Genomic DNA, 56142 nt, shown 5'->3' on the forward strand with positions numbered 1-56142 from the left:
CTGGCCTGTTCGGCCGGCAAATCGTCAAGCGAGTTTGATCATGAGCGCAGCAGAAGAAGTCGTTGCCGAAGGCCACCAGGCCGTCGAGGCCGTTCCGAAGCGAGCCATGACGCTGGGCACCGGCACCTCGCTGGTGGTGCTGGCGGCGCTGTTGATCGTGCCGATGTTCGTCAAGAACTTCATCATCTTTCAGATGACGATGCTCCTGATCTACGGGCTCGCCGTGCTGGCGCTCAACATCCTGACCGGCGGAAGCGGCCAGTTCTCGCTCGGCCAGAGCGCCTTCTACGCCGTCGGCGCCTATACGTCGGCGGTGCTGATGGAGCACGGCAACATCAATTACGCGCTGACCATTCCGATTTCCGCCACGGTCTGCTTCGGCTTCGGGTACCTGTTCGGCAAGCCGGCCTTGCGGCTTTCGGGCGTCTATCTCGCGCTCGCGACCTTCGCGCTTGCGACCGCGATGCCGCAGCTCCTGAAGCTGAACTTCCTGGAACACTGGACCGGCGGCGTGCAGGGCCTCGTCGTCACCAAGCCGGACGCGCCGTTCGGCCTGCCGATGTCACAGGACACCTGGCTGTACTACTTCACGCTCATCGTCACGGTCGCGATCTACCTCCTGTCGGTGAACCTGCTGCGCTCGCGGTCGGGCCGCGCCTTCATGGCGATCCGCGACAACGAGATCGCGGCGTCCTCGATGGGCGTCAACGTCGCGCTCTACAAGACGCTGGCGTTCGGCGTGTCGGCGGCGGTCACCGGCGTCGCCGGCTCGCTCGGCGCCATCGCAGTGCAGTTCGTGGCCCCCGACAGCTACACCATCACGCTCGCGATCTCGCTGTTCCTCGGTATGGTCGTCGGCGGCGTCGGCTGGCTGCCCGGATCGTTCGTCGGTGCGGCCTTCATCATCTTCGTGCCGAACATGGCGGAGAGCATTTCCAAGGGGCTCTCCGGCGCCGTGTTCGGCGTGCTGCTGTTCCTCGTCATCTACCTCGTGCCGCACGGCGCAAGGCAGATCGCGATCCTGGGCCAGCAATTCGCAGGCAAACTCAAGAAGAACTGAAGACCCGTTGGACTAAAAGAAGGAGATCGAATTGTATTTTGGAAGAACACTGCGAGCCGCCGCGCTGGTCACGGCAACGGCGACCGTTGCCCTCACCTCGACCGCTGCACTGGCCCAGAAGAAATACGACACCGGCGCGTCCGATACCGAGATCAAGATCGGCAACATCATGCCGTACAGCGGTCCGGCGTCGGCTTATGGCGTCATCGGCAAGACCGAAGAAGCCTATTTCAAGATGATCAACGACAAGGGCGGCATCAACGGCCGCAAGATCAACTTCGTCACCTATGACGACGGCTATTCGCCGCCGAAGGCCGTCGAGCAGGTCCGCAAGCTGGTCGAGAGCGACGAGGTTCTGGTCGTCTTCAACCCGCTCGGCACGCCCTCGAACAGCGCGATCCAGAAGTACCTCAACTCCAAGAAGATCCCGCAGCTGTTCGTCGCCACCGGCGCCACCAAGTGGAACGACCCGAAGAACTTCCCCTGGACCATGGGCTGGCAGCCCTCCTACCAGAGCGAAGCGCAGATCTACGCCAAATGGCTGATGAAGGAAAAGCCCAACGCCAAGGTTGCGGTCCTCTATCAGAACGACGATTTCGGCAAGGACTACCTCAAGGGCACCAAGGACGGCCTCGGCGCCAAGGCCTCGTCCATGATCATCATGGAAGAGAGCTACGAGGTGTCCGAGCCCTCGATCGACGGTCACATCGTCAAGATCAAGGCGGCCAACCCCGACGTGCTGCTGATCTACACCACGCCGAAGTTCGCGGCGCAGACCATCAAGAAGACCGCCGAGCTCAACTGGAAGCCGCTGCAGATCCTCACCAACGTGTCGATCTCGGTCGGCAGCGTGATGAAGCCGGCCGGCTTCGAGAACGCCGAGGGCGTGTTGTCGGCGGCCTACGCCAAGGACTCCACGGATCCGCAGTGGGCCAACGATCCCGGCATGAAGAAGTGGAACGAGTTCGTCGACAAGTACATGCCCGGCGCCGACAAGTCCGACACCAGCATGGTCTACGGCTACGGCGCCGCGTCGACCCTCGCCAAGGTGCTGGAAATGTGCGGTGACGATCTCACCCGCGCCAACATCATGAAGCAGGCCGCGAGCCTGAAGGATTTTGCACCGGACACCCTGCTGCCCGGCGTCAAGATCAACACCAGCGCGACCGACTTCGCCCCGATCGCCCAGCTGCAGATGCAGCGCTTCAAGGGCGAGAAGTGGGAACTGTTCGGCGAGATCATCAGCGGCGACGTCGCCTCCGAGTGACACGCTGACGTCATAGTCCGACCCTCGAAGCCCCCGCGAGCGATCGCGGGGGCTTTTTGTTGACGTCACGCGTCAATCTTGTTCAATGCGGCGCCGATCCAACTCGGGGTGGGAGAATGATGACTGCCGTTCGATTTCAGGTTGCGGCGCTTCTGGCCGTCGCCGCGTTGTGCACTGCGATGGACAGCGAGGTGCTGGCGCAGAAGAAATACGACAGCGGCGCTTCCGATACCGAGATCCGAATTGGCAACATCATGCCCTATAGCGGCCCGGCCTCGGCCTATGCCGCAATCGGCAAGGCCGAAGAAGCCTATTTCAACAAGGTCAATGCCGAGGGCGGCATCAACGGCCGCAAGATCAAGTTCATCTCCTACGACGACGGCTATTCGCCGCCGAAGACCGTCGAGCAGGCGCGCAAGCTGGTCGAGAGCGACGAGGTACTGCTGCTGTTCGGTTCGCTCGGCACCTCGACCAACAGCGCCATCCGCAAATACATGAACGAGAAGAAGGTACCGCAATTGTTCGTGGCAAGCGGCGCCTCGAAGTGGAACGACCCGAAGCAGTATCCCTGGACCATGGGCTGGCAGCCGAGCTACGCCAGCGAAGCGCGCATCTACGCCAAGTACATCATGAAGGAGAAGCCGGACGGGAAGATTGCCGTGCTCTACCAAAACGACGATTTCGGCAAGGATTACCTGAAGGGGCTGAAGGACGGCCTCGGCGCCAGGGCCTCGATGATCGTGCTGCAAGAGCCCTACGACACGACCGAGCCCGCCATCGACGAGCATGTCGTGAAGCTGAAGGCCTCGGGCGCCGACGTCTTCATCAGCATCACCACGCCGAAATTCGCCGCGCAGGCGATCAAGAAGGCGGCGGAGATCAACTGGCATCCGGTCTACATCGTCTCCAACGTCTCGGCCTCCGTCGGCGGGGTGATCGAGCCGGCCGGCCTCGAGATCTCACAAGGCATCCTGTCGGCGACCTACACCAAGGACGGCTCCGATCCGCAGTGGAATGCCGATGACGGCATGAAGAAGTTCTACAACTTCGTCGCGCAATACGATCCCAAGGCCAACAAGCTCGATGCCGGCGTCGTGTTCGGTTACGCCGCAGCTCAAACCATGGTGAAGGTGCTGCAGATGTGCGGCGACGACCTCACCCGCGAGAACGTCATGAAGCAGGCCGCGTCGTTGAAGGATTTCGAGCCCGACACGCTGCTGCCCGGCATCAAGATCAACACCGCGCCGGACAATTTCGCCCCGATCGAGCAGCTGCAGATGATGCGTTTCAAGGGCCGGAAATGGGAGCTGATCGGGGACGTCATCTCCAGCGAGATGGATCATTGACGCGACACAACTCAAAATCGCTCCCGGACCGGCCAAACAACTCAAGACAGCCGCCCCTTCTCGCAGTCGCACACGAGAGCCGTGCCGCCGCTGACTACTAAAGACGCAGCCCCTGCGACCCCGTCGCCGGGGCTTTCTGTTGAAGCCGCTGGCCAAATCGTATTGAATTGCCGCCGCGCCACCAAAACAATCAAGACAAGAAAAGGGACGCACACACACCAAGAAAATAGGGAGATAGGAATGCCCGCTGTCACCGGCAAACTTGCAGCCGCTTCACTGGCGCTTGCCCTCATTGCGGCCTCGGCCTCCACCGCATCGGCCCAGAAGAAATACGATACCGGCGCGACCGATACCGAGATCAAGATCGGCAACATCATGCCCTACAGCGGACCGGCCTCCGCCTACGGCATCATCGGGCGGACCGAAGCCGCCTATTTCAAGAAGATCAACGACGAGGGCGGCATCAACGGCCGCAAGATCAACTTCATTTCCTATGACGACGGCTATTCGCCACCGAAGACCGTCGAGCAGGCGCGCAAGCTGGTCGAGAGCGACGAGGTGCTGTTCATCTTCAACTCGCTCGGCACGCCGCCGAACTCGGCGATTCACAAATACATGAACTCCAAGAAGGTGCCGCAGCTGTTCGTCGCCACCGGCGCCACCAAGTGGAACGACCCCAAGGACTTCCCTTGGACGATGGGCTGGCAGCCCAACTACCAGAGCGAAACGCAGATCTATGCGAAGTGGCTGTTGAAGAACAAGCCGGACGCCAAGATCGCCGTGCTCTATCAGAACGACGACTACGGCAAGGACTATTTGAAGGGCCTCAAGGACGGCCTCGGCGCCAAGGCCGCTTCGATGATCGTCATGGAGGAGAGCTATGAGACCTCCGAGCCGACCATCGACAATCACATCGTGAAGCTGAAGTCGACCGGCGCCGACGTCTTCATGAACATCACGACGCCGAAATTCGCGGCGCAGGCGATCAAGAAGAACGCCGAGATCGGCTGGAAGCCGCTGCACTTCCTCAACAACGTGTCGGCCTCGGTCGGCAGCGTGTTGAAGCCGGCTGGTTTTGAAAATGCGCAGGACATCATTTCCGCCGACTACCTCAAGGACGTTTCCGATCCCGAATGGAATAACGACCCCGGCATGAAGGAATTCCTGGCCTTCATGACCAAGTACTTCCCGGAAGGCGACAAGCTCGACCACGGCACGATCGTCGGCTACGGCGTCGCGCAGACCCTGGTCCAGGTGTTGAAGCAGTGCGGCGACGATCTCACCCGCGCGAACGTCATGAAGCAGGCCGCCAGCCTGAAGGACTTCCGCACCGAGGTTCTGCTGCCCGGCGTCCAGATCAACACATCGCCGACCGACTTTGCACCGATCAGCCAGCTCCGGCTCGAGAAGTTCAAGGGCGAGAAGTGGGAACTGTTCGGCGACGTGATCAGCGCCGACGTCGGCGGCTAGTCCGCCGACGAGTTGACGACGGAAAGCCCCCTGCGAGACCCTCGCAGGGGGCTTTTGCTTGCCTGCCGATTATGATTACGCGATTGCATAATCGAATGATGGCAAAGCCCGCTTACGCTTTGCCGCACGATGCGGTAGGCAGGGGAACGGCGGCATCCGTCGCCGCTCAGCTCCGTCTGCCCAAGGCCAACGTCATGACCGACCGACGTCCCCTGCTCCGCGCGCTCTACGACGCCGCCGTCGCTGCCGCTCATCCCAACGTGGTGCTGGCGCCACACTTGCGGCCCGCACCCAGGGGACGCGTGATCTGCCTCGCCGCCGGCAAGGGCGCGGCTGCCATGGCCGCGGCGGCCGAGCGGCATTATCTTGACACGCTTCACCTCGCACCGGAACGCCTCGTCGGCATCGCCACCACGCGTCACGGCTACGGCGTGCCGACGCGCCGCATCCGCGTGGTCGAAGCCGGCCATCCCGTGCCTGATGAGGCCGGCCTGAAGGGCGCGGCCGACACGCTCGCGCTCGCAGGCGAAGCCGGACCGGACGATCTGCTCCTGGTGCTGCTCACCGGCGGCGGCTCGGCGAACTGGATTGCACCGAGCGAGGGCATCAGCTTTGCGCAGAAGCAGGCGGTCAACAAGGCGCTGCTGCGTTCGGGCGCACCGATCGGCGAGATGAACGTCGTGCGCAAGCATCTCTCGCGCATCAAGGGCGGGCGTCTGGCGCGCGCCGGCAGGAATGCCGCCGAGATCGCGACGCTCGCGATCTCCGACGTGCCGCATGACGATCCTTCCGCGATCGCCTCGGGCCCCACCGTGCCCGATCCGACCACGCTGGCCGATGCGCGCGCCATCGTCGCGAAATACAAGCTCGCCATCGACGATGCCGTGCGCCGCGCGCTCGATGACGAACGCAACGAAAGCTGCAAACCCGACGATGCCGCATTCGCGCGCGCGCATTTCGAACTGATCGCGCGGCCCAAGCAGTCGCTCGACGCCGCGGTCAAGCTCGCGCGCGACTCCGGTTACGAGACGATCGATCTCGGCGCCGATCTCGAGGGCGAGGCGCGCGAGGTCGCTGCCGCCCATGCCAGGATGGCGCTCGACGCGCGCGCGCAAGGCAAGCGCCTCGCGATCCTCTCCGGCGGCGAGCTCACGGTGACCGTGCGCGGCAACGGGCGCGGCGGACCGAACCAGGAATACGCGCTGGCACTGGCCGCGCTGTTGAAGGACACGCCCGGCATTGCGGCGCTCGCCGGCGACACCGACGGCGCCGACGGCGGCGCCGGCCACCCCACCGATCCCGCCGGCGCGCTGATCGACGCGGCGACGTTCGCGAAGATGAAGGCGCTGGGGCTCAAGCCACAGGCCTATCTGGACAACAACGACGCGACCACCTTCTTCGAGGCGACGGGGGATCTGCTGCAGCCCGGCCCGACGCTCACCAACGTGAACGATATCCGGGTGATCCTGGTGGATTGAGGCGCCTGCTCCAATGGCGGTGTCGTTCCCTGCGAAGGCGGGGAAGCCAGTGCGCCGTGGCTTCTCCGTATCCGACGACGGCCGCCGGAATACTGGATCGCCTGCCTTCGCGGGCGATGACAGCGGAGAATGGGGATCAGCTGCCCGAAAACGGGCGGCTCAAAACTCGTTGGCGACCTTCGAGAGCATCGCGATCAGGGCTTCGCGGTTGGCCTGGCCGAGCAGATCGTTGAGCCGCGCCTCGTGCTTGCTGGCGACGAGCTTCTTGGCGCGCGCCAGCACGGCCTTGCCCTTGTCGGTCAGCACCAGGATGTGCGAGCGGCGGTCGTTGGTGGAGCGGATCCGGGCACACAGGTCGCGGCTCTCGAGATTGTCGAGCATCGCCACGAAGTTCGGCCTGAGGATGCCGAGGGTGGAGGCGATCTCGGTCTGGTTACGGCCCGGATTCTTCTCGACCAAGAGCAGCACGGAGAACTGCGCCGGCGTGAGCTGGAGCGAGGCCATGCAGCGCAAGAAGTTCTCGAACACCTTGAGCTGCGCCCGCTTCAGCACATAGCCGAGCTGCTCGGAGAGCTCGCCGAGCTGGAGGGCTTCCGCCTGCGGCTCGCCCGCGTCCTTGCGGCCCTTGCCTGCCTCGCCGGACTTTTCGGAGGACTTCTCAGCGGTCTTGGAAACGGTCATCGCCTCGTGCTCGTAATCCCGCTAAATTCGGGTCGGGTCGTTCCTCACCCTTGATGTTATATTTGATAATTGTTATGGACCATATCAAATATCGCCAGCGCATTTCAATGGCTGTGAGGGGACCATCCACCGCAATTGCGGAGACCGGTCCTTAAATCTTGAGGGGGAGCGTCCGGTCTTGAATACCACCATCATGCTGTTCCTGGTGCAGGACGGCATCACCAATGGCGCGATCTATGCGCTGCTCGGCCTGGCGCTGGTGCTGGTGTTCGCCGTCACCCGCGTCATCCTCATTCCCCAGGGCGAATTCGTCACCTACGGCGCGCTGACCTATGCCTCGCTGGCCGCCGGCCAGATGCCGGGCACGGCGAAGCTCGCGCTGGCGCTGGGCGTCGGCGCCTTCGCCTTCGACCTGTTCGTGGCGCGCAGGGCGCTGCATGGGCGCCTGATCCTGCGCAGCCTCGTCACCAATGTCGCGCTGCCGGCCATCGTGCTGGCGTTGACCACGTACTTCGCCGCCCAGAAGCCACCGGTCGCGGTCTCGATCGCGCTGTCGCTGGTGATCGTCGCCATGATCGGGGTTTATCTCTACCGCATCGCATTCCAGCCGCTGGCGCACACCTCCGTGCTCGTGCTGCTGATCGCATCGGTCGGCGTCCACCTCGCGCTGCAGGGCCTCGGCCTGTTGTTCTTCGGCGCCGAGGGCCAGCGCGGACCTGCGGTGCTGTCCGGCGCGTTCACCGCCGGCGCGCTGCGCTTCACCGGCCAGAGCCTCACCGTCTACGGCATCACCATCGCCTTCATCGTCGGGCTCTGGCTGTTCTTCGGCCTGACGCTGTACGGCAAGGCCCTGCGCGCGACCGCCGTGAACCGGCTGGGGGCGCGCCTCGCCGGCATCCGCACCACGCTATCGGGGCAGATCGCCTTCCTGCTGGCCTCCGTCATCGGCGCGCTGTCGGGCATCCTGATCGTGCCGATCACGACGCTCTATTACGACAGCGGCTTCCTGATCGGCCTCAAGGGTTTCGTCGCCGCGATCATCGGTGGCCTCGTCAGCTACCCCTTGACCGCGGTCGCGGCGCTGGTCGTCGGCATCGTCGAGGCGTTCTCGTCCTTTTATGCCTCCAACTACAAGGAGGTGATCGTTTTCATGCTCTTGATCCCCGTGCTGCTGCTGCGTTCGCTCGCCGCGCCTGCGGTCGAGGAAGAGAAGGACTGAGGCCAAGATGCAGAGCCGGCTTCCCATCATCATCTTCGCGGCTGTCATGGCGGCGATCCCGTTTGTTCCTGGCATGCCCCCGTTCTGGATCGTGCTGCTCGACAATATCGGCCTCGCGGCCCTCGTCGCGATGGGCCTCGTGCTGCTGACCGGCGTCGGTGGCCTGACTTCGTTCGGACAAGCAGCCTTCGTCGGCTTCGGCGCCTACACCACCGCGGTGCTGTCGACGGCCTACGGCCTGTCGCCCTGGCTGACGCTGCCGCTGTCGCTGCTGGTCAGCGGATCGCTGGCGGTGCTGCTCGGGCTGATCACGGTCCGCCTCTCCGGCCATTATCTGCCGCTCGGTACCCTCGCCTGGGGGCTGGGTCTGTTCTACCTGTTCAGCAAGCTGGAGTTCCTGGGCCGTAACGACGGCATCTCGGCGATCCCGCCGCTGTCGATCGGCTCGTTCAAGATGCTCTCGCCCGGCTCGATCTATTACGCGATCTGGGTCGCCGTGATCGTCTCGGCGCTGCTGACGATGAACCTCTTGGACTCCCGCACCGGCCGCGCCATCCGCGCGCTGCGTCGCGGCCATGTCGCCGCCGAAGCGTTCGGCGTGCACACGCCGCGCGCCAAATTGCTGGTGTTCATCCATGCCGCCGTGCTCGCCGGCCTGTCGGGGTGGCTCTACGCGCATCTCCAGCGCGCGGTGAACCCGACGCCGTTCGGGGCGCAGGCCGGCATCGAATATCTCTTCATCGCCGTGGTCGGCGGCGCCGGCTATGTCTGGGGCGGCGTCCTGGGCGCAGCCATCGTCGTGGTGCTGAAAGAGGTGCTGCAGAGCTATTTGCCGCTGATCCTGCCCGGCTCCGGCCAGGTCGAGACCATCGTGTTCGGCATCATGCTGGTGGCGCTGCTGCAGCTTGCGCCCGGCGGCCTCTGGCCCTGGCTGATCTCGTTCCTGCCGGAACGCACCGGAGGGAGGAAGCCCGACACCTCGCTGAAGCTGGAGCAGCGCACCCGCTCGCCCGGCCAGTCCGGCATCCTGCTCCAGGTCGAGAAGGCGCGAAAGCAGTTCGGCGGCGTGGTCGCCGTCAACAACGTCTCCTTCGACGTCCAGGCCCGCGAGATCGTCGCGCTGATCGGCCCGAACGGCGCCGGCAAGAGCACCACCTTCAACCTGATCACCGGCGTGCTGTCGGCCACCTCGGGCTCGATCTCGGTGCTCGGCAAGACGGTCGACAACGCGCCGCCGCAGGAGATCGTCAAGCTCGGCATCAGCAGGACCTTCCAGCACGTCAAGCTGGTCCCTGATATGACCGTGCTCGAGAACGTTGCGATCGGCGCGCATCTGCGCGGCCATTCGGGGCCGATCTCCTCGATGCTGCGGCTCGACCGCGCCGACGAGGCGAAGCTGCTTGCCGAAGCCGCCCGCCAGATCGAGCGCGTCGGCCTTGCCGACCAGATGCATCAGCTCGCAGGCAGCCTCTCGCTCGGCCAGCAGCGCATTGTCGAGATCGCCCGCGCGCTCTGCGTCGACCCGATGCTGCTGCTGCTCGACGAGCCCGCCGCCGGCCTCCGCCACATGGAAAAGCAGCAGCTCGCCAAATTGCTGCGGGACCTGCGCGACGGCGGCATGAGCGTGCTCCTGGTCGAGCACGACATGGGCTTCGTCATGAACCTCGCCGACCGCATCGTGGTGCTCGATTTCGGCACCAAGATCGCGGAGGGCACGCCCGCCACGATCAAGACCAATCCCGAAGTGATCAAGGCCTATCTCGGAGTGGCGGCATGAGCGCGCTGTTGTCGGTTACCGACGCCCATGTCGCCTATGGCAAGGTCGAGGCCGTGCGCTCGGTCTCGCTCGAGGTCGGCGCCAATGAGATCGTCACCATCGTCGGCGCCAACGGCGCCGGCAAGACCACGCTGCTGTCCGCCATCATGGGCATCCTGCCGCTGAAGGGCCGCGTCAGCTTCGCCGGTCAGGATCTCGCCCGGCTCGATATCGAGGACCGCGTCGCGATGGGGCTCGGCCTCGTCCCGGAGCACCGCGAATTGTTCGTGACCATGAATGTAGAGGATAATCTCGAGCTTGGCGCCTTCCGCATCGAGCGGAGCAAGGCGAAAGCCTCGATGGAGCGCGTCTACACGCTGTTCCCGCGGCTGAAGGAGCGGCGCAAGCAGCTCGCCGGTACGCTCTCCGGCGGCGAGCAGCAGATGCTCGCGATGGGCCGCGCGCTGATGGGCGAGCCGAAGCTGCTGATGCTGGACGAGCCGAGCCTTGGCCTTGCCCCGATCATCGTCGCCGACATCTTCCGCATCGTCACCGAGCTGCGCGCCAGCGGCGTCTCGGTGCTGCTGGTCGAGCAGAACGCACAGGCTGCGCTGAAGATCGCCGACCAGGCCTATGTGATGGAGCTCGGCGAATTCGTGCTCAGTGGCAAGGCCAGCGACATCGCGGCCAATGAGCGGGTGGCGGCGAGCTATCTCGGCTTCCAGCACGAAGGCGCGAGCGCGATCTGAGTTCGCGATGCCGCCTCACACCTGCTGTCATCGCCCGCGAAGGCGGGCGATCCAGTCCACCGAGACGCTTGTGATTGAACCGGCAGGCCGCGGCGTACTGGATGCCCCGCCGTCGCGGGGCATGACACCGGTGGATACCTGGAGATGCTGAGAGGGCTACTCAGCCCGCCTTCTCACCCTTCAACGCGGCAACCTCCGCTTCCAGCTCCGCGATCCTCGCGTCCCTCGCCGCGAGCGCTGCCGCCACATCGCTCGCGTCGAATTTCTGCGGGATGTGCTGCGGACAATTGGTGTCCCAGGCGGCGATCCTGAAGAGGATCACCTGCTCGGGCCGCGCGCGATAACCCTTCGGCATCAGCGAGGTCGTCAGCGCCTCGTCGTCCTCGACGACGCGCGCCTCGCCCCAGATCTTCACGCGGCGACGGTGGGCGTAATCCATCACGAAGATGTAGGCCTTTGGGTTCTCGGACAGGTTCCCCTGGGTGATGTATTGCCTGTTGCCGGCGTAGTCGGTGAAGGCGAGCGTCTGCTTGTCCAGCACCTTCAAGAACCCCTTGGGGCCGCCACGGTGCTGGATATAGGGCTGGCCGTCCGCCGAGGCCGTCGCAAAGTAGAAGCTGTTGGCATCCGCCAGGAACGCCGCGAGGTTTTCGTCAACCTCGGTGCGCCATCCGCGCTGCTCGGCATGGGCATAGCCCTCGCGCGAGCCCTTTCGGGTCTGGATCGATTTCACCGCCGGCGAGAAGGCGACGTCGCTGGCATAGGTCTGGACTTCAGTCATCGGAACATCTCCTGAAATTCCGGCGCATTGCAGCGTCTTCGCCCGGTAAGATGGACCTTTCCCGGTCTAAAACAATCGGACCGCTTGACACTTCATCGTTGCGATATATGCAATAATGCCATGGACCGCCTCGATGCCATGCACGTCTTCGTCACCGTCGCCGATCTGCGCGGCTTTGCGCCGGCGGCGCGCAAGCTGCGGCTGTCGCCTTCGGCGGTGACGCGGATGATCGCCGCACTGGAGGAGCATCTCGGCGCGCGGCTTCTGCAGCGGACCACCCGGCAGGTGAGATTGACCGATGTCGGCACGCGCTACCTGGAACGCGCGCGGCGCATCCTCGCCGATGTCGAGGAGGCCGACGGCTCAGCCCGCGAGGAGCGCAACCGGCCGAGCGGGCGCCTCGTGGTGTCGGCTCCGGTCGGGTTCGGCCGGCTGCATGTCGGATCGGTGATGACCGCCTATCTCAAGCGCTTTCCCGAGGTCACCGCCGAACTCAGACTGTCGGACCATCTCGTCAACCTCGTGGAAGACGCCGTCGACGCCGCTGTGCGGATCGGCCACCTCGCCGATTCCTCGCTGGTCGCCCGGCAGGTCGGCGAGATGCGGCGGATCACGGTGGCGACGCCGGGCTATCTCAGGCGTCACGGCGAGCCGAAGACGCCGCAAGAATTGCTCGCGCACCAGACCATCGCGTTCGGCCCGACTGCCACTTGGCATTTCGTGGAGGACGGCCGCGACATCGAGGTGACGCCGGCCCCGCGCTTCGCCAGCAACAGCGCCGACGCCGCCCTGCAATATGCCGAGGCCGGCGGCGGCGTGACGCGCGTGCTGGCCTATCAGGCCGCCGAGGGCTTGAAGCGCGGGCGCCTGAAGATCGTGCTGGCAAAATACGAGCAGCCGGCCCTGCCGATCCACATCGTCTACCCGACCTCGCGCCTGCTCTCGGCCAAGGTGCGCGCGTTCATCGATCTCGTGGTGGAGACGGCGGAGTGGAGGTTCGGGTAGATATGTCCCGGACGCGCCGCGTAGCGGCGCAGAGCCGGGACCCAGAAGGCGGCACGGCGCCCGGTCGAGACATGGGTCCCGGCTCTGCGCCGCAGCGTTGCACGCTGCAGCGCGTCCGGGACACGGAGAGACTACCCCTTCTTCGGCACCACGCGGAACGTCCCGCTGGCGCGCGCGATCACGGCATCGTCGGCTCTCACCAGGCATTGCGCGAAACAGATCGTATTGCCGGTCTTGATCGCCTCGCCCTCGACTGCGAGCCATTGGCCGATCTCGGCCGCGCCGACATAGTCGACCGACAGCGAGATGGTGACGAACGACGTCGTCCAGCCCGTTGCCTGGGCGCAGCTGTAGCCCATGGCGGCATCAGCCAGCGCGGCGATCAGCCCGCCATGGATCAGCCCGCGCGCGTTGGTGTGCGGCGTCGCCAGCCGCAAGCCCACAGTGACGCCCTTGTCGGTCTTTCTCGAATAGAGCGGCTCCCACGGATCGGTCAGCGGGGCCTTGCGAAAATGCGGCTCGAAGCCGGCGGGGATGTCGGGAGAGGTCATGACTGTCTCGCGTTGCTGATGGTTGCCATTGAACGCGATGGACGCGACGGTTGCATCAATTACAAAGTTTCAAACGGAATTTGCACAGGTGTTTGAAACGGGCACTGCCGTCGCCTCACCACAACTGTCATCGCCCGCGAAGGCGGGCGATCCAGTATTCCAGAGGCGGCGCGTGGATACTGAGAAGCCGCGGCGTACTGGGTGCCCCGCCTTCGCGGGGCACGACAGTCTTGGCTAAAACGGCAACCCGACGTAATTCTCCGACAATGATGTCATTGCGGCCTGCGACTGCGTGACGTAGTCCAGCTCGGCGAGCTGGATGCGCGCGCCAATGGTGCCGGTGTCGGGGAATTTGTGCAGCATCGAGGTCATCCACCAGGAGAAGCGCACGGCTTTCCAGACCCGTGCCAGCGCCGTGGCGGAATAGGCATCGAGACCGGCGCTGGATTTCTCGTCGTAGAATTCGCGCAAGGCGCTCGACAGATAATGCGCATCGCTGGCGGCGAGGTTCAGGCCCTTGGCGCCGGTCGGCGGCACGATATGGGCGGCGTCGCCGCACAGGAACAGCTTGCCGAAGCGCATCGGCTCGGCGACGAAGCTGCGCAAGGGGGCGATGCTCTTCTCGATCGAAGGGCCGGTGACGAGGCTGTCGGCCGCCTCCTGATCGAGCCGGCGCTTCAATTCGTCCCAGAAGCGGTCGTCGGGCCATTGGTCGACATGGTCGTCCAGCGAGCACTGCACGTAGTAGCGGCTGCGCTTGGTCGAGCGCATGGTGCAGAGCGCAAAGCCGCGGGCATGGTTGGAGTAGATCAGCTCGTGGCTGACCGGCGGCGTATCCGACAAGATGCCGAGCCATCCGAACGGATAGACCCGCTCGAACTCCTCGATCGCCGAGGCCGGGACGCTGGCGCGGCTGACGCCATGGAAACCGTCGCAACCGGCGATGAAATCGCAGTCGAGGGTGTGAGTGATGCCGTCCTTGACCCAGGTTACGCGCGGGTGACCGCCGTCGAAATCGCGCGGCTGGACGTCCTTGGCCTCGTAGACCGAGACGAGACCGGCGGCCTCCCGCGCATTCATCAGGTCGAGCGTGACCTCGGTCTGGCCGTAGATCATCACCGTCTTGCCGGTCGCGCCCTTCATGTCGATGCGATGACGGCGGCCGGAAAAGGCAAGCTCGATGCCTTCATGGACCAGGCCCTCGGCATGCGCCCGGGTCCCTGCCCCGATCTGGTCGAGCAGCGCGACGGTTCCCTCCTCCAGCAGGCCTGCGCGGATGCGGCCGAGCACATAGTCGGGGCTCTGCCGCTCCAGAATGACATTGTCGATCCCGTGGCGATGTAGCAGTTGCCCAAGCAACAATCCGGCCGGTCCGGCCCCGATGATTGCGACTTTTGTCCGCAATACTTGCTCCTCCCGATCCTGTAGGCTTTCGTCGCGGCCCGCTTGTCGCTTCAAGTCGCGCAGGATAATTATACCATATAACGGTTTGGCAAAAGGGGAGTGCGGGTCGCCGCGAACGGCGACACATCCATGCAACAGGGCTGACGTTGAGGATGCGACAGAGGTGCGCGCCAGTTCCGGCTTGAACACGTCCGCCATTTAGATAACATGTTAATTAAAGAGACCGGGCCATCGAAGCCCGTCGTCGACAACAGGGAGAGACGTGTGATGAGGAAAGCCTGTCTGGCTTTGCTGCTGGCAGCAAGCGTGACGCCCGCGTTCGCGCAGGACAAGACCTTCGATCTGAAGATCTCGCACTGGGTGCCGGCCTCGCATCCGCTGCAGAAATCGCTGGAGGACTGGGCCGCCGCGGTCGAGAAGGATTCCGGCGGCACCATCAAGGGCAAGGTGTTTCCGGCCCAGCAGCTCGGCAAGGCGTTTGACCATTACGACATGGCGCGCGACGGCATTGCCGACGTCACCTACGTCAATCCCGGCTACCAGCCCGGCCGCTTCCCGATCATCGGCGCCGGCGAATTGCCGTTCCTGATCTCCGACGCCAAGGGCGGCTCGATGGGCCTCGACGCCTGGTATCGCAAATATGCCGAGAAGGAGATGAAGGACGTCAAATACTGCCTCGCCTTCGTCCACTCGCCCTCCTCCTTCCATTCCAAGACCAAGAAGATCGTGATGCCGGAGGACGTGAAGGGCATGAAGATCCGCCCGGCGCACGCCACCATGGCGAACTTCGTGACCTCGCTCGGCGGCACCAACGTTCAGTCCTCGGCACCGGAGGTGCGCGACATCATCGAGCGCGGCGTCGCGGACGGCGTCACCTTCCCCTGGGGCTCCCTCGTGCTGTTCGGCATCGACAAGGTGACCAAATACGACATGGAGGCGCCGCTCTACACCACGACCTTCGTGTTCGTGATCAACAAGGACAAGTACAATGCGATGTCCGACAAGCAGAAGGCCGCGATCGACAAGAACTGCTCGGTCGAGATGGCGGGCGTGGTCGGCGAGCACTGGGGCAAGTTCGAGGATGCCGGCATCGACAAGGTGAAGGCAGAGTCCGGCCACGAGGTCTACAAGCTGACGGCGGAACAGACCGCGGCCTGGAAGAAGGCCGCCGAGCCGCTGGTGAAGACCTGGGCCGACGGCGCCAAGAAGGGCGGCGCCGATTCCGATGCCGCGCTCACGGAGCTCAAGGCTTCGCTGAAGAAGTACAACGCGCTGGCGGAGTAGTCTCTCGTCGAGCGGAACACGGCGGCGAGGGGCATCTCGCCGCCGTTGCTTTGCAAGCGGATTGAAGGTGAGGAGCGCGCTGCGCTTCTTCCCCCTCTCCCCGCCTGCGAGCAGAGGATTGGGGTGAGGGGGGTCTCCGCGGGGACGCGAGCAGATCTACTCGCGGAGAGTCTCCCTCACCCGCCCCGCTTCGCGTGTCGGCCTCTCCCCGCACGCGGGGATAGGCGAACGACCATCGCCAAAGCCGAGATCGGGTATGACCGCATTGGACCAGACACATCCCACGAAACGCTCCTGGATGGACCGCATCATCGACACCATCGAATGGATCGCGGCCGGCTTCGTCGGCATCGTCGCGCTCGACATCTTCCTGTCGGTGCTGCTCCGCAACACGCTGAACTATTCAATCCCCGACAGCTTCGACATCGGCCGCATGCTGCTCGGCATCCTGATCTTCTGGGGCATCGCGGCGACCTCCTATCGCGGCACCCACATCACGGTGGACCTCGTCTGGGGCAATGTCGGGCCGCGCCATCAGCGCTGGATCGACGTGTTCGCGACGCTGGTTCTGCTGTTCGTGGTGACCGTGCAGACCTGGACCTTGTTCGACAAGGTCCGCGGCACCTACAACGACAACGTCCAGACCTTCGACATGCACATGCCGACCTGGCCGTTCTTCGCGATCGCGTGGATCGGCGACGCGGCCGCCGTGCTGCTGATCGCGATCCGCACCTACCGGCTGATTTTCCATCCTGAAGACATGCACGACCCCAAATTGAAGGCGACGGAGTAATCATGAGCACCGATGCCGTCGCCTTAATCGGCTTCGTTTCCCTATTCGTCCTCATGCTGCTGCGCGTGCCCGTCGGCATGGCCATGGGCCTCGTCGGCGTCTCCGGCTTCGCCTATCTCGTCAACGGCAATGCCGCGCTGAAGCTGGTCGGCCAGACCTCGATGCGGACGGTCACCGACTACACCTTCGGCGTCATCCCGATGTTCCTGCTGATGGGCTCGTTCGTGTCCAACTCCGGCATGAGCCGCGAGCTGTTCCGCGCGGCCAACGGCTTCGTCGGACATTTGCGCGGCGGCCTCGGCATCGCCACCGTCGGTGCCTGCGGCGGCTTTGCCGCGATCTGCGGCTCGTCGGTCGCAACCGCCGCGACCTTCTCCGCCGTCGCTTATCCCGAGATGCGCCGGTTCGGCTATCCGCAGTCCTTCGCCACCGGCGTGATCGCGGCGGGCGGCACGCTGGGCGCGATGCTGCCGCCCTCCACGGTGCTCGCGGTCTACGGCATCATCACCGAGCAGGACATCGGCAAGCTCTTCATCGCCGGCATCATTCCGGGCATCCTGGCGATGTCCATGTACATGATCACGATCTTCCTGATCGGCTATTTCCGGCCCGACTTCCTGCCCAAGGGCAAGGCGACGCCGTGGCGCGAGCGCTTTGCCGGCCTGAAGGAGATCTGGGCGCCTGTGCTGCTGTTCATCTTCGTGATCGGCGGCCTCTACGGCCTGCCCTATCTGCCGCGCTTCACCCCGACCGAAGCCGGCGGCGTCGGCGCCGCGGGTGCGTTCATCATCGGCGTGGTCACGGGCCGGCTCGACCGCGAGAAGATCCTGGCTTCGCTGCTGCAGGCGACGCGCACCGCGGCTGCCGTGTTCACCGTGCTGATCGGCGCGCTGATCTTCGGCTACTTCCTGACGGTGACGCAGACGCCGCAAAAGGTGACGGAATTCCTCACCGGCCTCGGTCTCGGCCCCTACGGCGTGCTGGCCCTGATCATGGTGATGTATCTCGTGCTCGGCTGCCTGATGGACGCCATGGCGATGATCATCCTCACCGTGCCGATCATCTTCCCCGTGATCACGCATTTGGGTTTTGACCCGATCTGGTTCGGCGTCATCATCGTGATGACCGTCGAGCTCGGCCTGATCCACCCGCCGGTCGGAATGAACGTCTTTGTCATCAAGAGCGTGGTGAAGGACGTCTCCTTCTCCACGATCTTCAAGGGCGTGATCCCCTTCGTGGTCACGGACCTGATCCGCCTCGTGATCCTGATCGCCTTCCCGCTGCTGGCGACCTGGCTGCCGGCGCGCATGATGGCGAATTGACGAGGTGAAGCGATGACCGCACCGACGCTCGAAACCAAATACGTCTTCACCATCACCGCCCGCATCGGCGACGTCGTCACCGCCGGCGAGACCGGAATCGGCGTTCGCCGCATCATCCCGATCCTCGGCGGCGAGGTGAGCGGCGCGATATCAGGCAAGGTGCTGCCATTCGGCGCCGACTTCCAGACCATCCGCCCCAACGAGCTGATCGACCTGGAGGCGAAATACGCCTTCGAGACCGACGACGGCGCCGTCGTCTATGTCGAGAACAAGGGCATGCGGTTCGGCCCGGTCGAGCTGCTGCAGAAGCTCAAGCGCGGCGAGCCTGTCGATCCCAAGCTGATCTATTTCCGGACCGTGCCGAAATTCGAGACCGGGCATGAGAAGTATCGCTGGCTGATGGAGCACATCTTTGTCGGCTCGGCCGCGCGCCACGCCGATCGGGTGGTGATCGATGTCCATCAGGTGATGTGAAGGGCGGCAGCCTTTCAACGCTCTCCACTCGTCGTCCCTGCGAACGCAGGACCCATACCGCGTGATCAATTGCCGGCGGTCGGAGTACCGAACAATGAGTCACCGCCAAATTCTTCCTTGGGATATGAGTCCCTGCGCCCAGTGAGCGACTGCGCACCAGGCAGGGCGACATTGTGTGCGGAGCAGCATTCCGCCCTCCGTCCTTGACTCCACCGGAATTCGTTATACAACATAACTATTCTGATAAGGACGCAAATGACACAGGGAAACGCCGATACCGCGAACGCGGGTGCCTCCGGGCTGCTCCGGATCGAGAGGGCGGACCGGGTTCTGACCGTGGGTCTGAACCGGCCGGCCAAGCGCAATGCGCTGAACGACGGCATCATCCTGGAGATCGGCGAGTGTTTTGCGTCCCTGCCCGAGGACATCGGCGCGGTCGTCATCCACGGCATCGGCGACCATTTCTCCTCGGGCCTCGATCTCTCGGAGCTGACCGAGCATGACGCCACCGGCGGGCTGCTCCATTCCCAGATGTGGCACCGGGTGTTCGACCGCATCCAGTACAGCCGCGTGCCCGTGATCGCGGCGCTCAGGGGCGCGGTGATCGGCGGCGGGCTCGAGCTTGCGTGCTCGGCGCATATCCGCGTCGCCGAACCCTCGACCTATTTCGCGCTGCCGGAAGGCCAGCGCGGCATCTTCGTCGGCGGCGGCGGCTCGGTGCGGCTGCCGCGGCTGATCGGCGTCGCCAGGATGATGGACATGATGCTGACGGGCCGCGTCTACAGCGCGACCGAAGGCGCCTCCTACGGCTTCGCGCAATATGTGACGGAAGCCGGCAACGCTCTCGGCAAGGCGATGGAGCTTGCGACCAAGGTCGCGTCCAACGCGCCGTTGACAAATTTCGCCGTGCTCCAGGCGCTGCCGATGATCGCGGAGGCCAATCCGCAGACCGGCCTGCTGATGGAATCGCTGATGGCGACCGTCGCGCAGAGCGACAAGGAAGCGAAGCGCAGGATCCGCGAATTCCTCGAACACAAGACCGCAAAGGTAAAGCCGAAATCATGAGCGCGCAGCCGTCCTCTTCCAGCATGGAGCGCGGCGCGAGCACTTTCCCGCTGCGGCCCATTTCGTTCGGCGATCCCGCCGTCAACATCGAACGCCGCGACGACGGTACGATCTATCTCCGGCCGACGCAGCCGCTCGGCGACTATCCGGTCCGCATCACCGACCGCCTGCATCACTGGGCCAACACCACGCCGGACCGCGTCTTCATGGCCGAGCGCGAAGGCGGCCGCGGTTGGCGCAAGATCAGCTATGCCGAACTGCTGGTCGCCAGCCGGCACATCGCATCCGGCCTGATCGCGCGCGGCCTGTCGGCGGAGCGGCCGGTCGTCATCCTCTCCGGCAATTCGATCGACCACGCCCTGCTCGCGTTCGGCGCGTTCTATGCCGGCATTCCGTTCTGCCCGGTGTCGCCGGCCTATTCGCTGGTGTCGAAGGATTACGGCAAGCTGTCCTATCTGATGAAGCTCTTGACGCCCGGCCTCGTCTTCGCCGAGGACGCCGACAAGTTCGCCGACGCGCTCGCCGCCAACGTCTCGCTCGGCACCGAGATCGCCGCATCCTATGGCCGCGTGCCGGGCCGCGACGTCACCCTGCTCGCCGATCTCATGGCAACGCCGATCCGCAGCGATCTCGACGACGTCCACGGCAGGATCGGCCCCGACACGATCGCGAAATTCCTGCTGACCTCGGGCTCGACCGGCAATCCGAAAGCCGTCATCAACACCCAGCGCATGATCTGCGCCAACCAGGTGATGCTGCGCGAGACGCTCGCCTTCCTCAAGGACGAGCCGCCCGTCATCATCGACTGGTTGCCGTGGAATCACACCTTTGGCGGCAACCACAATATCGGGCTGACGCTCTACAACGGCGGCTCGATGTATCTGGACGCCGGCAAGCCGATGCCCGGCGGCATCGAGGAGACGGTGCGCAATCTCCAGGAGATCTCGCCGACGGTCTATTTCAACGTGCCGAAGGGCTATGAATCGCTGCTGCCTTATTTGCGCGATGATCAGGGCCTGCGCGCAAAGTTCTTCGACCGCCTGCACGCGATGTTCTTCTCGGGCGCCGCGCTCTCGCCGTTCATCTGGGACAGCCTCGACGAGCTCGCGGTGAAGGAAAAAGGCTATCGTGTGCCGATGCTGACCGGTCTCGGCGCGACCGAGACCGCGCCGTTCTTCATGTCGGTCAATCCGCGCACCAGCCGATCCGGCCATGTCGGCCTTCCCGTGTCCGGCAACGATGCCAAGCTGGTGCCGAACAACGGCAAGCTGGAAGTGCGCGCCAAGGGACCGAACGTGATGCCCGGTTACTGGCGCCAAGCCGATATCACCGCAAAATCCTTCGACGAGGAAGGATTTTACAAGATGGGCGACGCGCTCAAGCCCGCCGATCCCGACGATTTCAACGCCGGCTTCGATTTCGACGGCCGTGTCGGTGAAGACTTCAAGCTCGCCAGCGGCACCTGGGTCAGCGTCGGCCCCTTACGCGCGCGCCTCACGGCGGCCTGCGCACCGCTGGTACGCGACGTCGTCATTGCCGGCATCAACCGTGACGAGGTCTCCGCGCTGGTCGTGCTCGACCTCGACGGCTGCCGGCTGATCAACCCGACGCTGCCGACCGACGATCTCCTCGTTGCGACGCGCGACCGGCTGGTCCGCGAAGCCTTCCGCGAGCGCCTGACCCGTTTCCTCGGCCAGGCCACGGGCTCCTCGACCCGGATCACGCGCGCCATCCTGATGGACACGCCGCTCTCGATCGACAAGGGCGAGGTCACCGACAAGGGTTCGATCAACCAGCGCGCTGTGCTCGAGCACCGCACCGAATTGATCGAGGAGCTCTACGCTGCCAATCCGTCCAACCGTGTGATATCGGTCGGATAAGAAAATCACCGCACCAGGAGAACGCCATGTTGTTGAAGGATCAGGCAGCCATCGTCACCGGCGGCGCATCGGGACTGGGGGCGGCCACCGCGCGAAAGCTGGCGGCGCAGGGCGCCAAGGTCGCGGTGTTCGACCTCAATGCCAAGCTTGCCGAAACCGTCGCCGCCGACATCAAGGGTGTCGCGATCACCTGCGACGTCTCCGATGCCGCTTCCGCTGAAGCTGCGATCGCGCAGGCGATCAAGGCCGTTGGCGCACCGCGCGTGCTGGTCAATTGCGCCGGCATCGGCGTTGCCAAGCGCGTGGTCGGCCGCGACGGCCCGATGGCGCTCGCAGACTTCGACAAGGTGATCAAGGTCAACCTCATCGGCACCTTCAACATGCTGCGCCTTGCCGCGACCGAGATGTCCAAGCTCGAGCCGCAGGCGACCGGCGAGCGCGGCGTCATCATCAACACCGCCTCGGTTGCCGCCTATGACGGCCAGATCGGCCAATCCGCCTATTCGGCCTCCAAGGGCGGCATCGTCGGCATGACGCTGCCGATCGCGCGCGAGCTGGCGCAGTTCGGCGTCCGCGTGCTGACCATTGCGCCCGGCCTGTTCCTGACGCCGCTGCTGGCGAACCTGCCGCAGGAAGCCCAGGACTCGCTCGCCGCCGCGATCCCCTTCCCGCGCCGGCTCGGCAACGCCGACGAGTTCGCCGCGCTCGCCCTGCACATGGTCGAGAATTCGTACCTCAACGGCGAAGTGGTGCGCCTCGACGGCTCGCTGCGCATGGCGCCGAAGTAAGGCAACAATCGCATGTTCGTGAACCGGCGCGAGGTCCAGATCCAGTGGGGTGATTGCGACCCCGCCAATATCGTCTACTACCCGCGCTATTTCGCGATGTTCGACGATTCGACCTCGACCCTGTTCGAGGTCGCCGGCTTCTCCAAGCAGGACCTGGTCCGCAAATACGGCCTGGTGGGCATCCCCATGGTCGACACGCGGTCCAAGTTCTACATCCCCTCGACCTATGGCGACTGGATCACCATCGAGACCAGAATCGAGAGCATCAAGCGCTCGAGCTTCGAGGTGAAGCACAACGTCTACAAGGGCGAGGCGCTGGCGATCGAGGGGTTCGAGACCCGCGTCCTGGTCGGCCGCGATCCCGTTAACCCCGACAAGCTGAAATCGGCACCATTCCCGGCGGAAATGGTAGCCAAATTCACGGGAAGCTAAATCGCCGCATCACCAAAAGAGGGGGCTGAATTACCCCCCGATTTCTGCTTTCAAAGAAACACGTCAAGGGAGGAATACATGAAACGCTTTTACCTGACCGCCGCCATCGCGGCGGCAACGCTTGCCTTGCCGGCGCTGCCCGCGCTGGCCCAGACCGCCGAAGTCACCATCGGCATCACCACCACCACGACCGGCCCGGGCGCAGCCCTCGGCATTCCCGAGCGCAACGCGCTCGAATTCGTGCCGAAGGAAATCGGCGGCGTGCCACTGAAGGTGATCGTGCTCGACGACGGCGGCGATCCCACCACCGCGACCACCAACGCCCGACGCTTCGTGACCGAATCCAAGGCCGACATCATCATGGGCTCGGCGCTGACGCCGCCGACCATCGCGGTCTCCAACGTCGCCAACGAAGCCGGCATCCCGCATTTCGGCCTCGCGCCGTTCCCGATCACGCCCGAGCGCATGAAGTGGTCGGTGGCGATGCCGCAGCCGATTCCGATCGTCGGCAAGGTGCTGTACGACCACATGAAGGCCAAGGGCGTGAAGACGCTCGGCTATATCGGCTATTCCGACTCCTATGGCGACCTCTGGTTCAACGATTTGAAGGCGCAGGCCGTGCCGATGGGCATGACCATCGTCGACGAGGAGCGCTTCGCCCGTCCCGACACCTCGGTGACCGGACAGGTTCTGAAGCTCGTTGCCGCCAATCCCGACGCGATCCTGGTCGGCGCTTCCGGCACCGCCGCCGCACTGCCGCAGACCGAGCTGCGCGAGCGCGGCTACAAGGGCCTGATCTACCAGACCCACGGCGCCGCCAGCATGGATTTCATCCGCATCGCCGGCAAGGCGGCGGAAGGCGTGCTGATGGCCTCGGGCCCCGTGATGGATCCGGAGGATCAGCCGGATAGCGCGCTCACCAAGAAGCCGGGCCTCGCGCTCAACGCGGCCTATGAGGCCAAGTACGGCCCGAACAGCCGCAGCCAGTTCGCCGGCCATTCCTACGATGCGTTCGAGATCCTCAAGCGCATCATTCCGGTGGCGCTGAAGACGGCCAAGCCCGGCACGCCGGAATTCCGCGAAGCGATCCGCCAGGCATTGCTGTCGGAGAAGGACCTCGCGGCCAGCCAGGGCGTCTACAACTTCACCGAAAAGGACCGCTACGGCGTCGACGAGCGCGCCCGCATCCTGCTGACGGTGAAGGACGGCAAGTACTCGCTGGTGAAGTAAGCGCGCGCGAGACGTAGATGACGAGAGCCGGCCCTATGGGCCGGCTCTTTTGTTTTCAGATGACCGCTAGGCCGCCTGCCGCTGCGGGATCCAGGCGAACTCGGGATAATAGCTGTCCATCATGCGATCCACGTAGGCGGTGAGATTCGGAAACCCCTCGGCGCGCTCGCGCAGGGCCGATTCGAAGAACGGCGTGAGGATGCCGGCGAGCATACCGAAGGCCGTGGCGTCGACGCCGCAGGGCTTGTTGCCCATCAGATAGGACTTGTCACCGAGCTGCACCGACAGCGCGAACAGCGAGCGCACGGCAAGGTCGACATCGTCGTCGGGCCCATGGCGGCCGAGCCCGGAGAGCAGATAGTTCTCGGCGACGCGGAATTGCGCATCCTCGCGCAGCTTCTCGCGATTGTGCTCCGGCGCGCCGTCGAAGAAATGCGCAGGGCCCTTGGCGAAATTGACCGGATCGACCCAGCGGGCGCCGACCAGTCCCCAATAGACGTGATGCTCGATCATCCGTTCGAACGCCCAGGCCTGCGCCCGCTCGGCCAATGACAGACCGGCGTCGAAATCGAAACCGTAGCGGCGCTCGATATGGGCGCGAATGAAGGTGGAATCGGCCACCGCCTCGCCACCGTCGTCGATGAACGGCAGTTGCCCCTTGGGCGAGGCCGGCGGCATCGCCCGCTCCTTCCGGTAGGGCAGTCCCGCCATCTTGAGTTGCACCTCGGTCTTGGTGACGAAGGGACTGATTTCAGGCAGGCCGAAGCCGGTGCCGAAGCCGTAAAGCGTGATCATGCGATCTCTCCTGGACCTCTCGAAAGTTTGGGGAACCTAGTGACCGGCTGCTGCCACCATGGTGGCAGCAGTCGTGATATCTTCTGCGAAGCGAGCCCCTCGCCAGGCGCGGCACATCACGTGGCGGACCAGCGCGTCGGCGGCCCGAACCAGCGAGCCTGTCATCGCGCTGGCAAGAGCAAACCGGAGGTCGACGGCCATGAGATCGAGCGAAACGAGACGGCCGAACACCGATACGGACCACGCCTGTGCCCGCAGCATCGGAATGGCCGGGCCGAAATGGGTTGGAATGATCATGGACAAATCCTCTTCAGTCGCTGTGTTGTCCCGGTATAGAACTCCCCTGCTGCCAACATCCTGTCAGCAGCCGCGCGCCACGTTCTGAAAAGATCACCGATAAGAGAATTGTCATGAGACGCGCCGACCGGCTGTTTCAGATCATCCAGGTGCTGAGACGCACACGTAAGCCGCTGACGGCGGATGCCATCGCGGCCGAGCTCGAGACCTCGAAACGCACGATCTATCGCGACATCGCCACGCTGATCGGCCAGCGCGTGCCGATCCGCGGTGAAGCCGGCATGGGCTACATCCTGGAGAAGGGTTTCGACCTGCCGCCGCTGATGCTGACACCCGACGAGATCGAAGCGGCGGTGCTCGGTGCGCAATGGGTCGCCGGCCACGCCGACTCGGCGCTGGCTCGCGCGGCCGAAGACCTGATGGCCAAGATCGCCGACACCGTGCCTGAGCGCCTGCGTCCCTTCGTGCTGGAGCCGGCGAGCCGCGCGCGCCCGAGCTGGAACAGGGAGCCGGACCGCCTGGACATGGTGCGCACCCGCACGCAGATCCACGAGGGCAAGAAGATCATGCTGCGCTATCGCGACGAGCAGGGCCGCGCCAGCGAGCGCATGATCTGGCCGATCTCGGTCGGCTATCTCGAAGCCGTGCGGCTGCTCGCGGCCTGGTGCGAACTGCGCGGCGACTTCCGCAGCTTCCGCACCGACCGCGTGGTGGACGCGAACTATCTCGACGAGAAATATCCGGAGCGTCGCGACGTGCTGCGCGCCCGATGGCGGCAGAGCCTGGTCTGGGGCCCGCCAAAGGACACGTGACGAGGATGCAGGAAGACGTCCCCACCGATCCGTCGAGCTATTGCCAGAGTTGCGGCGCGTGCTGTGGCTATTCGGCCAATTGGCCGCGCTTCTCGGTCGAGAGCGACGAAGAGCTTGCAGCCATCCCGGAGGCGCTCGTCAATGCGCGTCAATCCGGCATGCGGTGCGAGGGCGATCGCTGCTCGGCTTTGCAGGGGGAAATCGGGAAAGCGACCGCCTGCGGCATCTATGCCGTGCGGCCGGAGGTGTGCCGCACCTGCATGCCGGGCGATGCCGAATGCGCGATGGCGCGGCGGAAGTTCGGGTTGCCCGTGATCGTTAACGCTTAGGCCGGAATCGCTTCGCTGATCTCGTCGTCGATCTCGTCGTCCAGCGGTGCGAGCACCGACAGCGGCTTGGTCGACAGCGTGATCGGCTTGCGCCCGCCCGACAGCGACGGCGAGGTTTTCGCCGTGCTCTCGCGCGCCAGCGCGTAAAGCGTCGAGCCGACGCGGCCGCCGTTCTCGATCAGGTCGCGCTCGTTGCAGCTCCCTGCGATCGCGACCGCCAGCGAATGCAGATGGCTGCGGCGATAGCAGAACAGCGCCAGCCTGGCGCGTGCGTCAGGGGAAACACTTTCAACCAGCCTCGGCAGGCCACTCTCGCTGGCGCGATACATCTCGCCAAGGAGCTCGTCGCGGACCGGGCAGAAATCGCTTTCAAAGGTATCTCGGCTTGAAAACATTGCAGTTCTCCCTCGTCTCACGGAAGATGCAGCGCAATTCTCTAACGAAAGGTTAACCACCCTGGGCGGTAGTCACCCGGGGTGCTTGTGCGTCTCCCGCGAATCGGAGCCGGCCGGTGAGAATCCCGGCGACCACCGCGCCGGTTGGAGCGTGACGCACCAGGGCCGCCACGGCGTCATGGCCGGCCTTGTCCCGGCCATTCACGGACAACCAAGACGCACGAAGAACGCCCGGGCCTTCGCCGCGCCAAAGCGGCTTCGGCCGCGCAGCCGGGACAAGGGCGGGCGTGACGATCCTTGGTACCGATGAAGAATTGCCCCACGAAAAGGGCAGCCAGCGGTCAGTTCGCCGCCATGAAGATCGAGAGCCCAAAGCCGGTGAGGTGGTGCAGAGCCTGGTCGACACCGATCAAGGTCCAGAACCAGGGATGCGCCAGGTCGACCCCGAAATTGGCCGAGACGAGTCCCTTGGCGCGGTCGATCGTGATGTGGATCACGAAGTCGATCAGCGCCACGAACCAGAATTTCGGCGCCACGATCAGGATCAACGGCAGTGCAACTGCAAGGTGAACCAGGCAGTGCACCAGAAGCGGCAGGGCCCAGCCGTGCTTCTGGTCCTTGCCATGCGCCATCCAGGCGGTCTGAAGGACGAAATCGGCGATGATGTGCTTGAAGGTGAGCAGCAACATCCAGCCAATGAGCGCTTCGACCGGAATCGCCGATGACATGGGTGGAAACGACAAGGCTGACGCCCTCATTGACGTGACAAGAAAAATTGGAGCGTTCAGCGCAACTTCTTCTTGGACCGGTTCTGGACCGGTCAAATCGCCGGGACGCGCGATTTATGACACCTCCCGCGGCGGAATGCAGCCGGGGGGAACCGGAAAATCGCCAAGTGTGGCCAACCGGTGATAGGACGACCAATCGCCGCGGACGTGTCGCGTAAGGTTACCGCCGGCTCGAAATTTGCATTCCGCGACCTTCGCGCTATCATTGCCGCCAGAGAATATCGTTCTTTTTTCAGACGTTTACGAATTAAAGGGCGCGCGCCGCGATCACATTCGCGAGCCACCCGCCAACTGAGATTAAGGCCAGAGTGCTGCCATGAGTACTGAAGGCCCCGTGTCATCACCGACCGAGCCGCCGCCGCGGCGACCGAAGGTGATCAAGACGAATCAACAGCAGGTCTTCCTTTACGTCGTGCTGACCCTGCTGTTGTCGCTCGCCACCGTCTGGGGCGGCCGTGCCCTGCTGCACAATTCGGAAACGCTGATCTTTGCCGTCGGCGCTCCCAACAGCGACGAGGCGTTGTTCGCGGCCAAGCTTGCCGCCGTGCTCAACGTCAACGCCTCGCGCTTCCGGATCAAGATCGTCAACAACGCAGACAGCGCCAAGGCGCTCGCGCAGTTCGACCGCAAGCAGGCCGATCTCGCCGTCCTGCGCACCGACGCCAAGGTCCCGTTGCGGGCGCGCACGCTCGCGATCCTCGAGCACGACCTCGTGCTTCTGCTCGGCCCCGGCAACAAGAAGATCAAGTCGATCGCGGAGCTGAAGAAGAAGAAGATCGCGGTCGTCGCCGAGAACGACGCCTCCCTCGCCTTCGTCCGCAGCATCCTCGACATCCCCGACGGCCCGGACGCCGCCAAGATCCAGATGGCGCCGCAGGGCGCAACGCTCGACAGGCTGTTCGCACCGTCGAACGGCTTTGGCGCGGTGATCGCCGTCGTCCACGCTTCCAGGGCGGTGCGGGACAAGGGCTACGAGCAGGTCGCGAAGCGCGGCGGCTTCACGCTCAACGCGATCGACGAAGCCAAGGCGCTGGCGCGCAGGCTTCCCGGCATCTCCAGCGAGACGCTGACGGCAGGCACGCTGTCGACCTCGCCGCAGATTCCGGACGACGATCTCGACACGATCGGGCTCGAATGGCTGCTGGTCGCCCAATCCAGGATGTCGCCGACCACGGCAGGCGAGCTCGCCCGCATCGTCTACGAGAACAAGCCTGCGCTTGGGCTCGACAACGGCTTTGCCACCAGGATCGAGCCGGCCTCCGTCGAGAAGGACGCCTTCGTGATGGCGCACCAGGGCGCGGCCGACTACATCAACGACGACACCAAGTCGTTCATGGAGAAGTACAGCGACCTGATGTATCTGGGCGCCGCCGCGCTCAGCGTCATCGGCTCGATCTTCGCGGCGATCTACGCCAAGATCACCCGCATCGCGCCCGAGAAGGCCAGCGAGCTTTCCACCGCCATCCTCGACATCGGCGAGCGGATCGAGCACGCCCACTCGCTGGATCAACTGGAATGCCTCCAGGACGAGCTGGAGGGCATCCTGCGCGGTGCCGTCATCGGCCTCAGAGACGGCACGATCAGTACCGACGGGCTCGACACCTTCAAGCTGGGCTACGAATTCGTCCGCGACGAGATCGGCATGCGCCGCGACTATCTGAAACGTCACGCCGCAGAGACCGACAAGACAGTGCAAGGCGACGGTCCTGCCCAGCACGACGACAGCAATGTCGTGGTGGTGAAGACCGCCCAGAGCGCCTGAGGGCCGCGCCGGTTGGCGCCGCCCACCGCTCCCGTCCCGGACAAGCTGCGACGCCGAGGCGTTGCAGCGCAGAACCGGACCCGGGAGCCACAGCCTGCGCTGCCGAACACGCCCCGGCTCTGCAGCGTACGACTCCGGACGACGCTACGCATCGCCGGGAGTGCTGCGCTGTACCCGGGCACGAGACCAAGGTCCGCCCGATCGACGATTCTTGGAACTGCGGCGATCTGCAACCGTTGGTTCGCAGCCACAACCGGAGACCGCAGCATGCGTGCACTCCTCATCATCCTCCTTCTGGGAATGCTGGCGGCGGCCGGCTATTTCGCCTATTCCGCAATGGCGATCGAAGGTGAGCCGATCCCGACGGAGGGCTACGTGGCGCTGGCGCTCGGCGCGGGGTTTTCCGTCGTGGTCGGCATCGGGCTGATGGTGCTGCTGTTCTTCAGCAGCCGCCGCGGCTACGACGAGCCGCCACATTTCAGGTAGGCAGCACCAACGACGGCGGCACAGACCGGCCAGCCCGGCGCAGCGGCGCCGGCAAAGCTGCCTGCCGTCGTTGACGGCCTTCGCCCGGACAGGCACTTTGGCGTCGACGTCCCAACCGGGGCCTCGAGACTCGCCCCGAGACCGAATAGCCTTCCCGCATGTCCAAGCCGCTGATCTCCGCTCTGGCCCAGTTCGCGGCCGCCACGGCCGGCCGCAACATGACCAAGGCGGCCTATGTCGCGGTGACCGCCGGCGTGCTCGGCATGGTGCTGCTGACGGACAAGCGGGCCCAGGAGGCGCACGGCTGGGTCAGCAGCCTGCTCTGGACCTGCCTCGCTTATTTCGTGTTCGAATGGCTTGTCCGGCTGCGCCACATGGTGCGGCAGGGGCGACTGTCGCTCTATATGTCCTCCTCCGCCGGGCTGGTCGATGCGATCGGGGCGCTGGCCGTGCCGGCCGCCCTTCTCCTTGGCGCCGAGCCAAAGACCGCCTGGCTGCTCAGCGTGCTCTGGGTGTTGAAGGTGGTGCCGGGCATCCCCGGCCTGCGGCAGCTTCGCCGCGTGCTGGTGCTGGAATCGGGGCCGCTGGTCAGCGTGCTCGTGATCTTCCTGATGGTGGTCTTCCTCGCCTCCGTCGCCGAATATTTCCTGGAGCGGGACGTGCAGCCGCAGACGTTCGGCAGCGTGCCGGCCGCGCTGTGGTGGGCCGTCGTCACGCTCACGACCACCGGCTACGGCGATGCCGTGCCGGTCACGCCGCTCGGGCGCTTGGTGGCGGCCGCGGTGATGATCTCCGGCCTCGGCGTGTTCGGCCTCTGGACCGGCATTTTGGCGACCGGGTTTGCCGCCGAGACGCGGCGCGACAATTTCCTCAAGACTTGGGAGTCCGTCAGCAAGGTGCCATTCTTTGCGGCGCTTGGACCCGCCGCCATTGCCGATGTCACCCACATGCTGCGAACCATGGAGTTGCCGGCGCGCACCTTGATCATCCGAAAGGGCGCACAAGGCGATTGCATGTATTTCATCGCCGCCGGCGAGGTCGAGGTCGAGCTGCCCGGCAAGAAGGTACAGCTCGGCGAAGGCGCCTTCTTCGGCGAGATGGCGCTGCTCGGCAACAACAAGCGCGGCGCCAACGTCTCGACCACGAAAGTGTCGCGGCTTCTGGTGCTCGATCTCGTCGACTTCCGCGTGCTGATGGCACGACACCCGGATCTCGCCGAGACCATCGACGCGGAAGCAAGACGCCGCGCGCTCGAAAACAAGTAAGAAGGAGACAAGAATGTCGGACATCACCGACGCCGCAACTGCCCCCCTGCTCGAACGCGACGGCGCACGCGCCACCATCCGCCTCAACCGGCCGAAGCACCTCAACCGGCTCCAGGCGGAGGATCTCGACGAGCTCGTCAGGCTGTTCGACCTGGTCGAGGCCGATCCGGCCATCCGCGTGCTGGTGCTGACCGGCACCGGCCGCGCCTTCTCCGCGGGTTACGATCTCAACTCGGTCGCCGAGCGCGCCGTCAGCGCCCACGAGCAGCAGAGCGCGGGCTCCGCCTTCGAGGTGGTCGTCAACCGGCTGGAGGACCTCGGCGTGCCGACGATCTGCCGGATCAACGGCGGCGTCTATGGCGGCTCGACCGACCTTGCGCTCGCCTGCGATTTCCGCATCGGCGTCGACACCGCCGAGATGTTCATGCCGGCGGCGCGGCTCGGGCTGCATTACTACCGGAGCGGCATCAAACGCTACGTGACGCGGCTCGGCCTCGACAATGCGAAGAAGCTGTTTCTGACGGCGCAGAAGATCAGCGCACCGGAAATGCTGCGCATCGGCTACCTCACCGCGATGGTGCCTGAAGAGACGCTCGACGAGGAAGTCGACAAGCTCGCCGGGGTTCTCGCCGGTAACGCGCCGCAGGCCATGCGCGGCATGAAGCGCGCGATCAACGAATTCGCCCGCGGCGAGCTTGACGACCGCGCCGCCGATCGGCGCCACCGCGACAGCATGCGCGGCGACGAGATCAAGGAAGGCATCAAGGCGTTCGCGGAAAAGAGAGCGCCGCGGTTTTGAGGAGGAGTCAGGGAGACTGAAGACGCGCCTCACACTCACCTGTCGTCCCGGGGCATCGCGAAGCGATGAGCCCGGGATCCATAACCACAGGATGAACTTGTTCCGCGGAAGCGGTCACTCCGAGTCCTCGTAACCACATCTGCCTGTGGCTATGGTCCCGGGCTCGCACTTTGCGCGCCCCGGGACGACAGCGGAGATTGAGGAGCCCGCTCAGGCCCCCAATGCCTTGGCATGCTGCGCGGCCATCTCCTCGTCCGCCGCGGTGATGCGCTGAAACACCGGGCGCGCGGTCATGCGGTCGGCATAGCGGACAAACACGTCCTTCTTCGGCACGATGCCGAACATCATGGTCCAGCTGAACGCGACACCCCACAGCACATCCGCGGCCGTCATGCGGTCGCCGAGCAGGTACGGGCCCTTCGACAACTGCGTTTCGAGCGCACCCAGCATGGTGTCGTAATCGGCATAGGGCGACTGCGTGATCGGCGCCGGCTCGCGCTGCATGAACTTGTCGATCAGGGCGGGCTCGAACGATGAACCGTAATAGGCGATCCAGCGCAGATAGGGGCCGCGCAGGGGATCGTTCAGCGCGGGCGTCAGGCCGGCCTGCGGGAACAGATCGGCAAGATAGATGGTGATCGCGACCTGCTCGGTCACCAGCGCCTCGCCATGGCGGATCGCCGGCACCTTGCCGAGCGGATTGATGGCGAGATAGGCGGGCTGGCGCTGCTCGCCGGCCTTCATGTTGAGGATATGGAGATCGTAGGGCGCGCCGAGCTCCTCCAGCAGCACCCGCGTGCCGGTGGCGCGGCTTTGCGGCGAGTAATACAGCGTGAGGCGGTTCGGATCGGTCATGGCAAGGCTCCTGGGTGCCGTCTGGCGAGGCGCCATCTCTACGCGGCCATACCTGACATCCTGTGTCAGGTATGGTTTAAGGGATCATGCGCGCGAGCCGGATGCTGTCGATCCTCACCACCCTCCAGGCCAGGGGGAAGGTCACCGCGCCCGAGCTCGCGGAGGCCTGCGAGGTCTCGGTGCGCACGATCTATCGCGACATCGATGCGCTCGCGGCCTCCGGCGTCCCTGTCTATGCCGATCGCGGCGCAGAGGGCGGCTATCGCCTGCTCGACGGCTATCGCGTGCGGCTGAATGGCCTGTCGCAAAGCGAGGCGGGCGCGCTCTTCCTCACGGGGCTCCCGGGCCCTGCCGCAGCGCTCGGGCTCGACGCGGCGATGATCGCCGCGCGGAACAAGCTGATGGCCGCGCTGCCCGTCCACCTGCGCGAAGACGCCGGACGTATGCAGGAGCGCTTTCATCTGGATGCGCCGGGCTGGTTCGGCGAGGCGGAAGAACCGCAACATCTGCGCACCATCGCCGGTGCGCTGCTGCGCGGGACGCTGATCAAGATCCGCTACCAGAGCTGGCGCGCGGAGAAGCAGCGCCGCCTCGCGCCGCTCGGCCTCGTGCTGAAGGGCGGCAACTGGTATCTCGCAGGCCAGGTCGATGCCAGCGTGCGCACCTATCGCGTCGCGCGCGTGCTCGACTGCACGGCGCTCGACGACCGCTTCGATCGACCCGCCGACTTCGATCTCGCCGCCTATTGGCAGGCCGCGACACTTCGCCTCGAAGCCGAGATGCATCCGAATGTCGCCGTGGTGCGGCTGTCGCCGTTCGGCGTCAAGCTGCTCGACGCGCTGAGCCAGCCCTACGTCAAGGCGCGCACACAGCTCGAGGAGAACGCTGATGCAGACGGCTGGCGCATTGCGCGCGTGCCTGTCGGCAAGACATCCTGGCACGCCGCGGCCGAATTGTTGCGGCTCGGCCCGGAGGCCGAAGTGCTGGAGCCCGCCGATCTCCGCGACAAGATGAAGGAGATGACGCAGGCGATGGCCGCGCGCTATCGCGCGGCGCGGAAAGCATGATGCCGGCACATTTCGCCGCAGGCCACGAAACAGTTCTGAAACACGATTCTCCCCGGCGCGCGTGAACGCGATCGCATCTCGGCTCGACCGAAGATGCAGGGACACAACAACGGCCTTAGCGCCACACTGGAGAATGAAAATGTTTCGTAAGCTTGCTCTTGGTCTGATCGCTGCCGGTTCGCTCGGCGTCGCTGCTCTCGCGCCCACCGCGGCGTCGGCTGGCGGCTTCTATCCTCATCATCACTGGGGTCACGGCTGGGGCTATGGCGGCGGGATCTACCTCAACACCGGCATCAGCAACTGCTACCAGGAGCGCGTCGTCCAGACCCGCCACGGCCTGCGCGTCCGCGTCGTGAACGTCTGCGCCTACGGGATCTACTGAGCCCGCCTGTATCTGATTGGCGCAACCCCGGTCGCTCCGCGACCGGGGTTCGTCGTCTCAGCACGCAAGCGCCGTCGGTGTCGCGGAAGCGGCCTGTTCGTCCGCCAGGGAATTGCGCTCGGAGATCCATCGTTCGGCGCGCGCACGCCGCAGCGAGGGCGCAAACAGGAAACCCTGGGCGACATCGCAGCCGATCCGGCGGATGATCTCGAGCGCCTCCGGGCTTTCGACGCCCTCGGCCACCACTTTCATGTTGAACGCCTTGGCAAGCGCGACCGAAGCATCGACGATCTTCATCATGTCGTCGTCGGATTCGCAGCCCTTGATGAAGGACTGGTCGATCTTCAGCTCGCTGAACGGCAGCCGCACTAGGGCCGCGAGCGACGAATAGCCGGTGCCGAAATCGTCGATCGCGGTCCCGATCTTCTTGATCCGCAGCCGCACCAGGATGTCGTTGGCACGGTCGACGTCGGCCATTGCCGAGGTCTCGGTGATCTCCACCGTCAGCGAGGTCGGCGAGATGTTTTCGCGGCGCAGGATCTCCTCGATCCGGTCGGGCAGGGTCAGGTCCGACATCAGCGAGCCCGAGATGTTGACGGCGATGGTGAAGCCGGGATTACGCTCGATCAGCTTGCGGCCCTGCGACATCGCCGAGGACAGGATGCAATCGGTCACCTCGCGCATGATGCCGGCCTCCTCGGCGATCGGAATGAAGATCAATGGCGAGACCATGCCGAATTCGGCGCTCCGCCAGCGTGCGAGTGCCTCGGCGCCGACGACTCTCCCAGTCTGAAGCGCGATCTTCGGTTGAAACTCGACGAAAAACTCACCGTCGGCCAGTCCGCGCAGGATTCTCTCCGGCGTGATCCGAAGCTGCGGCGAGGCCGACGACGCGGCCAGCGGCGCGCGCTGCGGCAATTCCAATGCGCTGCGCAGGCGGTTCAGATCGAGCGGCTTGGTCAGGCATCCGCCGACCGACAGCTTCAGCCCGTTCGCGACCCGTCGCGTCGCCTTCATGATGCGATCATCGCAGCCGCTGATGATCACGATCGACATCGCGTGCAGCCCGGCTTCTGCAACGAAGCGCAGCAGCTCCACGCCGTCCCGCTCGCCGAGCGACAAATCGAGCGCCATGATTTCGAAGGTGCCGTGGGCGAGCAGCTCGGTTGCGGCCTCAAAGGAAGACGCAACGACCGTCTCGTAGCCGAGCTTTGCCCCGATCTTGCCGATCAGAACGCGCTGCACCAGGTCGTCGTCGACCACCAGAAGACGGCCTCTCGTCGCACTCATCACCATTCCTCCAGACCTCGGCGGCGTTGATGGCACCAACATTAGAGCGGCGGTCTCGCCCGGTCATGAATACAAGACGGCTAAAACTTTCCCGATCCGGAAGAATTCGTTAGGCACGTTTTTGAGGCTCTCAAGCCATTGATTCTTCTAGCACTTATGCGACGCGCGGCGGGACGGTACCCCAATATTCTTCCTCACGCGCAAGTGCGATGAACACGTCGTAAAGCTCGCTATCGGAAGCCGGCAGATGCACGAGAAATTACGGGGACGTCTTCACCGCCGCTCGGACGTCTGCGTCGTCTGCAACTGCCGACGAAACCAGGCCCAGGTCTCGCGCGTCGTTCTGATGTAGCCGCGGCCGCGATGAACGATCTCGCCGTCGACGATTGCGTTCAGCTTCGGCAGCGCGTGAAACGGGATCGAGGGATAGGCGTGGTGTTCGACGTGATAGGGCATGTTCCACGCGAGCCATTTGACGATCGCGGCGGTGTAGGTGGTGCGCGTGTTCTGGAAGGCGCTGCGGGTGCGCTCGCAGCCGGTGTGCTCGGCATAGAGATAAGGCCGCAGGAAGAACTGTCCGACCCCAAGCGGGACGATCCAGACCCAGAGCAGCAGCGCCGACGAGAACCACAGCGAGAGCGCAAGCAGCAGGGCATAGAGCGCGACATAGGCACGCGCCTCTCCGACGATAACGGCGCGCTTGCTCTCGGGGATCCAGGGTACGGTCACGTTGCCGGTGATCGCATGGCCGAGCATCAGGCGGAGACGGCCAGCGACCTGGAGCACGCCGCTATAGGCGATCGCGAGCTGCGTGTCGGATGTCGGCTTCACCCCGACGATCAGCTCGGGATCCTTGTCCGGATCCTGGGTGTAGCGATGGTGATCCCAGTGAAACAGGCAGTAATACTCGTAAGGCAATCCGATGATGAAGGCCGAAAGATTGCCCACGGCCAGATTGAGGCCGCGGCTCCGAAACGCGGTCTTGTGCGCGGTCTCGTGCACAGCCATGAACAGGAAGGCGACGATATAGCCCTGCACCATCATCAATGGCAGCGCCCAAAGCACGCCCCAGGTCGAGGAAACCTTCCAGATCAGCGTGCCCACCAGCACGATCATTCCGTAATGGCCGAGGCTCTGCACGGCGCCCCTGAGATCGGAGCGGACCGACAATTCGCGCAGCATTGCCGGCGACAGCGGCTTCAAGCGATGATCGGGCTCGGAAACGATTGCGTCAGTCATGAGCGGAGACCTGTCTACCTCGCGAGGAGCGCTGCGACCTCGGCCTTGAGAAAGGCCTGGTCGCGCGGATTGCTGACGGGATTGCCGGCGCGATGGCCATGCAGGGACGGGATCGGATGCAGCACGGCGGATTTCGCGTTCACCAGCCGGCCGAGCTCGTCCTGATTGTCGCGCACGTCGAAATAGCGATCGGTGGCGCCCGGCATCAGCAACACGTGCGCCCGGATCGCGGCCAGCGCGCGATCGAGATCGCCACCGAATGCCTCACATCGGCTGATGTCGCCCCGCTGCCAGATGCCGACCTGCGCCAGGAGATCATTGGCCTCGCGCCGCGCGAAGGTCGCGTCCCAGGTGCGGACGAGATAATCCTCCAGCGAGGTGAAGCCGGCCTCGCGCCAGAGCTCGTCGCGATAGAAGCCGTGCGACATCGCCCAGCCGGCATAGACCCGCCCCATGGCGCGATAGCCGGCGACGGGCTTTTCGGTGAAGCGCCCGTCGCGGAAGGCAGGATCGGCGGTGAGCGCGGCCTTCACGCTTTCCAGGAAAACGTAGTTGTAGGGCGCGCAACGCGCGCTGCCGCAGACCACCGCGGCCCGCTCGACCATGTCAGGATGCAGCGCCGCCCAGTGATAGGCCTGCATGCCGCCCATCGACCAGCCATAGACCAGAGCCAGCTTCGAGATGCCGAATCGCTCGGTGAGGAGCCGGTGCTGAACCGCGACGGCATCGTGATAGGTTACCTCGGGGAACGGCGCGGCGGTGTTGGAGGGCGAGGATGACAGGCCGTTGCCCAGCAGGTTCGGAATGATGATGAAGTAGCGCGTGGGGTCGAGCACGCCGTCGGACCCGATCAGCCATTCGGTGTCGATGTGCTGTGCGCTGAACGAGGTCGGATAGAGGATGACGTTGTCCCTGGCCGGGCTCAGCGTGCCGTAGGTCTTGTAGACGAGCTTCAACGAGGGAAACACGGCCCCGGACTGGAGCGCGACGTCGCCAGCCTCGAAGATCTCGCCATCGCTTCGCGCCGTCATGCGTCCAACTCCCGCTCACGCGGCCGCAGAGCGCCGCGGCTTCCACGATGCATCGATCATGCCGGACCCGCAGCTGCGCCATTGCAGCAGATTTAATAACTGTACTTCTAGTACAGTTATTAACGGCCGGCAAGATAAATCCGCCTCTCCCGCCAGCTCAGGCGATGGCCGCCAAATAGCGCTCCACCGATGCCGCGAAGGCGGCCTTGGCCCCAATGACGATGTTGCGGCCCCACCACGCGCCATAGATGCGATCGAAGGCGAGCGGCGTGACGGCGGCAGCGATCCGCCGCACCGCCGCTGCGTTGAGCGGCATGTAGTTGGGATAGGAGTACATGAAGCTGACGAAGCGGCGGTCCATCGTCACCTGGGCGATGTCGCCCGTGAGCAGCGCGCCCCGGCCGTCCGCACTGCGCGCCGAGTGCAACATGGTGGCGCCGGCGAAATGACCACCGGTGCGCAATAGCAGCACGTCCTCGGAGATGCGGAGGCTGTCACCGGTCCAATGCACGATCGAGGGATGCGGCCGCGTGACGAAGGCGCGATCGTCGGCATGCAGATAGACCGGCACGCCGCCGAAAGTATCGCTCCAGTCCGCGACCGCGCCGTAGTAGTGCGGATGCGAGATCGCGATCGCCTTCAACCCGCCGAGCGCTGCCACATATTGAATGGCCTCATCGGTTGCAAGCGGAATGCAGTCCCACATCACGCAGCCGTCGGCCTGCGGCACCAGCAGCGCGCGCTGCCCGATGGCAAAGCTCGGCTCCAGGCCGATGCCGGTGAGGCCGAGATCGTCGCGTCCCACCAGCCGGTGTCCCTGCATGAGCTGTTCGCGCGTGAGAAAGGTCTGTCCCTTCCAGTTCACGAACTGCCGCTCGTCCTCGCAGATCGGGCAGGAGGCCGGCGGACGTCCGCCGTTCGGGAATTGCGCGCCGCAGGTTTCGCAGGTCCAGAGAGGCATGAGTTAGGCTCCATGGCGGGATCGCAACATGGCATTGCGGACGCGCGTTCAGCAAGGTCGATGAACGAGACGCCTGGAACCGACGCAAGGAGCACCGTTACGTTTCGGATCAACGCCAGAACGATTGGCCAAGAGGATCACGACACACAAACAGCATGCCTGGGGACCGATGACTTCGCGGCCTCCCTCTCGTCCCTTATCTGGCCTCTGTTCGCGCTCAACTTCTTCATGGCCGACATGCAGTCGGGCATCGGACCGTTCGTCGGCGTCTTCCTCCAGCGATGTTGCCGAGGAAGCGCGGACACGCGGCTTGGTCGCGGCGCGTCTGGAGACTCTCAAATCCGACATCCTGGCGCAGCTGGACAGCCCCGCGCTGTCGCTCACCGTCCTATCCGCCGCGCATCGGGTCAGCCCGCGCACGATCCAGCTGCTGTTCGAGCAGGCCGGCATCACTTATAGCGGCTTCGTGCTGGAGCAGCACTTGCTGCGCGCCGAGCGGCTGCTCCGAAACCCTGCCGTGCGCACCCGCAAGATCATCGAGATCGCGCATCTCGCGGGCTTCCACGACGTCTCCTACTTCCATCGCGCGTTTCGCCGCCGCTTCGGGCAAACGCCGGACGATGTCAGGAAGCTGTCCGGCGAGAGCCGTTAGGCGAACTCGACCACGATCTTGCCGAAATGGCCGCCCTGCTGCATCAGGCGCAGCGCGTCCGTCACGGCATCGAAGCTGAACACGCGGTCGATCACCGGCTTCATGCCATTGCGTTCGATCGCGGCCGTCATGCCCTCGAACATGCGGCGGCTGCCGACGGAGAGACCGATGACGTGGAGGTTTTTGGCGAACAGGCTCGGGATCGCGATCTGCTGCGAGAAGCCCGTGAGCACGCCGATCACCAGGATCGTGCCACCGACACGCGCAGCCTCGAGCGATTGCGCAAAAGTATCCTTGCCGCCGACCTCGACGACGTGGTCGACGCCTCCGCCGCTCCACTCCGCCGCGGCCTTGCCCCACTCCGGCACTGAGCGATAGTTGATGGTATGGTCGGCGCCGAGCGCTTTGGCGCGTTCGAGCTTCTCGTCGCTCGACGACGTCACGATCACGCTTGCACCGGCGAGCTTTGCGAATTGCAGCGCGAAGATCGAGACGCCGCCGGTGCCCTGTACCAGAACGGTATCGCCGGGCTTCACATGCGCTTCTTCGAACAGCGCACGCCATGCAGTGAGGCCGGCGCAGGGCAGCGTCGCGGCCTCCCTGAACGACAAATGCGAGGGCATGCGGCTGACGCCCTCGGCGTCGAGCACCATGACATCCTGCAGCACGCCGGGCCGCGTGCCGCCGAGCGCGTAACGGCGGCTGGCCGCCGAAACCTGTCCGTCGATCCAGGACTGGAAGAACATCGGACAGACGCGATCGCCGATCGCAATGCGGGTAACGCCCGCGCCGATGGCCGTCACCTCGCCGGCTCCGTCCGAGAACGGGATCAGCGGCAATTTGGTGACGCCGCCCTTGCCCTGGATGGTGAGCAGGTCCCGATAGTTGAGCGATGCCGCCTTCATCCGCACAGCGACCTGCCCCGGCCCGGGCACAGGCTCGGGCAGATCGGCCAGCTCCATCCCCTCGATCGACCAGTCGCGCGCGACCTGCCAGGCTTTCATGGGAGGCGCTCCGTCTCAGGTGCCAAAGCTCTTCTGCACCGCCTTGTCGAGGGTATCACCGCCGACGAAGCGCTGGCGCAGCTCGCGCTTGAGCAGCTTGCCGCTCGGATTCTTCGGCAAGGCATCCACGAAGATGACACGCTTGGGCACCTTGAAATGCGCCATCTGGCCGGCGCAGTGCTTGATGACGGATTCCTCGTCGAGCTTCTCGCCGCTCTTCACGACGACGATCGCGGTCACCGCCTCGATCCAGCGCGGATCGGGCAGGCCGACGACGGCAACCTCCGACACGGCGGGAATGCGATAGACCATCTCCTCAACCTCGCGGCTCGCGACATTCTCGCCGCCGGTCTTGATCATGTCCTTGACGCGGTCGACCACGGTGATGTGGCCCTCCTCGTCGACGGTGGCGAGATCGCCCGAGTGAAACCAGCCGCCCGCGAACGCCGCCGCCGTCTTGACGGGATCGTTGTAATAGCCGGACAAGAGATGCGGCGAGCGATGCACGATCTCGCCGACTTCGCCGACCTTGACGTCCTCCATCGCCGTATTGACCACGCGGGTCTCGACATTGAGCACGGGCTTGCCGGCCGAGCCGGCCTTGCGGAGCTGGTCCGCCGGGCGCAGCACGGTTGCGAGCGGCGCGATCTCGGTCTGGCCGTAGAAATTCCAGAATTTGACATTCGGCAGCCGGCGCTGAAGTTCGAGCAACACTTCCACTGGCATGATCGAGGCACCGTAGTACCCTTTTTCAAGCGTCGAAAGATCGGTCTTGTCGAAGTTTGGCGAGCGCAGCATCGCGATCCAGATCGTCGGCGGCGCGAAGAAGGACGTGATCTTGTGCGCCTGGATCAGCGCCAGGATGTTGTCGGCGGTCGGCTTGCCCGTGATCACGCCGGAGGCGCCGAGATAAACTTGCGGCCCCAGGAACACGTCGAGCTGGGCGCAGTGATAGAGCGGCAGCGCGTGCAGGAACTTGTCGTCCACGCTCATGCCGCCGTCGATGATGCAGCTGACATACTGCCACATCACCGCTTCATGGGTCAGCATCGCCCCCTTGGGGAGGGATTCCGTGCCTGAGGTGTAGACGATCTGCGCGAGATCGCGGCTGTCGACCGAGGCGTCCAGGAACGAGCCGTCGGCATGAAGCAGATCGTCGAACGTGGTGAGCCCCGCCGGCGCCGTCGCGGGATCCTCGCCCGGCAGCCAGATCATCTTCTCGACCGCGCAATCCCTGGCGCTTGCGGCCTTCGCCGGCTCGACGAAATCGGGGCCGGCCGCGAGCAGCTTGGCGCCGGAGCTCTTCAGGATGAAGTTGATCTCATCGGGATTGAGCATGAAGTTGATCGGCACCAGCACCGCACCGATCCGCGCCGCAGCGAAGCGCAGCGCCGCGAAGGCGTGCGAGTTGCGCGAGAGCACCGCGATGCGATCACCCTTCCTGACACCGAGGCCGAGCAGGCCGCGACCGATCCGGTTACAGATCGCGTCCATCTCGGCAAAGCTCCAGCTGACATCGCCGCAGCTGACGGCAAGCTTGTTCGGATCGCGGCCCGCCGAGCGGCGCAGGAGATCGCCGATGGAATGCTCGCGGGCTTTCGCGATGGTGGCTGCGGTCTCGGTCATGTGTCCCTCCGGGTGATGTCTTTGTTTGTTGGATTTCTTGTTCGAAATCTTGCGTCTTGTTTTTGCGCTACCGGCGCCGGGCCGCCTGCGCGTGCTCCATGTACATGTGCTCGACCGAACGATCGAGCGAGGCGATCTTCTCGAAACCGCGACGCCAGTCCTGCAAATGCCGGCGCGTCCACAGCACGCCGGCCTCGCGGTCACGACGGCGGATCGCGTCGATGAGATGGCGATGCGCTGCGACGAGGCGCGGGCCGCCTTCGGCCACGCCCGTCACGATCATCTCGGTGGTGGGATAGAACAGCTGCGCCGCCGGCTCGCGCGCGAGCTGGAGCACACGGTTCTGCGAGGCCTTGGCGACCAGCACGTGGAATTCGGCGTCGCACTCGGCCAGCCTCGCGGGATCGCCGACAACGGCCCCGCTGCGGGCGAGATTGTCCGTGAGCTCCGCGACGTTCTCCTCGCTGGCTCGCTCCACGGCGCCTTCGATGCTGGCGACCTCCAGCGTCATCGAAGCCTCATAGAGTTCGCGGAAGGTGACCTCGTGCAGCACCAGCGCGCGGCTGAGACGGCTTGCGAGCTTGCTGTAGCGCGGCAGGCAGGCGTGCAGGCGGCGCGAAGAATCGCGGCGGATCAGCCCGCCTTCTTCCAGCACACGGATGCCCTCGCGAATGGTCGAGCGGTTGACGCCGAACTGGCGGACCAGATCGTGCTCGGTGCCGATGGGATCGCCCGGCTTGATGCGGCCGTTGACGATCTCGCGTTCGATGGCGTCGGCGACCTTCTGATAGGCCGGCGCCACATCGATCGGACGAAACAGCGGTGCGATGGGCAAACCGGACCTCAATGGCGTTTGTCGGACAAACTATATTCGCAGCTTTCGAATGCGTCAAACTGCTCCATAGAAGCGGTAGATTCAATAAATTGACTCTGCCGGAACCCACCTCTAACTTTGTCGGACAAAGGGACAGAATAGTCCCATGCAAGAGGAAACGTATCCATGAGACCTATCGCAGCCCTCGTGTCTGCGGCCGGCCTGCTGTCGGCTGCCCTGATCATCCCCGCCTCGGCCCAGCAGGCACCGCTCAAGATCGGGGTGCTCTCCGATTTCTCCTCGGTCTATTCCGACATCGGCGGCCAGGGAAATGTCGAGGCCACCAAGATGGCGATCGAGGATTTCGGCGGGCAGATGTTCGGCAAGCCGATCGAGATGGTCGCCGCCGACGTGCTCAACAAGCCCGACGTTGCCTCCACCATCGCGCGTAAATGGTGGGAGACCGAAGGGGTCGACATGATCATCGACCTGCCGACCTCGGCCACCGCGCTCGCGGTGATGGAGCTGTCGAAGCAGTACGAGAAGATCATGATCGTGACGGATGCGGCCAGCTCCGACATCACCGGAAAATCGTGCTCGCCCTATACGGCGCACTGGACCTACGACACCTACGCCAACGCCCACACGGTCGGCAGCGCCATCGTCAAGAACGGCGGCGACACCTGGTTCTTCCTCACCGCCGACTACGTGTTCGGCCATTCGGTCGAGCGCGACACCGGCGACGTCGTGAAAGCCGCTGGCGGCAAGGTGCTCGGCAGCGTCAAGCATCCGCTCAACACCGCCGACTTCTCCTCGTTCCTGCTGCAAGCCCAGGCCTCCAAGGCCAAGATCATCGGCCTCGCCAATGGCGGCGGCGACACCATCAACGCGATCAAGCAGGCCGGCGAGTTCGGCATCGTCGCCGGCGGCCAGAACCTCGCGGCGATCGTGATGTTCATCTCCGATGTGCACAGCCTGGGCCTCAAGCTTGCGCAGGGCCTGATCATCACCGAGGCCTACTACTGGGATCTCAACGACAAGACCCGGGCTTTCGGCAAGCGCTTCCTGGAGCGCGTCAAGCGCATGCCGACGATGAACCAGGCCGCGACCTATAGTGCGACGCTGCATTACCTCAAGGCGGCGCAGGCCGCCGGCACCCGCGACACCAAGACGGTGATGGCGAAGATGCGCGAGCTGCCGGTGAAGGATGCCTTCACCGACAACGGCGTGCTGCGCGAGGACGGCCGCATGGTGCACAGCATGTACCTGTTCCAGGTGAAGAAGCCGGAGGAGTCGAAGGCACCGTGGGATTACTACAAGCTGCTCGCCGAGGTGCCCGCCGACCAGGCGTTCCGCCCGCTCAAGGACGGCGGCTGCCCGCTGGTGAAGTGAGACGGCCCGGATCGCGCCGATAGTCATCCACTCAGGAAGCCTCGCTCGTCCGCTTGATCATCCGGCGGACGAGCGGCAAGGACAACGCGCCCAAAATAGAGGCAAGGACGCCTCGCACCGCGGTCTGATCTGCATCAAGTTGCGGTGCAAAATTCGCTGCAATGTTGGGACCGTCTCTTCCGCGCGATCAGCGGCGGGGAATACGTCTCAACAGTGGGCGCCGCCGCACGGCGTGATGAACAGATGAACTTTACACCCGGTCGAGTCGTCGCCGCGATCGCCATCCTGCTCGCGGGCGGCGGCTATTACTATTGGCAGCATCGCGATACCAACACGCTGCCGGCAGGATTCGCTCGCGGCAATGGCCGCATCGAAGCGGTCGAGATCGACATCGCGACCAAGACGCCGGGCCGGATCCGCGAGATCCTGGTGGGCGAAGGCGACTTCGTGCGCGCGGGCCAGGTTCTGGCGCGCATGGACACCGAGCAATTGCAGGCCCAGCGCCGCCAGGCCGAGGCGCAGCTGCAGCGCGCCGCCATCAACGTCGAGACGGCGAAGAGCCTGGTGAACCAGCGCGAGGCCGAACGCAAGGCGGCCGAGGCCGTGGTCGACCAGCGCATCGCGCAGCTCGACACCACGAGCCGCAAGCTCGATCGCTCCGAACAATTGATCAGGACCAGCGCCGTGTCGCAGCAGGTCCTGGACGACGACCGCTCCGCCAATGCCACGGCGAAGGCGGCGCTCGCCGCATCCCATGCGCAGGTCGCGGCATCCGAGGCCGCGATCAGCTCCGCCCGCGCCATGGTGATCGACGCCGGCGCTTCGGTCGACGCCGCAAAGGCCGCGATCGAAAGCATCAATGCCGACCTCAACGACAGCGTGCTCAAGGCGCCGCGCGACGGCCGCGTGCAGTATCGCGTGTCGCAGCCGGGCGAGGTGCTGGCCGCCGGCGGCCGCGTCCTCAACATGGTCGATCTTGGCGACGTCTACATGACGTTCTTCCTGCCGACGGCCGACGCCGGCCGCGTCGCGATCGGTGCGGAGGTCCGCCTCGTGCTCGACGCCATCCCGCAATATGTGATCCCCGCCAAGGCCACCTTCGTCGCCGACGTCGCGCAATTCACGCCCAAGACGGTCGAGACCGAGGAGGAGAGGCAGAAGCTGATGTTCCGCATCAAGGCGCATATCGCACCCGATCTGCTGCGCCAGCACATCGAGCATGTGAAGACCGGCCTGCCCGGCATGGCCTATGTGCAGCTCGATCCAGCCGCGCAATGGCCCGACAACCTCAAGATCAAGCTGACGAGATGAGCACGACTGCCGCAGCCGAAGCACCGGCTGCCGACGGCAGCGTGGTGCATCTGGAAGGCGTGGGCCTGAGCTACGGCAAGGCCCGGGCGCTCGAGTCCATCACGCTCGACCTGCCGGCCGGGTGCATGGTCGGATTGATCGGCCCCGACGGCGTCGGCAAATCCAGCCTGCTGTCGCTGATCGCCGGAGCCCGCGCGATTCAGGACGGACGCATCCACGTGCTCGGCGGCGACATGGCGAGTTCGCGCCATCGCCGCAACGTGTGCCCCGACATCGCCTACATGCCGCAGGGGCTCGGCAAGAACCTGTATCCGACGCTGTCGGTGTTCGAGAACATCGACTTCTTCGGCCGCCTGTTCGGACATGACAAATTAGAACGGGACAGGCGGATCGCCGGCCTGCTGCGCGACACCGGCCTCACGCCCTTCGCCGACCGGCCCGCTGCAAAGCTCTCCGGCGGCATGAAGCAGAAGGTCGGCCTGTGCTGCGCGCTGATCCACGATCCCGAACTCCTGATCCTGGACGAGCCGACCACCGGCGTCGATCCGCTCTCGCGGCGCCAGTTCTGGGAGTTGATCGCCTCCATCCGCGCCAGCCGGCCCGGCATGAGCGTGATCGTCTCGACCGCCTATATGGAAGAGGCGGCGCAGTTCGACGTCCTGATCGCGATGAACGCCGGCCGGGTGCTCGCGACCGGAACGCCCGCCGAGCTCAGGCGGCAGACCGGGGCCGATACGCTCGATGAGGCCTTCATCCGCCTCCTGCCCGAAGCCGATCGCGGCAACCATGCCGATGTCGTCATCCCGCCGCGGAGCGAGGACCACGAGGAGATCGCGATCGAGGCCGATCACCTGACCCGGCGATTCAGCGGCTTCGTGGCCGTCGACGACGTCAGCTTCCGCATCAGGAAGGGCGAGATCTTCGGCTTCCTCGGCTCCAACGGCTGCGGCAAGACCACGACCATGAAGATGCTCACCGGCCTCCTGCCGGTCAGCGAGGGCACCGCGCGACTGTTCGGCAACACCATCGATGCCGGCGACATGTCGGTGCGGCGGCGCATCGGCTACATGTCGCAGGGCTTCTCGCTCTATTCGGAGCTCACGGTCGCGCAAAATCTCGATCTGCATGCGCGGCTGTTCGAGCTGCCGGCGGAGACCATCGGCCCGCGCATCAGCGAGATGGTCGCCCGGTTCGATCTTGCCGACGTCGTCGATTCCCTGCCCGATGCGCTACCGCTCGGCCTGCGGCAACGATTGTCGCTCGCGGTGGCGATGATCCACGCGCCGGACATTCTCATCCTCGACGAGCCGACCTCCGGCGTCGATCCGGTCGCGCGCGACCAGTTCTGGCAAATCCTCGCCGAGCTCTCGCGCAAGGACAACGTCACCATCTTCGTCTCGACCCATTTCATGAACGAGGCCGAGCGCTGCGACCGGGTTTCGCTGATGCATGCCGGCAAGGTGCTGACGTCGGACACGCCTGCGGCGATCGTGGCGGCGCGCGGCACCGCGACGCTGGAGCAGGCCTTCATCGCCTGCCTGGAAGAGGCGATCGCCGGCACTGCGGATGCCGCCATCCAGCCGGCACCCGCACCGGCCGTGCCGACCGAGACGGCGTCGCCACCACGCAAGCGCGGCATGAGGTTCAATCTGACCCGCATGCTCGCCTATTCCCGGCGCGAGGCGCTCGAGCTGCGGCGCGACCCGATCCGCGCGACGCTCGCCATTCTCGGCAGCGTGCTGCTGCTGTTCGTGCTCGGCTACGGCATCAGCATGGACGTCGAGAACCTGACCTTCGCCGTGCTCGACCGCGACGACAGCGCGATCAGCCGCGACTACAGCCTCCAGATCGCGGGATCGCGCTATTTCACGCAAAAATCCCCCATCATCGACTATGCGGATCTCGATCGCCGCATGCGTGCCGGCGAGATCGGCCTCGCCATCGAGCTGCCGCCCGGCTTCGGCCGCGACGTCAGCCGCGGCCGCCACGTCGAGATCGGCGCCTGGGTCGACGGCGCCAATCCGACGCGGGCCGAAACACTGCGCTCCTACGCCCAGGCGATCCACGCCACCTGGCTCGCGCAGAAGGGCCGCGAGCTCTATGGCGAGGCGGCGATCGCCGGATCCTACCAGCTCCAGCTGCGCTACCGCTACAATCCCGACGTCATCAGCGTCGTCGCCATGGCGCCGGGCATCATCCCGCTGCTGCTGGTCATGATTCCGGCCGTGCTCGCCGCGCTCGCGGTGGTGCGCGAGAAGGAGCTCGGCTCGATCGTCAATTTCTACGTGACGCCGGTGACGCGGCTGGAATTCCTGCTCGGCACGCAGCTGCCCTATGTCGTGCTCGCATTCGGAAACTTCCTCCTCCTCGTCGGCTTCGCCCTCGTCGTCTTCCGTGTCCCCTTCACCGGAAGCTTTCCGACCTACGCGCTCGCCGCACTGCTCTATGTCACGGCGACGACCGGCATGGGACTGGTGATCTCGGCCTTCATGAACAGCCAGATCGCGGCCCTGTTCGGCACCGTTCTGGTCACGCTGATTCCGGCCATCCAGTATTCCGGGCTGATCGATCCGGTTTCATCGCTACAGGGAGCGGGCGCGCTGATTGGACGGCTCTATCCCACCACCTATTTCGTCACGATCTCGCGCGGCACCTTCTCCAAGGGCTTGGCGTTCGACACCCTCCACAACGATCTCCTGGCACTCGCCATCATGGTCCCCATCCTGGTGATTGCCGGCGCGATGCTGCTGAAGAAACAGGCTCGCTGACATGCGCTTCGACAACGTATTTCGGCTCGGGATCAAGGAACTGCGCGGCCTGGTGCGCGACCCCATGCTGCTCGTGCTGATCGTCTATTCCTTCACGCTGGCGGTCTATGCCGGCGCCAAGGCGCTGCCGGAGACGCTGAACCGCGCCGCCATCGCGGTCGTCGACGAGGACCATTCGCCGATCTCGACCCGCATCGAGATGGCGTTCACCCCGCCCTATTTCTCCGAGCCGCGCCTGATCTCGCAGTACGAGATGGACCGGAGGATGGACGCCGGCCTCGACACCTTCGCGCTCGACATCCCGCCCGACTTCCAGCGCGACCTGCTGGCGCGTAAATCGCCCACGATCCAGCTCAACGTCGATGCCACCCGCATCTCGCAGGCGTTCAACGGCGGCGGCTATATCGAGCAGATCGTCAGCGCGGAGGTCGCCGAATTCCTGGCCCACACGCGCAACGCCCAGGCCGTGCCGATCGAGCTGGCGCTGCGGGCCCGGTTCAATCCGGAGCTGAAGAAATCCTGGTTCGGCGCCATCGACCACGTGATTACCTCGATCACCATGCTCTCGATCATCCTGACCGGCGCGGCGCTGATCCGCGAGCGCGAGCACGGCACGATCGAGCACCTCCTGGTGATGCCGGTCACGCCGCTGGAGATCATGGTGAGCAAGGTCTGGTCGATGGGCGCCGTGGTGCTGGTCGCCTCCGCGCTGTCGATCGCCTTCGTCGTCAAGGGATGGCTCCAGGTCACGATCGACGGCTCGCTGGCGCTGTTCCTGGTCGGCGCCGCGCTGATGCTGTTTGCGACCACCAGCATGGGCATCTTTCTTGCGACCGTCGCCGGCTCGATGCCGCAGTTCGGACTGCTGCTGATCATGATCCTGCTGCCGCTGCAGACCCTGTCGGGCAGCATGACGCCGCGCGAGAGCATGCCGCAATTCGTCCAGGACATCATGCTGGCGGCGCCCAACACCCATTTCGTGATGCTGGCCCAGGCGATCCTGTTCCGCGGCGCGGGCCTCGAGGCCGTATGGCCGCAGCTGGTCGCGCTCGCCCTGATCGGCGGCGTCTTCTTCGTGATCGCGCTGCGCCGGTTCCGCGCATTCCTGGCTTGAGGCGCGCGGTGCGGCGCTAGAGCTTGTGCCCTTTCTGGCGCAGCGCCTCGATCAGGCGCTGCTTCAGGTCGTCGGCGGCCTTCTGGCTGACGTCCTGTCCGATCTGCGCACCGGCCTGCGCCAGCGCGTCCGACTTCTCCAGGAACTTCCTCCCGGCCGGCTGGGCATAGAACGCCTCGATCTGGCGCAGCTCGTCCGCGCTGAAGTTTTGGGCATAGAGCGCTGCGACCTGGTCGATCATCGATGCCAGCAACGGGGCGTAGATCTCGGAGCCGGGCGCCGTCATCGCGTCATAGTCGCGCTCGATCTCCGGCCTGTCCTGCGCGACCAGCGGCCGGAGCCTGAGCAGGAGCTGCGGCAACTGCGCGCGATACTGGTCGGCGATCTTCAAGGTGAGGACGAGCTTGCGGGCCGCGCTCATCGCCTCGGGGGCGGGTCCTTGCGCGGAAGCACCGCAGACCAGGAGCAGGAGGACGCCGGTGACGGTCAACACGCGTCTGGACATGGATGTCTCCATTGGCTGGCGATGCTCAATGCGCCGCGGGCGCTGCGGCAGCGGTCGTCGCCGTCGCATTGTCCAGCGCCGCCTCGTCCTCCTCGACCTCGGTCACCTTCACGAACAGGTTCGGTACGCGCTCGGCCCGGTCGAGCAGCCAGGCCGCGCCGATCATGATGACGATGCCGAGCGCGGAGACCGCGAGCTGCTCGAAGATGCCCCTGGTGTACTGCGTCAGGATCCAGTGCGCCGAGAACGACAGGAAGACGCCGAGGCAGAAGATCGGCAGTGAATGCTGGCCGCAGAGGATGATCGGCCGCAGCCAAACCCCGTGCAGCGCACGCGATTTGCGCGAGATGAAGTGAGTGACCCAGATCGCCAAAGCGAGGAAATGCGTGAGGCGCAGCATGTCGAGGTTGGTCTTGTCGATCGGGTAGATCGACTTGATCATCCATTTGGGGATCAGCGCCTCGAGCGCATGGATGTGCCAGGTCATCACGATGAGAAGGGCGAAGACGAGCCAGGCCGCCGCCAGTGCCATCGCCGTCCTCGACCAGACCCATCTTGCGATCGTGTCGACCTGTCCGATGCCGCACCAGGCCGCGAACACGAACATCAGCTGCCAGCAGAACGGGTTGAAGTACCATTTCGTGCCGGGGGGATAGGAGGCGATGTTCCAGTCGAACCAGCGCGACAGGACGTAGAGCAGGACGGAGCCGGCAAGCGTCAGGTTCGGCCGGCGCACCAGGCACCACACGACGAAGGGCGAGGCGACCACCAGCGCGATGTAGAGCGGCAGAACGTCGAGGTTGACCGGCTTGTATTTCAGCACAATCGCCTGCCCGATCAGTTCGTCCGGATGCGACAGGAAATTGAAGACGTTGAACTCGTGCGCGTACATCGGATTGTCGAAACGGCGCACGGTCCGCGCGATCTGCGCCGTGAACAGCAGGAACAACATGATGTGGGCGACATACAATTCGGCCGCACGCCGCCACAGCCGCTTGGCGGCCGCGAGAAACCAGCCGCCCGCGATGACGGGCCCGTAGATCCAGCCGACCAGATAGCCCGAAATGAACACGAAGAATTCGGCAGCGTCGCTGAAGCCGTAATTGCGCAGGGTCAGCCAGGCCACGACGTCCTGCGGGATGTGGTCGAGGAAGATCATCCACAGGCCGATGCCGCGGAAGAGATCGAGCCGCAGGTCGCGCTCGACCGGCGACAACAGAGCTGAGTGGTTCCGGGTGATCATGGCCCCGCCTCTCCCGCCGGGCGTCGCGCCATCGCGGCGCCGGCAAAATGAGATGCTCGAAAATATCGATAGAAGTCACCTCGCCGTACGGCTGGTACCGACGGTAGCCCACCTTGACCTCGGTGCAAGGGGCTCCTCGTCAGCACGAAACGCGGCGGCCTCTGCCGCCGGCTTCACCCGGCGCCCATCAAAAAAGTCGAAAACAACCCCATGCACAGTAGAGGCGACCTCCTAAGTGCTTGCGTTGGCTGTGAAACTCAAATGACGCGTCGGGCAAGATTATCGCCTCGACGGTATGATCACACGCCTGTCCGGGACAGGATCAGGTGAACTGGTCGCGCCGGGCGAGCATCCCGGTCAACATCGCCTCGGCCTTGCTCTTGAGCGGCTGCGCGCCGCTTTCGGATGCGATCGCGATTGTCCCGCGCAGGGACGTGACGATGGCTGCAATGTTGTCCTCGCTGGAGGCAGGCGTCACGATGGCTTCACCGAACAGGGCCTCGGCCTCGAGGCCCGAAAACCCCTGCTGGCGCGCGGTGTTGCGCGCCTCGCGCAGCATATTTGGCGGCGCCTGAACATCGCCGAGGCGCCAGGTCGCGAGCGCAAGGTAGATCGAGCTGCGCAGCACGGCCGAGGTATAGCCGACCGCCTTCGCCTCCTCGCGCGCCTCGGTCAGCATGCCGCGTGCCCGGTCGAACAGTCCCTGCTCCAGATAGGCCATGCCGAGATGGCAGGCGAGCACCGGCACGAACAGCCGGACGCCGTGCTTCTGCGCCAGGACAAAACCGTCTTCGAGAATGGCGGCCGCCGCCGCCGGGTCGTTGCGGCCGAGCATGAGCCAGCCGCTGCTATAGGCGGCTGCGGCGCGGTCGTAGGGACGGCCCGTCTCCTCGGCGATCGCGGCGGCCTGTCGCTCGAACTGCTCGGCGGCATCGAACTCGCCCATGACGGTGCGGGTGAAGCTGTTCATCATGCAGCAGAGCAGGAGGAGAGATCGAGGGGTCGTACCGATCGGAGCGCTGGCTTGCGGGCCCTCCAGCTGGGCGTGGGCCTCGGTCAGCGTCCGGCCTGCCTCGCGATAGCGGCCGGCGAGGAAATACGCCTGTCCGAGACCGTATCGAGCCAGATTGAGCCAGCCTGGATTGCCCCACTCTTCCGCGAGGCGAACCACCTCTTCCGAAACCACGACGGCTTCGACAGGCGCTCCGAAGAAGTTCTGTGCGCCTGCCCTGACCGTCATGGCGGCGACCTTGCGTTCGATGTCATCGATCGCCCCCGCACGCCGTTCCGCCTCCTTTCCGAGATCCAGCCACTCGGTGACCTGGCCGGACGCGATGAATGCCGCACGCGCTTCCATCCGCAAATCGATGGCGTCCGCCTCCCGCAAAGGCGTCATCGGCATCTTGTCGAGCGAGCCCATCGCGATCTCGAAATAGCTCGCCGCGTCCGAAAACGCCGAGCGGCTCAAGCATTTCCGGCCCGCGCTCCGGCCATGGCTGAACGCCTTGAGCCAATCGCGGGCGCGCACCGCGTGGTAGCACAGCGCGTCGGGCTCGTCCGCGCCCGCGCCGTCGCTCTCCAGCCTTGCAAGAATGCGCGCGTGAATGTCCTCGCGCACCTTCTCGACCATCGAATCATAGGTCACCTGACGGACCATCTCGTGCCGAAACTCGAGCACGTCACCCAACTCGCTGTCGATCCTCACCAGCAGTTCGGCGCGGTCGAGCGCCGCAAGGCAATCCTGGAGGCCATCCTCGGGCAGCTCGAGCAGCGTGCGCAGCATGGCGACGCTCGATCGCGGGCCCAGCGCAGCCGCGACCTGCAAAACCGAACGCTCCTGCCGCGACACGCGATCGAGCCGCGCGGCAATCACCCCCTGAATGCTCGAGGGAATGCCAAGCTCCTCGATCGGGCGCATCAGCGCGAGATCGCCCCATTGGCCGTGGAGCGTTCCACTGTCCCGTAGCCCGCGGCACACTTCTTCGATGAACAGAGGGACATTGGCGGTGTGCGAAATAATCCGGTTCTTCAGATCGTCGTTCGCCGTGGAGGGACCGAGCATGTCGGCCAGCATGGCCAACCCCGAATCATCGTCGAGCGGCTGCATCGCCACGATTTCGGCGCGGCAACGCGCAATCCAGACCGGCATGCCATTTGGCCTGGACGTGAGCAGGACGAGAAGACCCGGCACCTGAAGCGAAGCGATTGTCGCCATGATCGTATCGCTGGCCCGGTCGAGCCAATGCAGGTCCTCAACCAGGAGGACCGTTCGCTGGCGGCGGGCGATGCCCTCGACGATGGCGCAGCTTGCCTCGGAGATCGCTCGCCCTCGGGCATGGGGCTCGAGCTGATTCCAAAGCGGATTCGAAATCGGCAGATCGAGCACTGCGTCGAGGGCGCACCTTTGAACCTCCCCAAGATCCTCCCGGGGATCGAAGGGCCCGTCGGAGTCCTTTGCAGCGGCCTCCAGGGCCGAGAGCAAGAGGCGCTTGAGCGTGCTGAACGGAGCTCCCTGGAGATTCGGGCTGCACTCGGCATCGATCAGGCGCCAGCCATCGGGCCTGAGCTCCTGGACGAATTCGTGCGCGAGCCGCGATTTGCCGATGCCGGCGTCGCCGAGCAGCAGAACCACCTGTGGGCTCGTCCTGGCGACCTCGACGGCACGGGCCAGCAGCGCCCGCTCCGTCGTCCGATCGACAAATCGCGAGACGCTGCGTGCGCGTCGCACCCGCCAGCTCGAAAGGTCGCTCGCTCCCACGATGCGGTAGACCGGCACCGACTGATTGAAGCCGCGTAACGGCTTGCCGCCCAGAAACTCGAATCGGACGTGCCCTTCGGCAAGCTCCTTGCAGGCCTGCGACACATAGATCTGGTTCGCCTCGGCCGCCGCCTCCAGCCGGGCCGCCAGGTGCTGGGCAGCCCCGCCGATCTCGTAGACCTTGGAAAACTCGCTGGCGACCATGTAGGCAACGACATGGCCGGAGTGGAGACCCACCCGAACCTGAAGCCCGGGGTCGCCGAGGCCCGCGACACGCCGGACCAGCTCGATCGCCGCGTGGCAGGCGAGGGGTGCATGATTGTCGTCCGCGATCGGAGCACCGAACACCGCAGAGAGCCCGTCGCCCAATTCCTTGCTGACGATGCCTCCGAACTGACGCACCGCGCCTCTCATGGCCGCCAACGCGGGCTCCAGGCGCGAGATCGCCTGCTCCGGATCGAGATCGGCAACGAGCCCGGTCGAGTCGATGACGTCGGCCCGAAGTATCGTTACGAATCGCCGTTCGCTGTCCGGTTCGGAACGACGCACGGCCACCCCGCATTTGGAGCACCAGCTGTCGCCTGGGTTGATCGCCGACTGACACGCGGCACAATACATTTCCGTGCCTTCAATATTCGCTGCACCGTCCTTCGACCAGCGCCCGCGAGGAGCCCGACGCTAGATTACCTATCGGAAGATTCATGGCAATCGAACTTGCGAGCAAGCATGGCCGCATCACCAACCGGCAGATCTCTGGACGAAGCACATTTTCGAGTGATAGCGTTTCCGCGCGCGAAAATGGGGCCGCGCGTTCTAGGGGGCGCCGAAGGCTTTCGTTCTGGCCAACGAGCTTTGCTGGGCTGCAGGTCACCCTGATTGGTTGGATCATAGCAAGGGACAAGGCGATGGGCGGAAGAACATATAACGGCAAGCAGTTCAAAGACTTGATGAACAGCAATTACTACCCTCTGGCGAACATGAAGAAGAGCGTGGCCAAGCTCAAGGCCTCGGACGACATCGATCTGCCGACCCTGGAATACGGCCAGTACCATCTGATTCTGACGCCGGCGTCGAAGTGGCCGCAGGGCAGCGCCAAATACTGGCACAAGGAGAAGGGCCGGGCGCGTCTCGACCTCAGCACCCAGCCGAACACGGTCCCGCTGTCCAGGGACGAGCCGGGCGTGATCCCGCTGACGCGATGCGACCTGCTCGATGCCTGCGTCCGGAAGTGCTTCAACTCCGAGCCGCCGATCCCGATGAAGACCAACATCATCGTTCACGCGCCGAGCGATGCCTTCGCCCACCGGCACGAGATCCGGCTGGAATGGGAGTACAAGAAGGGCTCGGACAAGCCGACGCTGCTCCATCTGACCATGGTCTGCCCGCACAGGGACTGATTGGAAGCGTTCTGCGCTGTTGAGAACATCGTCGCCCGCGCGCTGAAGGCGCGCGGGCGTTTTCATTCAGCGTCGAACACTGGTGGGTTGAACGGCTCGTTGCCTGTCTGGCCTTCTCTGTCCGGCTTTCTCATCACCGATTCGCGGTGACGAGATCAGGGCTCGCCTTGGAAAGACCGGGTCAGTGACGGGTCACATCCCCATGCAACGTTCCCACTTCTGCCGCTGGGCGGGCGTGACCTGCCCGGCTTCGTTCTGCGCCTGGGTAAAGCCCGCCTTCCGCTGACAGGCGCCGCTCTTGCCCATTCCGGAATTCTCTCCCGCCGGAGCCGCGTCTCGACAGGCCCGATAGGGATTCGCCTTCTCGGCCGGAACGGCATAGGCACGCCATTGGGCGTAGGTGAAACCGTATTTCTTCATGCAGGCCAGCGCGTGCGGCGTGCTGTTCGAGGGCTCGGCCAGAGCCGGACTCGCGGCGAGCGCCGCCAGGGCCAAAGCAGTCAGGATCGTCTTCTTCACGTGGCTTCTCCGCGAGCTGGGATTGCGCGGGTCTTTGGATGCGCGCCGGCCCGAGACAGGCCCGCGTCGCACGCGTTGATTAGTCGGTGCCCTTGTAGCCCGATTGCTTCCGGCACTTGTCGCGGACGGCCAAGGCCTCCTTGCGGGGAATGTTGAGGCGGACCGAGCCGTCCGGATTGCGAACCGCGCCATGCGCGACCATGCAGTCACGCGTGGCTTGAAGGGCGTCCTTGGCCGAAGCTGAAACGGTGAAAATGGCAGTCAGCGCGAGAACCGATATGGCGAGAGACTTCACAATGATTGGCCCTTTTGCAGTTATGACATTTGGGTACGTCGAGTTGCGCTACCCCTGCCCCCAGACTGATGGCCGTTCGAGGGATTGGACGTCGAGAAATCATTGGAGCCAGCGATGCCCAGCGCCTTCACGCAAGGACTTGCGTGCATCCTCGAA

General features: G+C 64.8%; 54 protein-coding genes (1 of these 54 cut by a window edge). 33 read left to right on the forward strand and 21 right to left on the reverse strand.

Annotation, left to right across the window (positions count from 1 at the left end; genetic code table 11):
• The 6 genes from CO669_RS12075 to CO669_RS12100 all read left to right on the forward strand — a co-directional run.
• Positions 1 to 38, forward strand: the end of a protein-coding gene (locus tag CO669_RS12075; RefSeq protein ID WP_097660018.1) for a branched-chain amino acid ABC transporter permease. Its footprint begins 841 nt before the window's first position; only the last 38 of its 879 coding nucleotides appear in the window; the start codon falls outside the window, past its left edge; its stop codon occupies positions 36 to 38.
• Between the two features lie 2 nt (positions 39 to 40).
• Positions 41 to 1060, forward strand: coding sequence for a branched-chain amino acid ABC transporter permease (locus CO669_RS12080; RefSeq protein ID WP_097660019.1), 1020 nt, complete (start codon positions 41 to 43; stop codon positions 1058 to 1060).
• A 31-nt stretch (positions 1061 to 1091) separates the two neighbouring features.
• Positions 1092 to 2327 carry an ABC transporter substrate-binding protein gene (locus CO669_RS12085; RefSeq protein ID WP_097660020.1) on the forward strand — a complete coding sequence of 412 codons (1236 nt, stop codon included), beginning with the start codon at positions 1092 to 1094 and terminating at the stop codon, positions 2325 to 2327.
• A 119-nt stretch (positions 2328 to 2446) separates the two neighbouring features.
• Entirely contained in the window at positions 2447 to 3673 is a 1227-nt protein-coding gene (locus CO669_RS12090) for an ABC transporter substrate-binding protein (protein ID WP_097660095.1), read from the forward strand.
• Between the two features lie 240 nt (positions 3674 to 3913).
• Positions 3914 to 5143, forward strand: coding sequence for an ABC transporter substrate-binding protein (locus CO669_RS12095; RefSeq protein ID WP_097660021.1), 1230 nt, complete (start codon positions 3914 to 3916; stop codon positions 5141 to 5143).
• Positions 5144 to 5337: 194 nt separating this feature from the next.
• A complete protein-coding gene (locus CO669_RS12100; protein WP_097660096.1) occupies positions 5338 to 6621 on the forward strand; it encodes a glycerate kinase type-2 family protein in 1284 nt (427 codons plus the stop codon).
• A gap of 159 nt (positions 6622 to 6780) precedes the next feature.
• On the opposite strand, the gene CO669_RS12110 is transcribed toward CO669_RS12100, so the two are convergent.
• Positions 6781 to 7302, reverse strand: coding sequence for a MarR family winged helix-turn-helix transcriptional regulator (locus tag CO669_RS12110; protein ID WP_097660022.1), 522 nt, complete (start codon positions 7300 to 7302; stop codon positions 6781 to 6783).
• Positions 7303 to 7480: 178 nt separating this feature from the next.
• Between CO669_RS12110 and CO669_RS12115 the strand changes: the two genes are divergently transcribed.
• Genes CO669_RS12115 through CO669_RS12125 form a run of 3 tightly spaced genes read left to right on the forward strand, consistent with a single transcriptional unit; the run spans position 7481 to position 11026 of the window.
• On the forward strand, positions 7481 to 8521 hold the full coding sequence (locus CO669_RS12115) for a branched-chain amino acid ABC transporter permease (RefSeq protein WP_198963968.1): 1041 nt from the start codon (positions 7481 to 7483) through the stop codon (positions 8519 to 8521).
• 7 nt (positions 8522 to 8528) lie between these two features.
• Complete coding sequence (locus tag CO669_RS12120; protein WP_097660023.1) at positions 8529 to 10298, forward strand: branched-chain amino acid ABC transporter ATP-binding protein/permease; 1770 nt, start codon at positions 8529 to 8531, stop codon at positions 10296 to 10298.
• A complete protein-coding gene (locus CO669_RS12125) occupies positions 10295 to 11026 on the forward strand; it encodes an ABC transporter ATP-binding protein (RefSeq protein ID WP_097660024.1) in 732 nt (243 codons plus the stop codon). The genes CO669_RS12120 and CO669_RS12125 overlap by 4 nt, the downstream gene beginning before the upstream one ends.
• A gap of 160 nt (positions 11027 to 11186) precedes the next feature.
• Here the strand turns inward: CO669_RS12125 and CO669_RS12135 are convergent, their stop codons facing one another.
• Positions 11187 to 11807 carry a pyridoxamine 5'-phosphate oxidase family protein gene (locus CO669_RS12135; RefSeq protein WP_097660025.1) on the reverse strand — a complete coding sequence of 207 codons (621 nt, stop codon included), beginning with the start codon at positions 11805 to 11807 and terminating at the stop codon, positions 11187 to 11189.
• 120 nt (positions 11808 to 11927) lie between these two features.
• Between CO669_RS12135 and CO669_RS12140 the strand changes: the two genes are divergently transcribed.
• Complete coding sequence (locus CO669_RS12140; RefSeq protein WP_097660026.1) at positions 11928 to 12812, forward strand: LysR family transcriptional regulator; 885 nt, start codon at positions 11928 to 11930, stop codon at positions 12810 to 12812.
• A gap of 131 nt (positions 12813 to 12943) precedes the next feature.
• On the opposite strand, the gene CO669_RS12145 is transcribed toward CO669_RS12140, so the two are convergent.
• Positions 12944 to 13363, reverse strand: a complete 420-nt coding sequence (locus CO669_RS12145; RefSeq protein WP_097660027.1) for a PaaI family thioesterase — start codon at positions 13361 to 13363, stop codon at positions 12944 to 12946.
• 234 nt (positions 13364 to 13597) lie between these two features.
• Positions 13598 to 14767 carry a 4-hydroxybenzoate 3-monooxygenase gene (pobA, locus tag CO669_RS12155; protein WP_097660028.1) on the reverse strand — a complete coding sequence of 390 codons (1170 nt, stop codon included), beginning with the start codon at positions 14765 to 14767 and terminating at the stop codon, positions 13598 to 13600.
• A gap of 267 nt (positions 14768 to 15034) precedes the next feature.
• Here pobA and CO669_RS12160 point away from each other — a divergent pair, with 267 nt between their 5' ends.
• The 9 genes from CO669_RS12160 (at position 15035) to CO669_RS12200 (ending at position 24035) form a co-directional block, all read left to right on the forward strand.
• The gene (locus CO669_RS12160; protein WP_097660029.1) at positions 15035 to 16051 is read left to right on the forward strand and encodes a TRAP transporter substrate-binding protein; all 1017 of its coding nucleotides are present in this window, start codon (positions 15035 to 15037) and stop codon (positions 16049 to 16051) included.
• 256 nt (positions 16052 to 16307) lie between these two features.
• Positions 16308 to 16844 (forward strand): TRAP transporter small permease, encoded by a 537-nt coding sequence (locus CO669_RS12165; protein WP_097660030.1) that lies wholly within the window; start codon positions 16308 to 16310, stop codon positions 16842 to 16844.
• Positions 16845 to 16846: 2 nt separating this feature from the next.
• A complete protein-coding gene (locus CO669_RS12170; protein WP_097660031.1) occupies positions 16847 to 18166 on the forward strand; it encodes a TRAP transporter large permease in 1320 nt (439 codons plus the stop codon).
• 12 nt (positions 18167 to 18178) lie between these two features.
• Positions 18179 to 18640, forward strand: a complete 462-nt coding sequence (locus tag CO669_RS12175) for a DUF3237 domain-containing protein (protein WP_097660032.1) — start codon at positions 18179 to 18181, stop codon at positions 18638 to 18640.
• 255 nt (positions 18641 to 18895) lie between these two features.
• On the forward strand, positions 18896 to 19705 hold the full coding sequence (locus tag CO669_RS12180) for a crotonase/enoyl-CoA hydratase family protein (protein WP_097660033.1): 810 nt from the start codon (positions 18896 to 18898) through the stop codon (positions 19703 to 19705).
• The gene (locus CO669_RS12185; RefSeq protein ID WP_097660034.1) at positions 19702 to 21585 is read left to right on the forward strand and encodes a feruloyl-CoA synthase; all 1884 of its coding nucleotides are present in this window, start codon (positions 19702 to 19704) and stop codon (positions 21583 to 21585) included. The genes CO669_RS12180 and CO669_RS12185 overlap by 4 nt, the downstream gene beginning before the upstream one ends.
• 26 nt (positions 21586 to 21611) lie before the next feature.
• A complete protein-coding gene (locus CO669_RS12190; RefSeq protein ID WP_097660035.1) occupies positions 21612 to 22373 on the forward strand; it encodes an SDR family NAD(P)-dependent oxidoreductase in 762 nt (253 codons plus the stop codon).
• A gap of 12 nt (positions 22374 to 22385) precedes the next feature.
• Complete coding sequence (locus CO669_RS12195; RefSeq protein ID WP_063200585.1) at positions 22386 to 22805, forward strand: acyl-CoA thioesterase; 420 nt, start codon at positions 22386 to 22388, stop codon at positions 22803 to 22805.
• Between the two features lie 78 nt (positions 22806 to 22883).
• Positions 22884 to 24035, forward strand: a complete 1152-nt coding sequence (locus CO669_RS12200) for an ABC transporter substrate-binding protein (protein WP_097660036.1) — start codon at positions 22884 to 22886, stop codon at positions 24033 to 24035.
• Between the two features lie 66 nt (positions 24036 to 24101).
• Here the strand turns inward: CO669_RS12200 and CO669_RS12205 are convergent, their stop codons facing one another.
• Together CO669_RS12205 and CO669_RS12210 are read right to left on the reverse strand one after the other, a co-directional pair.
• Positions 24102 to 24830: a glutathione S-transferase family protein gene (locus CO669_RS12205; RefSeq protein ID WP_097660037.1), complete on the reverse strand. Its 729-nt coding sequence runs from the start codon at positions 24828 to 24830 to the stop codon at positions 24102 to 24104.
• Between the two features lie 36 nt (positions 24831 to 24866).
• Positions 24867 to 25127: a hypothetical protein gene (locus tag CO669_RS12210; protein WP_097660038.1), complete on the reverse strand. Its 261-nt coding sequence runs from the start codon at positions 25125 to 25127 to the stop codon at positions 24867 to 24869.
• A gap of 113 nt (positions 25128 to 25240) precedes the next feature.
• On the opposite strand from CO669_RS12210, the gene CO669_RS12215 reads away from it, so the two are divergent.
• Positions 25241 to 25939 carry a helix-turn-helix transcriptional regulator gene (locus CO669_RS12215; RefSeq protein ID WP_097660039.1) on the forward strand — a complete coding sequence of 233 codons (699 nt, stop codon included), beginning with the start codon at positions 25241 to 25243 and terminating at the stop codon, positions 25937 to 25939.
• Positions 25940 to 25944: 5 nt separating this feature from the next.
• Positions 25945 to 26268, forward strand: coding sequence for a YkgJ family cysteine cluster protein (locus CO669_RS12220; protein WP_198963969.1), 324 nt, complete (start codon positions 25945 to 25947; stop codon positions 26266 to 26268).
• Here CO669_RS12220 and CO669_RS12225 read toward each other — a convergent pair.
• Entirely contained in the window at positions 26265 to 26663 is a 399-nt protein-coding gene (locus CO669_RS12225; protein ID WP_097660041.1) for a hypothetical protein, read from the reverse strand. The two genes, CO669_RS12220 and CO669_RS12225, sit on opposite strands and share 4 nt — an antisense overlap.
• 341 nt (positions 26664 to 27004) lie before the next feature.
• Positions 27005 to 27352: a DUF3307 domain-containing protein gene (locus tag CO669_RS12230; RefSeq protein WP_018458457.1), complete on the reverse strand. Its 348-nt coding sequence runs from the start codon at positions 27350 to 27352 to the stop codon at positions 27005 to 27007.
• A 415-nt stretch (positions 27353 to 27767) separates the two neighbouring features.
• Between CO669_RS12230 and CO669_RS12235 the strand changes: the two genes are divergently transcribed.
• From CO669_RS12235 to CO669_RS12250, 4 genes are all read left to right on the forward strand, one after another.
• Positions 27768 to 29213: a TAXI family TRAP transporter solute-binding subunit gene (locus tag CO669_RS12235; RefSeq protein WP_097660043.1), complete on the forward strand. Its 1446-nt coding sequence runs from the start codon at positions 27768 to 27770 to the stop codon at positions 29211 to 29213.
• A 267-nt stretch (positions 29214 to 29480) separates the two neighbouring features.
• Positions 29481 to 29699 (forward strand): hypothetical protein, encoded by a 219-nt coding sequence (locus CO669_RS12240; RefSeq protein ID WP_097660044.1) that lies wholly within the window; start codon positions 29481 to 29483, stop codon positions 29697 to 29699.
• A gap of 158 nt (positions 29700 to 29857) precedes the next feature.
• The gene (locus CO669_RS12245) at positions 29858 to 30964 is read left to right on the forward strand and encodes a cyclic nucleotide-gated ion channel (RefSeq protein WP_097660045.1); all 1107 of its coding nucleotides are present in this window, start codon (positions 29858 to 29860) and stop codon (positions 30962 to 30964) included.
• Positions 30965 to 30977: 13 nt separating this feature from the next.
• A complete protein-coding gene (locus CO669_RS12250; protein ID WP_097660046.1) occupies positions 30978 to 31763 on the forward strand; it encodes an enoyl-CoA hydratase/isomerase family protein in 786 nt (261 codons plus the stop codon).
• 210 nt (positions 31764 to 31973) lie between these two features.
• Here CO669_RS12250 and CO669_RS12255 read toward each other — a convergent pair whose 3' ends face one another.
• Entirely contained in the window at positions 31974 to 32618 is a 645-nt protein-coding gene (locus CO669_RS12255) for a glutathione S-transferase family protein (protein ID WP_097660047.1), read from the reverse strand.
• Between the two features lie 86 nt (positions 32619 to 32704).
• Here CO669_RS12255 and CO669_RS12260 point away from each other — a divergent pair, with 86 nt between their 5' ends.
• The gene (locus CO669_RS12260) at positions 32705 to 33685 is read left to right on the forward strand and encodes a helix-turn-helix transcriptional regulator (protein WP_097660048.1); all 981 of its coding nucleotides are present in this window, start codon (positions 32705 to 32707) and stop codon (positions 33683 to 33685) included.
• 139 nt (positions 33686 to 33824) lie between these two features.
• A complete protein-coding gene (locus CO669_RS12265; protein ID WP_097660049.1) occupies positions 33825 to 34067 on the forward strand; it encodes a hypothetical protein in 243 nt (80 codons plus the stop codon).
• A gap of 57 nt (positions 34068 to 34124) precedes the next feature.
• Here the strand turns inward: CO669_RS12265 and CO669_RS12270 are convergent, their stop codons facing one another.
• The 4 genes from CO669_RS12270 to CO669_RS12285 all read right to left on the reverse strand — a co-directional run bounded on the left by CO669_RS12270 (position 34125) and on the right by CO669_RS12285 (position 38588).
• On the reverse strand, positions 34125 to 35357 hold the full coding sequence (locus tag CO669_RS12270) for an EAL domain-containing response regulator (RefSeq protein ID WP_158228761.1): 1233 nt from the start codon (positions 35355 to 35357) through the stop codon (positions 34125 to 34127).
• A gap of 273 nt (positions 35358 to 35630) precedes the next feature.
• Positions 35631 to 36596 carry a fatty acid desaturase gene (locus CO669_RS12275; RefSeq protein ID WP_097660051.1) on the reverse strand — a complete coding sequence of 322 codons (966 nt, stop codon included), beginning with the start codon at positions 36594 to 36596 and terminating at the stop codon, positions 35631 to 35633.
• A 14-nt stretch (positions 36597 to 36610) separates the two neighbouring features.
• Entirely contained in the window at positions 36611 to 37627 is a 1017-nt protein-coding gene (locus CO669_RS12280) for an alpha/beta fold hydrolase (protein ID WP_097660052.1), read from the reverse strand.
• A 157-nt stretch (positions 37628 to 37784) separates the two neighbouring features.
• Positions 37785 to 38588, reverse strand: coding sequence for an MBL fold metallo-hydrolase (locus tag CO669_RS12285; protein WP_097660053.1), 804 nt, complete (start codon positions 38586 to 38588; stop codon positions 37785 to 37787).
• A gap of 310 nt (positions 38589 to 38898) precedes the next feature.
• Between CO669_RS12285 and CO669_RS12290 the strand changes: the two genes are divergently transcribed.
• Positions 38899 to 39240: a helix-turn-helix transcriptional regulator gene (locus CO669_RS12290; RefSeq protein WP_245444286.1), complete on the forward strand. Its 342-nt coding sequence runs from the start codon at positions 38899 to 38901 to the stop codon at positions 39238 to 39240.
• Here CO669_RS12290 and CO669_RS12295 read toward each other — a convergent pair.
• The 3 genes from CO669_RS12295 to CO669_RS12305 all read right to left on the reverse strand — a co-directional run bounded on the left by CO669_RS12295 (position 39237) and on the right by CO669_RS12305 (position 42705).
• Complete coding sequence (locus CO669_RS12295; protein ID WP_097660054.1) at positions 39237 to 40244, reverse strand: zinc-dependent alcohol dehydrogenase family protein; 1008 nt, start codon at positions 40242 to 40244, stop codon at positions 39237 to 39239. The two genes, CO669_RS12290 and CO669_RS12295, sit on opposite strands and share 4 nt — an antisense overlap.
• A gap of 15 nt (positions 40245 to 40259) precedes the next feature.
• Positions 40260 to 41870 carry an acyl-CoA synthetase gene (locus CO669_RS12300; protein WP_097660055.1) on the reverse strand — a complete coding sequence of 537 codons (1611 nt, stop codon included), beginning with the start codon at positions 41868 to 41870 and terminating at the stop codon, positions 40260 to 40262.
• A 67-nt stretch (positions 41871 to 41937) separates the two neighbouring features.
• Positions 41938 to 42705: a FadR/GntR family transcriptional regulator gene (locus CO669_RS12305; protein WP_097660056.1), complete on the reverse strand. Its 768-nt coding sequence runs from the start codon at positions 42703 to 42705 to the stop codon at positions 41938 to 41940.
• Positions 42706 to 42870: 165 nt separating this feature from the next.
• On the opposite strand from CO669_RS12305, the gene CO669_RS12310 reads away from it, so the two are divergent.
• The 4 genes from CO669_RS12310 to CO669_RS12325 all read left to right on the forward strand — a co-directional run bounded on the left by CO669_RS12310 (position 42871) and on the right by CO669_RS12325 (position 49269).
• Positions 42871 to 44076, forward strand: coding sequence for an ABC transporter substrate-binding protein (locus tag CO669_RS12310; RefSeq protein ID WP_097660057.1), 1206 nt, complete (start codon positions 42871 to 42873; stop codon positions 44074 to 44076).
• A gap of 243 nt (positions 44077 to 44319) precedes the next feature.
• Complete coding sequence (locus CO669_RS12315) at positions 44320 to 45387, forward strand: HlyD family secretion protein (RefSeq protein WP_198963970.1); 1068 nt, start codon at positions 44320 to 44322, stop codon at positions 45385 to 45387.
• Positions 45384 to 48155 carry a ribosome-associated ATPase/putative transporter RbbA gene (gene rbbA / locus CO669_RS12320; RefSeq protein WP_198963971.1) on the forward strand — a complete coding sequence of 924 codons (2772 nt, stop codon included), beginning with the start codon at positions 45384 to 45386 and terminating at the stop codon, positions 48153 to 48155. The genes CO669_RS12315 and rbbA overlap by 4 nt, the downstream gene beginning before the upstream one ends.
• Before the next feature lies 1 nt (position 48156).
• Positions 48157 to 49269 carry an ABC transporter permease gene (locus tag CO669_RS12325; RefSeq protein ID WP_097660060.1) on the forward strand — a complete coding sequence of 371 codons (1113 nt, stop codon included), beginning with the start codon at positions 48157 to 48159 and terminating at the stop codon, positions 49267 to 49269.
• A 16-nt stretch (positions 49270 to 49285) separates the two neighbouring features.
• Here CO669_RS12325 and CO669_RS12330 read toward each other — a convergent pair whose 3' ends face one another.
• The 3 genes from CO669_RS12330 to CO669_RS12340 all read right to left on the reverse strand — a co-directional run bounded on the left by CO669_RS12330 (position 49286) and on the right by CO669_RS12340 (position 54393).
• On the reverse strand, positions 49286 to 49774 hold the full coding sequence (locus CO669_RS12330; protein WP_097660098.1) for a DUF2059 domain-containing protein: 489 nt from the start codon (positions 49772 to 49774) through the stop codon (positions 49286 to 49288).
• Positions 49775 to 49799: 25 nt separating this feature from the next.
• On the reverse strand, positions 49800 to 51017 hold the full coding sequence (locus tag CO669_RS12335) for an OpgC domain-containing protein (protein WP_097660061.1): 1218 nt from the start codon (positions 51015 to 51017) through the stop codon (positions 49800 to 49802).
• Between the two features lie 322 nt (positions 51018 to 51339).
• Positions 51340 to 54393, reverse strand: a complete 3054-nt coding sequence (locus CO669_RS12340) for an ATP-binding protein (RefSeq protein WP_097660062.1) — start codon at positions 54391 to 54393, stop codon at positions 51340 to 51342.
• A 287-nt stretch (positions 54394 to 54680) separates the two neighbouring features.
• Here CO669_RS12340 and CO669_RS12345 point away from each other — a divergent pair, with 287 nt between their 5' ends.
• The gene (locus CO669_RS12345) at positions 54681 to 55172 is read left to right on the forward strand and encodes a hypothetical protein (RefSeq protein ID WP_097660063.1); all 492 of its coding nucleotides are present in this window, start codon (positions 54681 to 54683) and stop codon (positions 55170 to 55172) included.
• A 192-nt stretch (positions 55173 to 55364) separates the two neighbouring features.
• Here CO669_RS12345 and CO669_RS12350 read toward each other — a convergent pair whose 3' ends face one another.
• Together CO669_RS12350 and CO669_RS34970 are read right to left on the reverse strand one after the other, a co-directional pair.
• Positions 55365 to 55691, reverse strand: coding sequence for a hypothetical protein (locus CO669_RS12350; protein WP_097660064.1), 327 nt, complete (start codon positions 55689 to 55691; stop codon positions 55365 to 55367).
• A 79-nt stretch (positions 55692 to 55770) separates the two neighbouring features.
• The gene (locus CO669_RS34970; protein ID WP_143278659.1) at positions 55771 to 55986 is read right to left on the reverse strand and encodes a hypothetical protein; all 216 of its coding nucleotides are present in this window, start codon (positions 55984 to 55986) and stop codon (positions 55771 to 55773) included.
• Between the last annotated feature and the right edge of the window lie 156 nt (positions 55987 to 56142).

It is taken from the genome of Bradyrhizobium sp. Y36, from assembly GCF_002531575.1.
Lineage (GTDB): Bacteria > Pseudomonadota > Alphaproteobacteria > Rhizobiales > Xanthobacteraceae > Bradyrhizobium.

What these genes read in the sequence shown, in the direction of transcription:
- CO669_RS12285 (WP_097660053.1), bottom strand. Translation starts at nt 38,588, where the DNA reads ATGCCTCTCTGGACCTGCGAAACCTGCGGCGCGCAATTCCCGAACGGC.
- rbbA (WP_198963971.1), top strand. Translation starts at nt 45,384, where the DNA reads ATGAGCACGACTGCCGCAGCCGAAGCACCGGCTGCCGACGGCAGCGTG.
- CO669_RS12165 (WP_097660030.1), top strand. Translation starts at nt 16,308, where the DNA reads ATGACCGCATTGGACCAGACACATCCCACGAAACGCTCCTGGATGGAC.
- CO669_RS12315 (WP_198963970.1), top strand. Translation starts at nt 44,320, where the DNA reads ATGAACTTTACACCCGGTCGAGTCGTCGCCGCGATCGCCATCCTGCTC.
- CO669_RS12175 (WP_097660032.1), top strand. Translation starts at nt 18,179, where the DNA reads ATGACCGCACCGACGCTCGAAACCAAATACGTCTTCACCATCACCGCC.
- CO669_RS12235 (WP_097660043.1), top strand. Translation starts at nt 27,768, where the DNA reads ATGAGTACTGAAGGCCCCGTGTCATCACCGACCGAGCCGCCGCCGCGG.
- CO669_RS12195 (WP_063200585.1), top strand. Translation starts at nt 22,386, where the DNA reads ATGTTCGTGAACCGGCGCGAGGTCCAGATCCAGTGGGGTGATTGCGAC.
- CO669_RS12160 (WP_097660029.1), top strand. Translation starts at nt 15,035, where the DNA reads ATGAGGAAAGCCTGTCTGGCTTTGCTGCTGGCAGCAAGCGTGACGCCC.
- CO669_RS12245 (WP_097660045.1), top strand. Translation starts at nt 29,858, where the DNA reads ATGTCCAAGCCGCTGATCTCCGCTCTGGCCCAGTTCGCGGCCGCCACG.
- CO669_RS12190 (WP_097660035.1), top strand. Translation starts at nt 21,612, where the DNA reads ATGTTGTTGAAGGATCAGGCAGCCATCGTCACCGGCGGCGCATCGGGA.
- CO669_RS12170 (WP_097660031.1), top strand. Translation starts at nt 16,847, where the DNA reads ATGAGCACCGATGCCGTCGCCTTAATCGGCTTCGTTTCCCTATTCGTC.
- CO669_RS12340 (WP_097660062.1), bottom strand. Translation starts at nt 54,393, where the DNA reads ATGTATTGTGCCGCGTGTCAGTCGGCGATCAACCCAGGCGACAGCTGG.
- CO669_RS12255 (WP_097660047.1), bottom strand. Translation starts at nt 32,618, where the DNA reads ATGACCGATCCGAACCGCCTCACGCTGTATTACTCGCCGCAAAGCCGC.
- CO669_RS12185 (WP_097660034.1), top strand. Translation starts at nt 19,702, where the DNA reads ATGAGCGCGCAGCCGTCCTCTTCCAGCATGGAGCGCGGCGCGAGCACT.
- CO669_RS12100 (WP_097660096.1), top strand. Translation starts at nt 5,338, where the DNA reads ATGACCGACCGACGTCCCCTGCTCCGCGCGCTCTACGACGCCGCCGTC.
- CO669_RS12280 (WP_097660052.1), bottom strand. Translation starts at nt 37,627, where the DNA reads ATGACGGCGCGAAGCGATGGCGAGATCTTCGAGGCTGGCGACGTCGCG.
- CO669_RS12220 (WP_198963969.1), top strand. Translation starts at nt 25,945, where the DNA reads ATGCAGGAAGACGTCCCCACCGATCCGTCGAGCTATTGCCAGAGTTGC.
- CO669_RS12335 (WP_097660061.1), bottom strand. Translation starts at nt 51,017, where the DNA reads ATGATCACCCGGAACCACTCAGCTCTGTTGTCGCCGGTCGAGCGCGAC.
- CO669_RS12260 (WP_097660048.1), top strand. Translation starts at nt 32,705, where the DNA reads ATGCGCGCGAGCCGGATGCTGTCGATCCTCACCACCCTCCAGGCCAGG.
- CO669_RS12125 (WP_097660024.1), top strand. Translation starts at nt 10,295, where the DNA reads ATGAGCGCGCTGTTGTCGGTTACCGACGCCCATGTCGCCTATGGCAAG.
- CO669_RS12215 (WP_097660039.1), top strand. Translation starts at nt 25,241, where the DNA reads ATGAGACGCGCCGACCGGCTGTTTCAGATCATCCAGGTGCTGAGACGC.
- CO669_RS12250 (WP_097660046.1), top strand. Translation starts at nt 30,978, where the DNA reads ATGTCGGACATCACCGACGCCGCAACTGCCCCCCTGCTCGAACGCGAC.
- CO669_RS12325 (WP_097660060.1), top strand. Translation starts at nt 48,157, where the DNA reads ATGCGCTTCGACAACGTATTTCGGCTCGGGATCAAGGAACTGCGCGGC.
- CO669_RS12135 (WP_097660025.1), bottom strand. Translation starts at nt 11,807, where the DNA reads ATGACTGAAGTCCAGACCTATGCCAGCGACGTCGCCTTCTCGCCGGCG.
- CO669_RS12210 (WP_097660038.1), bottom strand. Translation starts at nt 25,127, where the DNA reads ATGATCATTCCAACCCATTTCGGCCCGGCCATTCCGATGCTGCGGGCA.
- CO669_RS12275 (WP_097660051.1), bottom strand. Translation starts at nt 36,596, where the DNA reads ATGACTGACGCAATCGTTTCCGAGCCCGATCATCGCTTGAAGCCGCTG.
- CO669_RS12095 (WP_097660021.1), top strand. Translation starts at nt 3,914, where the DNA reads ATGCCCGCTGTCACCGGCAAACTTGCAGCCGCTTCACTGGCGCTTGCC.
- CO669_RS12295 (WP_097660054.1), bottom strand. Translation starts at nt 40,244, where the DNA reads ATGAAAGCCTGGCAGGTCGCGCGCGACTGGTCGATCGAGGGGATGGAG.
- CO669_RS12080 (WP_097660019.1), top strand. Translation starts at nt 41, where the DNA reads ATGAGCGCAGCAGAAGAAGTCGTTGCCGAAGGCCACCAGGCCGTCGAG.
- CO669_RS12310 (WP_097660057.1), top strand. Translation starts at nt 42,871, where the DNA reads ATGAGACCTATCGCAGCCCTCGTGTCTGCGGCCGGCCTGCTGTCGGCT.
- CO669_RS12330 (WP_097660098.1), bottom strand. Translation starts at nt 49,774, where the DNA reads ATGTCCAGACGCGTGTTGACCGTCACCGGCGTCCTCCTGCTCCTGGTC.
- CO669_RS12145 (WP_097660027.1), bottom strand. Translation starts at nt 13,363, where the DNA reads ATGACCTCTCCCGACATCCCCGCCGGCTTCGAGCCGCATTTTCGCAAG.
- CO669_RS12090 (WP_097660095.1), top strand. Translation starts at nt 2,447, where the DNA reads ATGACTGCCGTTCGATTTCAGGTTGCGGCGCTTCTGGCCGTCGCCGCG.
- CO669_RS12205 (WP_097660037.1), bottom strand. Translation starts at nt 24,830, where the DNA reads ATGATCACGCTTTACGGCTTCGGCACCGGCTTCGGCCTGCCTGAAATC.
- CO669_RS12140 (WP_097660026.1), top strand. Translation starts at nt 11,928, where the DNA reads ATGGACCGCCTCGATGCCATGCACGTCTTCGTCACCGTCGCCGATCTG.
- CO669_RS12345 (WP_097660063.1), top strand. Translation starts at nt 54,681, where the DNA reads ATGGGCGGAAGAACATATAACGGCAAGCAGTTCAAAGACTTGATGAAC.
- CO669_RS12180 (WP_097660033.1), top strand. Translation starts at nt 18,896, where the DNA reads ATGACACAGGGAAACGCCGATACCGCGAACGCGGGTGCCTCCGGGCTG.
- CO669_RS12110 (WP_097660022.1), bottom strand. Translation starts at nt 7,302, where the DNA reads ATGACCGTTTCCAAGACCGCTGAGAAGTCCTCCGAAAAGTCCGGCGAG.
- CO669_RS12200 (WP_097660036.1), top strand. Translation starts at nt 22,884, where the DNA reads ATGAAACGCTTTTACCTGACCGCCGCCATCGCGGCGGCAACGCTTGCC.
- CO669_RS12300 (WP_097660055.1), bottom strand. Translation starts at nt 41,870, where the DNA reads ATGACCGAGACCGCAGCCACCATCGCGAAAGCCCGCGAGCATTCCATC.
- CO669_RS12120 (WP_097660023.1), top strand. Translation starts at nt 8,529, where the DNA reads ATGCAGAGCCGGCTTCCCATCATCATCTTCGCGGCTGTCATGGCGGCG.
- CO669_RS12230 (WP_018458457.1), bottom strand. Translation starts at nt 27,352, where the DNA reads ATGTTGCTGCTCACCTTCAAGCACATCATCGCCGATTTCGTCCTTCAG.
- CO669_RS12240 (WP_097660044.1), top strand. Translation starts at nt 29,481, where the DNA reads ATGCGTGCACTCCTCATCATCCTCCTTCTGGGAATGCTGGCGGCGGCC.
- CO669_RS12270 (WP_158228761.1), bottom strand. Translation starts at nt 35,357, where the DNA reads ATGAGTGCGACGAGAGGCCGTCTTCTGGTGGTCGACGACGACCTGGTG.
- CO669_RS12225 (WP_097660041.1), bottom strand. Translation starts at nt 26,663, where the DNA reads ATGTTTTCAAGCCGAGATACCTTTGAAAGCGATTTCTGCCCGGTCCGC.
- CO669_RS12265 (WP_097660049.1), top strand. Translation starts at nt 33,825, where the DNA reads ATGTTTCGTAAGCTTGCTCTTGGTCTGATCGCTGCCGGTTCGCTCGGC.